Below are 57,008 nucleotides of genomic sequence, written 5' to 3' on the forward strand. Positions count from 1 at the left end.
ATACTCATGGCAACTTGATGCTACCGCATGGAACAAGGAATGACTCTTTGAAGCTGGAACTCAAGAACAGCTTGTCGGTGAAGTTGCTCCGGGTCGTGCTGTTGTCGGCATTGATCGTCGGCGTGGTATTGAGCTGCGCGCAGATTGTGTTTGATGCCTACAAGACACGCCAGGCCGTCGCCACCGATGCCGAGCGCATCCTCGACATGTTCCGCGACCCCTCGACGCAGGCCGTTTACAGCCTGGACAGGGAAATGGGCATGCAGGTGATCGAAGGCCTGTTTCAGGATGTCGCCGTGCGCCAGGCCTCCATCGGCCATCCCAATGAAGCCATGCTCGCGCAAAAATCCCGCGACCTGCAGAAATCCAACAGCCGCTGGCTGACCGATCTGATCCTCGGCAAGGAGCGCACTTTCACCACCCAACTGGTGGGACGCGGCCCCTATAGCGAGTATTACGGTGACCTGAGTATTACCCTCGATACGGCCACCTACGGCCAGGGCTTCATCGTCAGTTCGGTGATCATCTTCATTTCCGGGGTGCTGCGCGCCCTGGCCATGGGTCTGGTGCTGTATCTGGTCTATCACTGGCTGCTGACCAAGCCGTTGTCGCGAATCATCGAGCACCTGACCGAAATTAACCCGGATCGCCCCAGCGAACACAAAATTCCGCAACTCAAGGGCCACGAAAAGAACGAACTGGGGATCTGGATCAATACCGCCAACCAATTGCTCGAATCCATCGAACGCAACACGCATCTGCGCCATGAAGCCGAAAACAGCCTGCTGCGCATGGCTCAGTACGATTTTCTGACCGGTCTGCCCAATCGCCAGCGACTGCAGCAACAGCTGGACAAGATCCTCGTCGACGCCGGCAAATTGCAACGCCGGGTGGCAGTGTTGGTGGTCGGCCTCGATGACTTCAAGGGCATCAACGAACAGTTCAGCTATCAGACCGGCGACCAATTACTGCTCGCCCTTGCCGACCGCCTGCGCGCCCACAGCGGTCGACTGGGCGCCCTCGCCCGATTGGGCGGTGACCAGTTCGCGCTGGTTCAGGCCGATATCGAACAACCCTACGAAGCGGCCGAGCTGGCGCAAAGCATTCTTGATGACCTGGAAGCGGCGTTTGCCCTCGATCATCAGGAGATTCGCCTGCGCGCGACCATCGGCATCACCTTGTTTCCGGAAGACGGCGACAGCACCGAGAAGTTGCTGCAAAAAGCCGAACAGACCATGACCCTGGCCAAGACCCGCTCGCGCAACCGCTACCAGTTCTACATCGCCAGTGTCGACACCGAGATGCGCCGTCGTCGCGAACTGGAAAAGGACCTGCGCGACGCCCTTGTCCGCGATCAGTTCTATCTCGTCTACCAGCCGCAAATCAGCTACCGCGATCATCGCGTGGTCGGTGTCGAAGCCTTGATCCGCTGGCAACATCCCGAACATGGGCTGGTCCCGCCCGACTTGTTCATTCCATTGGCGGAACAAAACGGCACCATCATTGCCATCGGCGAATGGGTGCTGGATCAGTCGTGCAAACAATTGCGCGACTGGCATGACCAGGGGTTCACTGACCTGCGCATGGCCGTCAATCTGTCCACCGTTCAGCTGCACCACGCCGAGTTGCCGCGCGTGGTGAACAATCTCTTGCAGATGTATCGTCTGCCACCGCGCAGCCTGGAACTGGAAGTGACTGAAACCGGCCTGATGGAAGACATCAGCACCGCCGCTCAGCACTTGCTGAGTCTGCGTCGCTCCGGTGCGCTGATTGCGATTGATGACTTCGGCACCGGCTACTCATCGCTCAGCTACCTCAAAAGCCTGCCGCTGGACAAGATCAAGATCGACAAAAGCTTCGTTCAGGACCTGCTGGACGACGACGACGATGCGACCATCGTCCGGGCCATCATTCAGCTAGGCAAGAGCCTGGGCATGCAAGTGATTGCCGAAGGTGTCGAGACCGCCGAACAAGAGGCCTACATCATTTCCGAAGGCTGTCACGAAGGTCAGGGCTACTTCTACAGCAAACCCCTGCCGGCGCGGGAATTGGGTGCGTACCTGAAACAGGCGCAGCGAAGCAATGCGGCGATCCTCTGACGTTATGCAGATCGCTGTGAATAAGAAATATTTCCAAGCACTGCCCTTTACACATAATGCGAAAGATTTGCATTATGTCGCAGCTTTGCGCGCTAGCCGCGCCACTCCACCCTCTCTCGAAGCAGGATGTTCGCCATGATTCGTATGCCTCTGGCTACCGCCAGTCTGTTGGCCATCGCTATTTCCCTCGCCGGTTGTGGCGAAGGCAAAGACAAAGCTGCCGCCCCCGCGCCGACTCCAGCTGCCACCACCACGGCGCCAGCCCCGGCCAGTGCGCCTGCGGCTGCCGGCAAGGTCGACGAGGCCGCGGCCAAAGCCGTTGTCGCGCATTACGCCGACATCGTCTTCGCCGTTTACAGCGATGCCGAATCCACTGCAAAAACCCTGCAAACTGCCGTTGACGCGTTCCTCGCCAAGCCGAACGCCGAGACCCTGAATGCCGCCAAGGCTGCCTGGGTCGCTGCTCGCGTTCCTTACCTGCAGAGCGAAGTGTTCCGCTTCGGCAACACCATCATTGACGATTGGGAAGGTCAGGTGAATGCCTGGCCACTGGACGAAGGCCTGATCGATTACGTCGACAAAACCTACGAACACGCGCTGGGTAACCCGGGCGCCACCGCCAACATCATCGCCAACACCGACGTTCAGGTCGGCGAAGACAAGGTCGATGTCAAAGACATCACTGCGGAAAAACTGGCCAGCCTGAATGAGCTGGGCGGTGCCGAGGCCAACGTCGCCACCGGTTACCACGCGATCGAATTCCTGCTCTGGGGACAGGACCTGAATGGCACCGGCCCGGGCGCTGGCAACCGCCCTGCTTCGGATTTCCTGGAAGGCGCCGGCGCGACCGGGGGTCACAACGAGCGTCGTCGTGCTTACCTGAAGGCCGTGACCCAACTGCTGGTCAGCGATCTGGAAGAAATGGTCGGCAACTGGAAGCCGAACGTGGCCGACAACTACCGCGCGACGCTGGAAGCTGAACCGGGCGAAACCGGCCTGCGTAAAATGCTCTTCGGCATGGGCAGTCTGTCCTTGGGCGAACTGGCGGGCGAGCGCATGAAGGTGTCCCTGGAGGCCAACTCCCCGGAAGACGAACACGACTGTTTCAGTGATAACACCCACAACTCGCAGTTCTACGATGCCAAGGGCATTCGCAACGTGTACCTGGGCGAATACACCCGCACTGACGGCACCAGGATGACGGGCGCCAGCCTGTCGTCGCTGGTGGCGAAAGCGGACCCGGCCGCTGACACCGCGCTGAAAGCCGACCTGGCTGCGACTGAAGCGAAAATGCAGGTCATCGTCGATCACGCCAACAAAGGTGAGCACTACGATCAGTTGATCGCCGCCGGCAACACAGCAGGCAACCAGATCGTGCGCGACGCCATCGCTTCGCTGGTCAAGCAGACCGGTTCGATCGAAGCCGCCGCTGGCAAACTGGGCATCACCGACCTGAACCCGGACAACGCTGATCACGAATTCTGATCAACGCTGGCTGAATAAAAAAGGCGACCTTCGGGTCGCCTTTTTCATGTCTGCCGAGCAGGGTCCCGTGAGCGAGCTTGCTCGCGATGGGTGTTAACGATAACGGGTACTTTCTGAATAAATGCGGCGCTCTTGAGACCATCGCGAGCAAGCTCGCTCCTACCGTGGATCGTGGTCTTCGAAAACCATGTGCCATCTCAACCAAACGATAATTCCTCTTATTCAAACTCCCCCGCCCTGTTAGACTTTGCGCCTTTGTTTTGCACGTCTCGCAGGATGTCTTGATGCCCTCGCTGCTTCTTCGCTTGTCCGCACTGTTTCTGGCCTTGGGCCTGAGTGCCTGCGATGACGCCTCGCGTTTTACCGAAGCCGAGCCTGGTGAAGCCCGCTCCGGTGGCAACGCGACGGTGCGCAAGACAGATCAAAACTCTTTTTCCCTGCCCTCCGCCAATCTCCCGCCGTCGCGGCGTGTGGATTTCAGCGTTGGCAACAGCTTCTTTCGAAACCCCTGGGTGATCGCACCGTCGACGACTACGGCGCGCGATGGTCTCGGCCCGTTGTTCAACACCAACGCCTGCCAGAATTGCCACATCAAGGACGGCCGCGGTCACCCGCCGACGCCTGATGCAATAAATGCGGTGTCGATGCTGGTGCGCCTGTCGATCCCCGATTCACCAGCTTACGCCAAGGTCATCGAGCAGTTGGGTGTCGTCCCCGAGCCGGTGTACGGCGGGCAATTTCAGGACATGTCGGTACCCGGTGTCATCCCCGAGGGCAAGGTTCGCGTCGATTACACGTCCGTGCCGGTCCGCTTCAAGGACGGCAGCCAGGTCGAATTGCAGAAACCGACGTTGCAGATCACCCAGCTCGGTTACGGTCCGATGCACCCCGACACACGTTTTTCGGCCAGGGTAGCCCCGCCGATGATTGGCCTCGGCTTGCTTGAGGCCATCCCCGACGACGCCATCCTGGCCAACGCCGAGGCTCAGGCCAAAGAACACAACGGTATTACCGGGCGACCGAATCGGGTCTGGGATGACGTGCAACAGAAGACCGTTCTCGGCCGCTTCGGCTGGAAAGCCGGGCAACCGAACCTCAATCAGCAGAATGTCCACGCGTTTTCCGGTGACATGGGCCTGACCACCCGCCTGCGCCCCGTCGATGACTGCACCGACGCACAGATCGCGTGCAAGCAGGCCCCCAACGGAAATGGTCCGGATGGCGAACCGGAAGTCAGCGACAACATCCTGCGCCTGGTGCTGTTCTACAGCCGCAACCTCGCCGTACCGGCGCGCCGCGATGTCGGCTCGCCCGAGGTGCTGGCGGGCAAGAACCTGTTTTTCCAGGCAGGCTGCCAATCCTGTCACACACCGAAATACACCACTGCGGCCAACGCCAGCGAACCTGAACTGGCCAACCAGGTGATTCGTCCCTACAGCGATCTGCTGCTGCATGACATGGGCGATGGCCTGGCAGACAACCGAACCGAATTCCAGGCCAGCGGACGCGACTGGCGCACGCCGCCGTTGTGGGGCATCGGCCTGACGCAAGCGGTCAGTGGCCATACCCGTTTTCTGCATGACGGCCGCGCCCGCAACCTGCTCGAAGCCGTGCTCTGGCATGGCGGCGAAGCAACCGCGGCGCAGCAAAAAGTATTGTCTTTCGATGCCGGACAGCGCGCTGCGTTGCTGGCGTTTTTGAATTCCCTTTGATACCCATTCCATAAGCGGGAGCCCGACATGTTCCGTCCCAAATTGTTGTTCACCAGCCTTGCCGCACTCGCCCTCGGCGCCTGCTCGCCGCAGGACCCGCAAGCGGTCACTTCGGCAGCCATCGCCAAGTCTGTGATCCTGCCAACCTACACCCGCTGGGTTGAAGCCGACCGTCAGCTGGCGGTCAGTGCTCTGGCGTACTGCGAAGGTAAATCGGGCCTCGAAACCGCCCGCGCCGACTTCCTCCACGCGCAGAAAGCCTGGGCCGAACTGCAACCGCTGCTGATCGGTCCATTGGCTGAAGGCAACCGCGCCTGGTCGGTGCAGTTCTGGCCGGACAAGAAAAACCTCGTGGGCCGTCAGGTCGAGCAACTGGTAACCGCACAGCCGCAGATCGATGCGGCCGCACTGGCGAAATCCAGCGTCGTGGTGCAAGGCCTGTCCGCCTACGAATACATTTTGTTCGACAGCAAACCCGACGTCGCCAACGATGCGCAGAAGACTAAATACTGTCCGCTGCTGATCGCGATTGGCGAACACCAGAAACAACTGGCCGAAGATATCCTCAAAGGCTGGAACAACACCGACGGCATGCTCGCGCAGATGAGCAAGTTCCCCAACCAGCGTTACGCCGATTCCCACGAAGCGATTGCCGACCTGCTGCGCGTGCAGGTCACCGCACTCGACAGCCTGAAGAAGAAACTCGGCACGCCGATGGGTCGCCAGAGCAAAGGGGTACCGCAGCCGTTCCAGGCCGACGCATGGCGCAGCCATTCTTCGCTGACCGGCCTGGAAGCCAGCCTTGCCGCGGCCAAATCGGTCTGGGAAGGCGTCGACAACAAAGGCTTGCGCGGTCTGTTGCCGAGCGAGCAAAAACCGCTCGCCGACAAAATCGACGCCGCTTACGCTGCGTCCCTCAAACTGTTCGCCAGCAACCAGCGCTCGCTGACCGAGATGCTCAACGACGATGCCGGTCGCCAGCAACTCAATGACATCTATGACAGCCTCAACGTCGTCCATCGCCTGCACGAAGGCGAACTGGCCAAGGCGCTGGGCATCCAACTGGGCTTCAACGCCAACGACGGTGACTGATGAGGACGAGTGCCATGCTACGACGTCAGGCTCTGACTTTGGGTAGTTTGCTGCTGGGAGCAGTGACACTGGGCGGCTGGACGCTGTTCAAGCAAAAAGACAAGAGCCCGCTGCTGCTGTCGGCGCGGGACGATGGCGACGGCAAGCATTACGCCGTCGGCTATCGACTGGACGGTTCGCGGGTGTTCGCGACCGAGGTCGGCCAGCGTTGCCACGACATCATCAATCACCCGACGCTGCCGATCGCGCTGTTCGTCGCCCGCAGGCCGGGCACCGAAAGCTACCTGATCGACCTGCGCGACGGCACACTCCTGCAAACGGTGACGTCGCTGCCGAACCGGCATTTCTACGGTCACGCGGTGATTCACAAGAGCGGCGACTGGTTGTATGCGACCGAGAACGACACCTGCGATCCGGGCCGCGGCCTGCTCGGCGTATACAGGTTCGAAGGCGAGCGTCTGGTGCACAGCGGCGAAATGTCGACCCACGGCATTGGTCCGCACCAGGTGTCGTGGATGCCGGATGGCGAAACCCTGGTGGTGGCCAACGGCGGCATTCGCACCGAGGCGGAAAGCCGGGTCGAGATGAATCTCGATGCGATGGAGCCGAGCCTGGTGCTGATGCAGCGCGACGGTACGCTGCTGAGCAAGGAAACCCTCGCGCAGCCAATGAACAGCGTTCGCCACCTCGGGATCGCCAACGACGGCACCATTGTCGCCGGTCAGCAATTCATGGGGCCGTCCCACGAATCGTCAGAGCTGCTGGCGATCAAGCGACCGGGCCAACCGTTTGTGGCCTTCCCGGTGCCCGAGCATCAGTTGCAAGCCATGGGGCATTACACCGCCAGCGTTGCGGTGCACAGCGATTTGCGTCTGGTAGCGTTGACGGCGCCGCGAGGCAATCGCTTTTTTATCTGGGATCTGGACAGCGGTGAGGTGCGCCTGGATGCGCCGCTTGCCGATTGTGCCGGCGTCGGTGCAGTAGCGGATGGCTTTGTCGTAACTTCCGGCCAGGGACGCTGCCGGTATTACGATTGTCGTCAGAAAGATCTGGTCGCAAAACCGCTGGATCTTCCTGCAGGGCTCTGGGACAACCATCTGCATCTGATCTAATCGCTTTGTTCTGTGGCGAGGGGGCTTGCCCCCGCTCGGCGGCGCAGCCGTCGTAAAAACCTTGCACGCGGTGGGCCTGACACACCGGTTGTGTAGGTTTCAGGATCGCTTCGCGACCCAACGGGGGCAAGCCCCCTCACCACAGGCAAGCCCCCTCACCACAGGCAAGCCCCCTCACCACAGGCAAGCCCCCTCGCCACATGTCCGTACGGTTCATGCAAACGTGCAAGTCGGCCGGCAATATCTACCCGCTGGAAACCCCCACTGACTCGGAGTAATGTGCCCGACTGACTTGCCTGATTTCTCCAAGGAACTGGAACTATGCTGCGTCGCCGCATGCTGATCATGTTGGGTATCGTTCTGCTGATTGTCCTTGCATTGGGCGCTTACAAAGCCTTTTCCATCTATACGATGATTCAGGCTTTCTCTGCGCCTAAACCGCCAATCAGTGTCGCCGTCGCCACCGCCACGCAACGGCCATGGCAAGCGCGCCTGCCCACCGTGGGCACGTTGACTGCGCTGCAAGGCGTCGACCTCAGCTTGGAAACCAATGGCACTGTCACCGATGTGCAATTCGAGTCGGGGCAGAAGGTCAAGGCTGGCCAACCGATCGTGCAACTCGACAGCGCCGTGGAATCCGCTTTGCTGGAAACCGCCCAGGCCGACCTCGGGCTGGCCCAGGTCGATTACAACCGCGGCAGTCAGCTGGTCGGCAGCCAGGCCATTTCCAAAGGCGAATTCGACCGACTCTCTGCAATCCTGAAAAAGAACCAGGCGACGGTCAATCAGCTCAAGGCATCGCTGGCGAAAAAACGCATCGTCGCCCCCTTCAGCGGGACCATCGGCATTCGTCAGGTGGACGTCGGTGACTACCTCGCCAGCGGCACCATGATTGCCACCCTGCAAAACCTCAGCAGCCTCTATGTCGATTTTTTCCTGCCCGAGCAGTCGATACCGAAGATCGCCATCGGCCAACCGGTGCAGATCATCGTCTCTGCTTACCCGACGCAGAGTTTTCCCGGCACTATCAGCGCGATCAACCCGAAAGTCGAAAACAGCACACGCAATGTTCAGGTCCGCGCGACCCTGGCCAACCCCGACGGCAAATTGTTGCCGGGCATGTTCGCCAGTTTGCAAGTGATGCTGCCCGATCCGCAGCCACGCATCGTCGTGCCGGAAAGTGCGATCACTTACACGCTCTACGGCAATTCGCTGTATGTGGTCGCGCAGAAAAAAGCCGAGGATGGCAGCCTGGAAAAAGACGACAAAGGCCAACCGGTTTTGCTCGCCGAACGGCGTTTCATTGAAACCGGTGAACGTCGCGACGGCCAGGTGATGATCACCAAGGGCGTACAGAGCGGCGAGAAAGTGGTCACCGCCGGGCAGATCAAACTGGACAACGGCGCACACATCGCAATCAGCGACGACAAGACCTTAGCCGAGCAGAACAGCCCGCCACGCGCGGACTGATCAAGGAATCCCCATGGCTTTTACCGACCCGTTTATCCGTCGCCCGGTGCTCGCCACCGTGGTCAGCCTGCTGATCGTGCTGCTCGGCTTTCAGGCGTGGAGCAAGTTGCCGCTGCGCCAGTACCCGCAAATGGAAAACGCCCTGATCACGGTGACCACGGCCTACCCCGGCGCCAACGCCGAAACGATTCAGGGCTACATCACCCAACCGATGCAGCAGAGCCTGGCCAGCGCCGAAGGCATCGACTACATGACCTCGGTCAGTCGCCAGAATTTTTCGGTGATCTCGATCTATGCGCGTATCGGTGCCAACAGCGACCGGTTGTTCACCGAGCTGCTGGCCAAGGCCAACGAGGTCAAGAACCAGCTGCCGCAGGACGCCGAAGATCCGGTCCTGAGCAAAGAAGCGGCAGATGCCTCGGCGTTGATGTACATCAGTTTCTTCAGCAAGGAGCTGAGCAATCCGCAGATCACCGATTACCTCTCGCGGGTGATCCAGCCGAAACTCGCCACCCTGCCGGGCATGGCTGAAGCCGAGATTCTCGGCAATCAGGTGTTCGCCATGCGCCTGTGGCTGGACCCGATGAAACTTGCCGGTTTCGGCCTGAGCGCCAGCGATGTGACCAACGCGGTGCGCCAGTACAATTTCCTCTCCGCCGCTGGCGAAGTGAAAGGCGAATACGTGGTCACCAGCATCAACGCCAACACCGAGCTGAAATCCGCCGAGGCCTTTGCCGCGATTCCGCTCAAGGTCGACGGCGATAGCCGGGTGCTGCTGCGCGATGTCGCGCGGGTCGAAATGGGCGCGGAAAATTACGACACGCTCAGTTCCTTTGGTGGCACACCGTCGGTGTACATCGGGATCAAGGCAACACCGGGCGCCAACCCGCTGGACGTGATCAAGGAAGTGCGCAAGATCATGCCGGACCTCGAAGCCCAGCTACCGCCGAACCTCAAGGGCGAAATTGCCTACGACGCGACGCTGTTCATCCAGGCCTCGATTGACGAAGTGGTAAAAACCCTGTTCGAAGCGGTATTGATCGTCATCGTGGTCGTGTTTCTCTTCCTCGGCGCGTTGCGGTCGGTGGTCATCCCGGTGGTGACGATTCCGCTGTCGATGATTGGTGTGATGTTCTTCATGCAGATGATGGGCTACTCGATCAACCTGCTGACCTTGCTGGCGATGGTATTGGCCATCGGTCTGGTGGTGGACGATGCGATTGTCGTGGTGGAAAACATTCACCGTCACATTGAGGAAGGCAAGACTCCTTTCGATGCGGCTATAGAAGGCGCCCGGGAAATCGCCATGCCCGTGGTCTCGATGACCATCACTTTGGCAGCGGTTTATGCTCCCATCGGGTTCCTTACCGGCCTGACCGGCGCACTGTTCAAGGAATTCGCCCTGACCCTGGCGGGTGCGGTGGTGATTTCCGGCGTCGTCGCCCTGACCCTGTCGCCAATGATGTGCGCCTTCCTGCTGCGTCATGATGAAAATCCCAGCGGCCTCGCACATCGCCTCGACCTGATTTTCGAAGGCCTCAAGCGTCGCTACCAGCGCATGCTCCACGGCACGCTGAATACCCGGCCAGTGGTGCTGGTGTTTGCGGTGATTGTGCTGTGCCTGATTCCGGTACTGCTCAAGTTCACCAAATCGGAACTGGCGCCGGACGAGGATCAGGGCATCATTTTCATGCTGGCCAGCGCCCCGCAACCGACCAACCTCGATTACCTGAACGCCTACACCGACGAGTTCATCGACATTTTCAAAGCGTTCCCCGAGTACTACTCGTCGTTCCAGATCAATGGCGCAACCGGCGTGCAATCGGGGATCGGCGGATTTCTGCTGAAGCCGTGGAACGATCGCGACCGTACGCAGATGGCGATCCTGCCCGAGGTTCAGGCGAAACTGGAAAGCATTCCGGGGCTGCAGATTTTCGGCTTCAACCTGCCTTCGCTGCCGGGCACTGGTGAAGGCTTGCCGTTCCAGTTCGTGATCAATACCGCCGGTGACTACGAGTCGCTGCTCCAGGTGATGGACCGCGTGAAGAAGCGCGCCATGGAATCGGGCAAATTCGCCTTCGTCGACGTTGACCTGGCGTTCGACAAACCCGAAGTGGTGGTCGAGATCGATCGCGCCAAGGCTGCGCAGATGGGTGTTTCCATGCAAGACCTCGGCGGCACACTGGCGACCCTGCTGGGTGAAGCGGAGATTAACCGGTTCACCATCGAGGGTCGCAGCTACAAAGTGATCGCGCAGGTGGAACGGCCCTTCCGCGACAACCCGGACTGGCTGAACAACTACTATGTGAAAAATACCCAAGGTGAATTGCTGGCCCTGTCGACGCTGATCACGGTAACCGACCGCGCGCGACCACGGCAGCTGAACCAGTTCCAGCAGCTCAACTCGGCCATCCTTTCCGGGGTGCCGCTGGTGAGCATGGGTGACGCCCTCGATACCGTGCGCCAGATCGCACAGGAAGAAGCGCCGGCCGGATTTGCGGTCGACTACGCCGGTGCATCGCGTCAATACGTCCAGGAAGGCAGCGCGCTGTGGGTGACCTTCGCCCTGGCGCTGGCGATCATTTTCCTGGTGCTGGCTGCCCAGTTCGAAAGCTTTCGCGATCCGCTGGTGATTCTGGTGACCGTGCCGCTGTCCATCTGCGGCGCGCTGATTCCGCTGTTTCTCGGCTGGTCGAGCATGAATATCTACACCCAGGTGGGGCTGGTGACCCTGATCGGCCTGATCAGCAAACACGGGATCCTGATCGTCGAATTCGCCAACCAGCTGCGCAAGGACAAAGGTCTGTCAGCGCGCGAAGCGGTCGAAGAGGCGGCGGCGATTCGCTTGCGTCCGGTGTTGATGACCACTGCCGCCATGGTGTTCGGCATGGTGCCGTTGATCATCGCGACGGGCGCAGGTGCGGTCAGTCGGTTCGACATCGGCACGGTGATCGCGACGGGGATGTCGATCGGAACCCTGTTCACCCTGTTTGTATTGCCGTGTGTTTATACGTTGCTGGCCAAGCCGGATAAACCTGAAAAGGCACAGCACCAGAACTGAGTGTTACGGATTCATAAAAGGCCCCGCATGAGCGAGGCCTTTTATCGAACCTTCAATTTTTTCATTCCTACGGCTTCAATCCTTGAGAAAGCCCGAACACGAACAACAGCAGGTCATGATCAGGCTGGGTGGCCACGGATGCCTTGGCAATCCGCGGCAAGGGACAGATCGCGTCCTCATTGAGTGAACTGAGGACTTGCGTACGCGGCTGCTCCCAAGCCGCCATCGCCAGAGAAGCAACTGCCAAGGCTCCAACCAGGAACAAACCTCGCGCAATTTCTAGTTTCATCGCTATAAACCTTTGATAGCGCTGCCAAACGCCGTCTCGTAAAAGTAGACGAGTTTCTTCCAGTCACCAGTGCTGAACGACGAATGGCGACGCAGCTGCTTCATGTCATGCAAAGCAGCACGGTCAGCGGTAAGGCGCTGTCGGCACTTTTCCAGATCGATCAGAGCGGTCTCGACCTGGGCCGCGTCACCTTCACCGGTCACACGTACGAAAACATGCTTGATGTAGAGGCAGCTGTGCTGCCAGCGGCCTTTATGCATCCGGGACAGGTTTTGCGCCAAATCCTCAAGCACACGGTCATGCACTGCTTCGCCGTGGCGTTCGCGTCCGCCACCGGCATACCAGTGTTCGATTTCTTCGAAACCATCCAGGGACTTGGTCACCAGCAACGCGCGCCATTTGTGCACAGGGTCACGCTTGGCCCCGCAGAAAACGATTTCAGGCACGTGGACACCGATCTTGCGCACCCCGATCAGCGCATCCTGTTCACGCAACACCGTAGGCCGGCCAAACGGGTGCAACCAACTGCGATAGATATGTCCAGTCTGACGCTTGGCATAGAACAAATGTCCGTCACTGTCTTTTATCCGCTGCACACCACTTTCACCGCCGCGCCGAACGTTGGGCGGTTCAACCCATTCGCCGCGCTGACTCCAGAAGTGATCAAACCGGTCCTGGGAAGTGTCATCCGTCCCTGCTGCATACTGCACTGCCATCGCGTTACCTCTTGCGTAAAACGTAAACCCGCCACATGGCATAGAGCGGTATAAAGTCCAGTTGTTCCTGAATGCGGAAACCCGCTTGCTCGAATTCTTTTTCGACCGTGGCAGGTGGTAACACAAACCGATTCTGGTAGCTTTGCTGCCCACGCGTTTTCTCGGAACGCTTGCGTTTCCACGCTTTGAAATTGCCGTCCACCCACAGGGAAAGGATGACGCTGTCGCGGGTCACACGCTCGAACTCGCGCAAAATGGCCAAACGATGCGGGGCTTCACCTACGTGATGCAACAAGCGCATGCAGAAAATGCTGTCGACGGCGTTGTCCGGTAGCGCGATGTCGAATGCAGAGGTGTGCAGCGGTTGAACCCGTTTCACCACATCAGCGGGTTGCACTTGCTGCGCGACTTTCAGCATGGACTCGGAGTTGTCGGCGCCGATAATCACCCGATTGGGTTTTTCCGCGAGCATCGGCCAGAAACGCCCAGCGCCGCAGGGCAAGTCCAGTACCAGACCAGGGTCTCCGGCCAGCGCCAGCGCCCGGCGCGCCAACTGCTCGTCGCGCCGATGGGACAACCGGCGAGCAAGGCCATCCTGGTGTTTCTGGAAATACAGCTTTGCGTGCTTGTCGTCGTATTTGTAGGAAAAATCGAGTTTGATCGGGCCAGCCATCATCAAGGACTCCTGAGCGTTTGATGACATCAGCCTAGAGAGCCTGGTGTCACGGTCAGGTCATGCCTTTGTGAAAAAATCGTCATGTAAAACGGTGATTTATTTCAAGATTTTAATAGCTTGAGCGATGACCTCGAGCGTGTTTTCACTCGGCCAAATTCAAATCCACTTGAAAACGGCAACCATGAGGCTCCATGTTTGTCAGGCTGACCGTCCAGCCCTGGTTCTCGCAGATCCGTTGCACCAACGAAAGACCCAGACCCAGGCCTTCGCCACGCTTTTCGGCGCCGCGTACAAAAGGTTCGAACATTGCTTCGCGTTTCTCTTCGGGAATGCCTACCCCACTGTCCTCGACGGCGAACCCGCTCGGCGTCAGGGTCAATCGGATGAAGCCTTGCTCGGTGTAGTGCAGCGCGTTGCGCAGCAGGTTACCCATCACCGCGTGCAGCAGCGTCGCGTTGTAGACCGTATCAGGTGGGTTGCCCGGCTCGAACAACAGCGTCAGGCCCTTGGCTTCGATAGGCTCGCGCCACAGATTGAGCAGGCCGTCAGCAACCTGACCAAGGTTCTGCTGCGGCGCCACGTTGACGTCTTCACGCTGTGTACGGGCCAGCATCAGGAAGGTCTGGACCAGTTCACGCATCTCGCCGCAGGCGCGCGCGATGCGCTCAACCTGGACCCTGCCCCGTTGGTCGAGCCCAGGATTTTCCAACAACAATTCACAGGAACTGGCCAGCACCATCAGCGGGGTACGCAATTCGTGACTGACGTCACTGGTGAACAGGCGCTCGCGGGTCAACGCCTGACGCAAACGACCCAGCGTAGCGTCAAATGCCACGGCGAGTTCACCCACCTCATCGGCGGCATAATCCGGCGCCAATGGTGGCGCGAGTCCCAATAACTGATCGCGGTGACGCACCTGGCGGGCCAGCCGGACCACCGGCGCCATCACTTTGCGCGCCAGTATCCAGCCGAGAAACACGGCCAGCGCCAGACTCAGGACAAAGCCCACCAGTACCACGGCAAACAGCACCCGCTCACGTTCTTCAAAGTCACTCTGGTCTTGCAGCAGCACGTAGCGTCGGCCGTCGACGATATCGACCATGGCGTGATACGACAGCTGCTCGCGGAACACTTCGTGAAACCCCGAGTCCAGGTGCCGAAGGTCTTTGGGCACATCGAAATCGCCGGGGCCGCCACTGAAATAAAATAGCTGGTCCGGCTCGGGACGATGGCTCCAGTCCGACACGCTGTCCATCAGCAGGAGTCGCTGAAGATCGCCACCCAGGCCTGCTGAAATCAGCTTTTCCTCAACCAGGTGCACGGTCGCGACGATGCCCATGGCGAACGCCCCCGCCACCAGTGCACTCATCAGGGCGAAAGCGATGATGATGCGTTGGGCAAGACTCTGCTTAAACTCCATCTCGACCCTCTGCAAGGCGATAACCGACACCGTGCACGGTTTGCAGCAAGGGTTTGGCAAACGGTTTGTCGATCACCTGGCGCAGTTGGTGGACGTGACTGCGCAGGCTGTCGCTGTCCGGGCAATCATCGCCCCACAACGCCTCTTCGAGAATCTCGCGGCGCAGCACATGCGGGCTCTTCTGCATCAGCACCGCGAGCAATTTCAAACCCACCGGGTTGAGTTTGAGCAGGCGCCCCTCGCGGGTGACTTCCAGCGTATCGAGGTCGTAATTCAGATCGCCGACCTGCAAGGTGCGCCGTCCGCCCCCCTGCGCCCGACGCATGACCGCCTCGATCCGCGCGGCCAGTTCCGACAGGGCGAAGGGCTTGATCAGGTAATCATCGGCGCCGGACTTGAAGCCTTGCAGACGATCATCGAGTTGATCGCGAGCGGTGAGCATGATGACCGGCGTGTCGCGGCGAGCGTCTTCGCGCAGGCGTTTGCACAGCGTGTAACCGTCGATGCCGGGCAACATGATGTCGAGCACGATCAGGTCGTAATGTTCAGTGGCCGCCAGATGCAGGCCCGACAGACCGTCCTGTGCGCAATCCACGGTGTAGCCCTTGAGCCCCAGGTAATCAGCCAGATTAGCCAGAATGTCGCGGTTGTCTTCGACCAACAGAATTCGCATGGGCACCTCCTCCGTACACAATAACGGCCATCGCGGCCCGCGCAGCTTAAGGCCAAGCGTGGCTCAGGGCCAGAACTGCGTGTGGTGATCAACCGGGCTATCACGCGCTTCTGGCATTGACGACTTTTTCACCCGCGATTCACATGCCCGCCACAGATCCGCGCACACACTTCGCGCGGCATTACTTTCAAGAGCTTTCCCGCCCAAGGAATTTCGATGACTTCCCATACTGCCCGCCCCCCGTCCCGCCCTCTCGATTTCCGGCTGTGCCTGGGTGCTCCCGCTGTGGCGGCAATTATTCTGCTTGTGCTGGAAATGACGTCTGTGGACATGGACCTCGCGCGACTGTTCTACGACCCGGTCGCCGGGAGTTTCATCGGGCGACACAGTTTCTTTCTCGAGGACATCCTGCACGATCGGGCCAAGCAAGGGGTTATCGGCTTTTCGGTGTTCGCCGTTGTTGGCTTCGTGGGCGCTTTTCTCATCGACAGGCTGAAACCGTTCAGGCGTGAACTGGGCTGTCTGGTGCTGTCTCTGGCGCTTGCGACTTCATTTGTCACACCGGTCAAAGCCGTGACGGCGGTGCAATGCCCCTGGAGTCTTGAGCAATTCGGTGGCCACGAAACCTACAGCAAACTGCTCAGCCCGCGTCCACCCACTGACAAGCCCGGCCGTTGCTGGCCCGGCGGGCATGCGGCGACCGGGTTCACCTTGTTTGCATTGTTTTTCGTGTTGCGTGACCGTCGTCCACGCATGGCGCGGGCGGCATTTGTCTTTGCCTGTGCGCTAGGGACGGTGTTTTCCGTCAGCCGGATGATGCAGGGTGCGCATTTTTTCTCGCACAACGTGTGGACAGCGATATTTTGCTGGCTGATTTGTCTGGGGGCGTATTGCTGGATTCTGTATCGACCGACGCTGAAGAAGCCTGTGGATCGGGCGAAGGAAGAATGGGTTATCGCTCGATAGAAGATCAAAAGATCGCAGCCTTCGGCATCTCCTACAGAGGTGCACGATCGCCTGCAGGAGCTGCCGAAGGCTGCGATCTTTTGACTTTGATCTCAAGCCGACCATAAAAAACCCCGCCTGCTTTCGCAGACAGGGTTTTTTTACAGGGGTAAGGCTGGCTTACATCATGCCGCCCATGCCACTCATACCGCCCATGTCTGGCATGCCGCCGCCAGCTGGTGCGTCTTCCTTGATCTCGGCGATCATGGCTTCGGTCGTGATCATCAGGCTGGCAATGGAAGCCGCTGCCTGCAGAGCCGAACGAGTCACTTTGGCCGGGTCCAGGATGCCCATTTCGATCATGTCGCCGTATTCGCCGGTCGCAGCGTTGTAACCGTAGTTACCCGAACCCTGCTTGACCTTGTCGACAACTACGCTCGGCTCGTCGCCGGAGTTGGCAACGATCTGGCGCAGTGGCGCTTCAACAGCGCGACGCAGCAACTGGATACCAACGTCCTGATCGGCGTTGTCGCCTTTCAGTTCGGAGATAGCCTGCAGAGCGCGAACCAGTGCCACGCCGCCGCCAGGCACCACGCCTTCTTCAACGGCTGCACGGGTAGCGTGCAGGGCGTCTTCAACGCGGGCTTTCTTCTCTTTCATTTCAACTTCGGAACCAGCGCCAACCTTGATCACTGCAACGCCACCGGACAGCTTGGCCAGACGCTCTTGCAGTTTTTCACGGTCGTAGTCGGACGAAGTGTCAGCCACTTGCTGACGGATCTGCAGAACGCGAGCCTGAATGTCAGCCTCAACGCCGGCGCCGTCGATCACGGTGGTGTTTTCTTTCGACAGAATGACGCGCTTGGCATTACCCAGGTGTTCCAGGGTAGTGCTTTCCAGGCTCAGACCGATTTCTTCGGAGATGACGGTACCGCCAGTCAGAACAGCGATATCCTGCAGCATGGCCTTGCGACGGTCGCCGAAGCCCGGAGCCTTGACGGCTGCGACTTTGACGATGCCACGCATGTTGTTCACAACCAGCGTCGCCAGGGCTTCGCCTTCGACGTCTTCGGCCACGATCAGCAGCGGACGGCCGGCTTTCGCGACGGCTTCCAGAACTGGCAGCATTTCGCGGATGTTCGAGATTTTTTTGTCGACCAGCAGGATCAGCGGACCGTCCAGCTCGGCGGTCATGGTCTCTGGCTTGTTGACGAAGTACGGGGACAGGTAACCGCGGTCGAACTGCATGCCTTCAACAACCGACAGTTCGTTTTCCAGGCCCGAGCCTTCTTCAACGGTGATCACGCCTTCTTTACCGACTTTTTCCATGGCTTCGGCAATGATGTCGCCGATGGAGCTGTCGGAGTTGGCCGAGATGGTGCCAACCTGAGCGATTGCCTTGGTGTCGGCGCAAGGCTTGGACAGGGCTTTCAGCTCTTTGACGATCGCGATGGTCGCTTTGTCGATACCGCGCTTGAGGTCCATCGGGTTCATGCCGGCAGCGACGGCTTTCAGGCCTTCGTTGACGATTGACTGAGCCAGAACGGTAGCGGTCGTGGTGCCGTCGCCTGCGTCATCGTTGGCACGGGAGGCAACGTCTTTGACCAGCTGCGCGCCCATGTTTTCGAAGCGATCTTTCAGCTCGATTTCTTTGGCAACGGACACGCCGTCCTTGGTGATGGTCGGAGCGCCGAAGCTCTTCTCGATGATCACGTTACGGCCTTTAGGGCCCAGGGTCGCTTTTACTGCGTCAGCCAGGACGTTTACACCGGCGAGCATTTTCTTGCGGGCGGAATCGCCGAATTTAACTTCTTTAGCAGCCATGATCGATATTCCTTAAATACTTTGTAGTAACGGGAAAATGAGCGGGGAATCAGCCTTCGACAACAGCGAGGATTTCGCTTTCGCCGATTACCAGCAGGTCTTCGCCATCGACTTTCACTGTGTTGCTGCCGGAGTACGGGCCGAACACAACCTTGTCACCCACTTTCACGGACAGCGCACGCACTTCACCGTTGTCCAGGACTTTGCCCGGGCCTACAGCGAGGACTTCGCCCTGGTTTGGCTTTTCAGCAGCCGAACCTGGCAGGACGATACCGCCAGCGGTTTTCTTTTCTTCTTCGCTGCGACGGACGACGACGCGGTCATGCAGAGGACGAAGCTTCATTGTCGATCTCTCCTAATTGTGGTTTTCATCGGCCGGTGTATTCCCGGCGGGTTTAACAAATCCGGCAATGCCGGGTGCGGTTCGTCAAGCGAACCGCGGAAGTCTGTCTGGCGTTATCACCAGAAACCTTGCGGTGACCGTTACATAAGGGCGCACAAGCTGATTACAAGGGCGGGGAGCGAAAAATTTTCATCTTCGAACCGCCAAAACCTGACACGGCACCCGAAGGTGCCGTGTGATTTGGAAGGTTACTTGGGATCGCGGTGTTCGTACTCGCCTTCGATCACGTCGGGCTGGCGGCCCAACGGCTCACGCGGAGCAGGACCGCCGCGTGGCTGCAGGTCATCGGCGAACGCTCGTTGGCGAATCGCCGCTTCTTCGGCACGCTGGCGCATTTTATTGGCCAGCAACCGGCGAGAAATCGGCAGCAACATAATCAGGCCAAGCACGTCGGTAACGAAGCCCGGCAGGATCAACAGACCACCTGCCAACGCCAGCATCAAGCCTTCCAGCATGGTCTGGGCCGGCAACTCGCCGCGGTTCAGACTTTCACGCGCACGCAGCGCAGTGGCCAGACCGGCGATACGCAGCACGAATACGCCGAGCATCGAGCCGAGAATCACCAGCAGCAGGGCCGGGAAAAACCCGATCGCCCCGCTGACCTTGACGAATACGAACAGCTCCAACACCGGAAACAGTACAAAGAGCAATAAAAAAGGGCGCATCAAATGGTTCCTCAACGCAAGAATGCCTTGCCAGTCTTCCCTAGATGACGTCGCCGTTTCGTGAATTCAAGCGTCGGCCGCTTCATTTTTCGGCCAATGCTCGGCGTGAGCCAGAGAAACCAGGGCTTCGCGCACTTGTGTCGGCGTATTACATGGCGCTTGAAACGGTAGCCAGTACAGTGCTTGGCCGATGCGCAGGTGCATGCCTTCCGTGTCGATACCGGCCAGCTGCGCAGGTTCGGTTTTCGGCAAACCGGCCAGTTCCACGTAATGCGCGATGGCTTTGGCGTGATCGGCATTCATGTGCGCGACCATGCTGACTTCGGCCTTGCCCGCGAACGGGTTGGCCAGCGTCAGTTGATCGACCCAATGAATCGCGCCGAATCCGCCGATGTAGCGATGGCGTACCGGTTTGAGCACCCAGAAATCGAAGTCATGGGCCTGATGATAATTCTGCGACTCGGGGAAATAGCGGTAGTAGCGATCGGCAGCGGCGTCAATGGAGCAAGGCTCATCAAGCTTTTGCGCTTCTGCGAGGTAAGTCAGGCGACCGACTGCCTGTACGTCTTCTGCCCCGCGCTCGCCGACGAACAGCGAGCATTTCGGATCCTTTTGCAGGTTGTGGGTGTGCTGGGCAATGCGGCTGATCAGGATCAGCGGGCATCCCTGATCATCCAGGCAATACGGAACCACCGAACCAAACGGAAAACCGGGCATCGCCCTTGAGTGCGTGGAAAGCACCCCGCGGTATTCCTTGAGAAGCAATTCTCGGGCATTCTTGGCCGCTTCAACGCTCAATTTATGACTCCTTATAGAGAATCCGTCGAAAAAATGGACAGGCGCCGGGGGCAAGTTCCGCTGCGCCTTTTGGACAATCTCGTGTGCAACCAGGCCGCTGCCGGTGCAGATCGAGAGGCTCTCTAATAAGAAAACCACTTCAGACGGCTACCGGGGCATGCGAATGCAACTCACTGACAAAGTAATCATTATCACCGGCGGTTGCCAGGGTTTAGGCCGCTCGATGGCCGAGTATTTCGCCGGCAAAGGCGCGAAGCTGGCACTGGTCGACCTCAATCAGGAAAAGCTCGACGATACAGTCACGGCCTGCAAAGCCAAGGGCGTCGAGGCTCGCGCCTATGTGTGCAACGTGGCCAATGAAGTACAGGTGACGCACATGGTCGCTCAGGTGGCCGAGGATTTCGGCGCGATCCACGGCCTGATCAACAACGCGGGCATTTTGCGCGATGGCCTGCTGCTGAAGGTCAAGGATGGCGAAATGACCAGGATGAGCCTGGCACAATGGCAGGCTGTCATCGACGTCAACCTCACCGGCGTGTTCCTGTGCACCCGTGAAGTCGCGGCAAAAATGGTCGAGTTGCAGAACAGTGGCGCGATCATCAATATCTCCTCGATTTCGCGCGCCGGCAATGTCGGTCAAACCAACTACTCCGCCGCCAAGGCCGGCGTCGCTGCGGCGACCGTGACCTGGGCCAGGGAACTGGCGCGCTACGGGATTCGCGTCGCCGGCATTGCGCCAGGCTTTATCGAGACCGAGATGACCCTGGGCATGAAGCCCGAAGCGCTGGAGAAGATGACCGCCGCAATACCGCTCAAGCGCATGGGCAAACCGGAGGAGATTGCCCACTCGGCTGCTTACATTTTCGAGAACGACTATTACACCGGGCGGATTCTGGAGATGGATGGCGGTTTGCGGATTTAACGCAAAACCATCACTTCGCGGTGTAGCAGCTGCCGAGGCACGAGGCTGCGTCGCGGTCGCGCGTGCGGAGGACCGCCCCGGGGGCCGCTACGCAGCCCAACGCAGCCTCGTGCCTCGGCAGCTGCTACATGATGAGGCTGCGATCCTTTCTGTAAATCAATCGTCGCTGATGGTGATAGTCGGCATCGCCGGCGATGCCGCTTCCTGCAACACGATCCGCGCGCCGACATGGCGAGCGAGTTCCTGGTAAACCATGGCGACCGGGCTGTCCGGTTCGGCGATCACCGTTGGTTTGCCGCCATCGGCCTGTTCGCGGATCGCCATTGCCAGCGGCAACGAGGCCAGCAGTTCGACGCCGTACTGGTTGGCCAGCTTCACTCCGCCGCCCTCACCGAACAGATGCTCGGCATGCCCGCAATTGGAGCAAATGTGTACGGCCATGTTTTCCACCACGCCCAACACCGGAATGTTGACCTTGCGGAACATCTCCACGCCCTTGCGCGCGTCCAGCAGTGCGAGGTCTTGCGGGGTGGTGACGATCACTGCGCCGGCCACCGGGACTTTCTGCGCCAGGGTCAGCTGGATGTCGCCGGTGCCTGGCGGCATGTCGATGACCAGATAATCCAGATCGCCCCATGCGGTCTGCGTGACCAGTTGCAGCAGCGCCCCGGAAACCATCGGCCCGCGCCAGACCATCGGTGTGTTGTCATCGGTCAGGAACGCCATCGACATCACTTCGACGCCGTGGGATTGAATCGGCACGAACCACTTCTGATCCTTGACCTGCGGGCGAGTCCCTTCAGGGATACCGAACATGATGCCCTGGCTCGGACCGTAAATGTCGGCATCGAGGATCCCGACTTTGGCGCCCTCGCGAGCGAGTGCGAGTGCCAGGTTTGCGGCGGTGGTGGATTTGCCTACGCCGCCCTTGCCCGAAGCCACGGCCACGACGTTTTTGACGTTGGCCAGCCCCGGAATCTGCGCCTGAGCCTTGTGCGCAGCGATCACGCTGGTGATGTCGACGCGAGCTGTCGTCACGCCATCCAGGCCTTCAATAGCCATTTGCAGCAGTTGCGCCCAGCCACTCCTGAACAGGGCAGCGGCGTAACCCAACTCGATCTGGACACTGACGCGATCGCCCTGGATATCGATGTTGCGCACGCACCCGGCGCTGACCGGATCCTGGTTCAGATAAGGGTCGGTGTATTGGCGAAGGACGGTTTCCACCGTTGCGCGATTGACGGCGCTCATGGGCAACTCCGATAGCAAGACTGGAAAATCAGGCGGGTATCGTACGCCGGACACACTTTTGTGGCGACCAGAATACCTGTGGCGAGGGGCTTGCCCCCGTTGGGTGGCGAAGCCGCCACCGGTTTTACGACTGCTGCGCAGCCGAACGGGGGCAAGCCCCCTCGACACAAAAGCTCTTTTGCAACAATAAGCCCTCAGGCCACGGGGGTGAAAAATATGCGCCGGCGCTTTATAGTGGCCGACCTCCGTTTCATCAAGTAGCCGAGCCCCATGTCCGAGCCACGCAAGATCCTCGTCACCAGCGCCCTGCCCTATGCCAATGGTTCGATCCATCTTGGCCACATGCTGGAATATATCCAGACCGATATGTGGGTGCGCTTCCAGAAGCACCGCGGCAATCAATGCATTTATGTCTGCGCCGACGACGCCCACGGTTCGGCCATCATGCTGCGCGCGGAAAAGGAAGGCATCACCCCGGAACAACTGATCGCCAACGTCCAGGCTGAACACAGCGCCGACTTTGCCGATTTCCTGGTCGACTTCGACAACTTCCACTCCACTCACGCCGAAGAAAACCGTGAGCTGTCGAGCCAGATCTACCTGAAGCTGCGCGACGCCGGGCATATCGCCACGCGTTCGATCACTCAGTACTTCGACCCGGAAAAGAACATGTTCCTGGCCGACCGCTTCATCAAGGGCACCTGCCCGAAATGCGGCACCGAAGACCAGTACGGCGACAACTGCGAAAAATGCGGCGCAACCTACGCGCCGACCGACCTGAAAGATCCGAAGTCGGCCATCTCTGGCGCCACCCCGGTGCTCAAGGATTCCCAGCACTTCTTCTTCAAGCTGCCGGACTTTCAGGAAATGCTCCAGGCCTGGACCCGCAGTGGCACTCTTCAGGATGCCGTGGCGAACAAGATCGCCGAATGGCTGGATGCGGGCCTGCAGCAGTGGGACATCTCCCGTGATGCGCCGTACTTCGGTTTCGAGATTCCCGACGAGCCGGGCAAGTATTTCTACGTCTGGCTCGATGCGCCGATCGGTTACATGGCCAGTTTCAAGAACCTGTGCGACCGCACGCCGGAGCTGGACTTCGACGCGTTCTGGAACAAGGATTCAACCGCCGAGCTGTACCACTTCATCGGCAAGGACATCGTCAACTTCCACGCACTGTTCTGGCCAGCGATGCTCGAAGGCGCGGGTTTGCGCAAGCCGACCGGCATCAACGTGCATGGTTACCTGACCGTCAACGGCCAGAAAATGTCCAAGTCCCGCGGCACTTTCATCAAGGCCCGGACCTATCTGGACCACCTGTCGCCGGAATACCTGCGTTATTACTACGCGGCCAAACTGGGCCGTGGCGTCGACGACCTCGATCTGAACCTCGAAGATTTCGTGCAGAAGGTCAACTCCGACCTGGTCGGCAAAGTTGTCAACATCGCCAGCCGTTGCGCCGGTTTCATCCACAAGGGCAACGGCGGCATTCTGGTGGCCGGCAATGCTGCACCGGAGCTGACCGAGGCATTCCTGGCGGCCGCGCCGAGCATCGCCGATGCTTACGAAGCCCGCGACTTCGCGCGTGCCATGCGCGAAATCATGGGTCTGGCCGACCGTGCCAACGCGTGGATCGCCGACAAGGCGCCATGGTCGCTGAACAAACAGGAAGGCAAGCAGGATGAGGTCCAGGCCATCTGCGCGCTGGGCATCAACCTGTTTCGCCAGTTGGTGATTTTCCTCAAACCGGTGCTGCCACTGCTGGCCGCCGATGCCGAGGCGTTCCTGAACGTCGCGCCGCTGACCTGGGACGACCACGCGACCTTGCTCAGCAACCATCAGTTGAACGCGTTCAAACCGCTGATGACCCGTATCGACCCGGTAAAAGTTCAAGCCATGACCGATGCTTCGAAAGAAGACCTGACCGCTAGCCAGACCGACACCGGCGACGCGGCACCTGCCGGCAACGGCGAACTGGCCAAGGATCCGCTGTCGCCGGAGATCGAATTCGATGCCTTTGCTGCGGTGGACCTGCGCGTCGCGCTGATCGTCAAGGCCGAAGCGGTGGAAGGCGCCGACAAGCTGTTGCGCCTGACCCTCGACATCGGTGACGAGCAACGCAACGTGTTCTCCGGGATCAAGAGCGCTTACCCGGACCCGTCCAAGCTCGATGGTCGCCTGACCATGATGATCGCCAACCTCAAACCACGCAAAATGAAGTTCGGTATTTCCGAAGGAATGGTAATGGCGGCCGGCCCTGGCGGCGAAGAAATTTACCTGCTCAGCCCCGACAGCGGCGCCAAGCCGGGCCAGCGTATCAAGTAAGGTGCAGCGCTAAACCGATCCCACAGTCGTGCCCAATGCGACTGTGGGATTTTTCATATCTGGCCCACCCTCCCTCCTTGCCGGATAATGCCTAACCTTGTTTGGACTGGCCCATTTTTTTGCCGGCAAAGCCATGACCGAAATTGTTCTGATACTCATCAGCGCTGCCCTGATCAACAACTTCGTGTTGCACTGGCCGCTGGGCGCTGATCCGCTTTTGGGTGCCGAACGTCGTCAGCTCCACGCATTGGGCATTGCGACAACGTGTCTGATGCTGACTGTCGGCATGACTGGCTATGCGCTCCACCATTGGGTGCTGGTGCCGCTGGAGCTGACGTCTCTCAAGCTTTTCGTATTTTTGCCGCTGAGTGTGCTGCTGATCACGCCCTTGCTGAAACGGCTCGCGCAGGTGTTTTCGACCCTGCCTTTCGAGGGGCTCTGGCCGCTGCTGCTGGGCAATGCCGGCGTCTTCGGGCTGACGCTGTTCAACGCCGAGCAAGACAAGGGGTTGGGGTACGCCACCGCCCTGAGCCTCGGCGCCGGCTTCGGTTTCTGGCTGGTACTGATTCTGTTCAGCGACTTGCGCCAGCGCACGCTCGACAACGATGTCCCGCAGCCCTTTCGCGGCCTGCCGATCGACTTGATCGGCGCCGGACTGATCGCAGTGGCTTTTCTCGGATTCAGCGGACTGATCAAAACATGAGCCTGATTCAACGCATCGATGCACTGCTGCCGCAGACCCAATGCGGCAAGTGCGGCCATCCCGGCTGCAAGCCCTACGCCGAAGGCATCGCCAGCGGCGAACCGATCAACAAGTGCCCGCCCGGTGGCCGCGAAACCATCTCGGCACTTGCGCAGTTGCTGAAAGTGCCGGTGCTGGAACTGGACATCAGCCGCGGCTCGGCACCGGCACAGTTGGCCTACATCCGTGAGGCCGAATGCATTGGCTGCACCAAATGCATCCAGGCGTGCCCGGTGGACGCGATCGTCGGCGCGGCGAAATTGATGCACACGGTGATTGTTGATGAGTGCACCGGGTGTGATCTGTGTGTCGCACCCTGCCCGGTCGATTGCATCGAGATGCGACCATTGGAGTCGGCCACGGTGGTGCCGATTGTCGGCGGTCTGGCGTTCAATGCCGAAGAACAACAGGCGCGTGCTGCCAAACGTAATCACGCGCGGCGGCGTTTCGAGCAGCGTAATGTCCGACTGCAGCGCGAGGAACAGCAGAGAATCGCCGAGCGTCAGGCCCGCGTGCAGCGCGCTGTGCTTCAGCCCGGTGGTGCAACAGCCGACCCGGTGCAAGCCGCCCTCGAACGGGTGCACGCGCAGAAGGTGGCTAATGCCGATGCTGCGCTGAAGAAAGCCAGGATCGAAGTGGCGATGAGTCGCGCTCAATTGAACAAATCGCTGAAGGCTTTCGGGCATCCGCCGACCTTCGAACAGCAATCGCAATTGATCGTGCTGCAACAGCAATTCGAGGCGGCCGAGCGGACACTGACGGCGCTGCAAGGCACTGTCCCGCCGGCACCGGCTCCCGTGCCAACGGTGCAGAATGCCGACCTGAAACGAGCAAAAATTCAGCTGGCCTTGCGTCGCGCCGAGTTCAATAAAGCGCAGACTAACGGCGCGTCGGCTGAACACGTCGCTTCACTGGAAAGGGCAATGAACGAGGCGCAACGTCAGGTCGATGCCCATGTTACCCCTTGAATCCGCAGACCAACGTCTTCAGCGCGCCATGAAACTCGTGTTGTTGTCCGCGGTTCCCGGACTGCTGACACTGCTCTGGTTTTATGGCTGGGGGGTGTTATTCAACCTGCTTTTGGCGGGTATCTCGGCACTGGCAATTGAAGCGTTGGTGTTTCATCTGCGCAAACGTCCGCTCAAGCCAAGCCTGCTCGACGGCAGTGCCCTGGTCACTGCGACGCTGCTGGCGATCGCATTGCCCGCCTATTGCTCGTGGTGGTTGACGGTCAGCGCGGCAGCGTTTGCCATGCTGTTTGGCAAGCACCTGTACGGCGGTGTTGGCAGCAATCCATTCAACCCGGCGATGCTGGGTTACGCGCTGGTGCTGGTGTCGTTTCCGCAGCAGATGACGCAATGGCCTGCGGTCCATGGCATGGACTTGCTCGGTGGTGTGCAACAGATATTCGGATTCAATACCGGGGCGCCAGACGCCTGGGCCCAAGCCACAGCACTGGACAGTATTCGCATCAATAACAGTTTGACCATGGATGAACTGTTCTCGGCTAATCCAGCGTTTGGCTCTTTTGGTGGGCGCGGCATGGAGTGGGTCAATCTGGCCTTCCTGGCGGGCGGCGCTTTTCTGCTGCAGCAACGGGTGTTCACCTGGCACGCGCCGGTCGGCATGCTCGCCAGTCTGTTCGTCATCAGCCTGCTGTGCTGGAACGGTTCGGGCTCGGATTCCCACGGCTCGCCTCTGTTTCATTTGCTCACAGGCGCGACCATGGTCGGCGCTTTTTTCATTGTCACCGAACCGGTGTCTGGCGCCAAAAGCCCGGGCGCACGACTAATGTTCGGTGTCGGTGTGGGGCTGCTCACTTACCTGATTCGCACGTGGGGTGGTTATCCGGACGGCGTTGCATTTGCAGTCCTGTTAATGAATCTGGGCGTGCCGGCGCTGGACCGGATGATCGCCTCCAGATCGGAGCGATTGACGTCATGAACCGCACGTGGCGCATCATCCTGCTGCTGTTGCTGGCTGCGTCAGGAATGGGCGCAACTTATCTTGTTCAGTACATCAGCGCACCGCACATTGCAGCCGAGCAACGGTTGATCGACAGCCGGAATCTGCTGGACCTGCTGCCGGCGGACAGTTACGACAACGAGGCGCTGCAGCAGCCGCTGCAACTCGATGACAGCGCCTTGGCCCACAGCACACTATTGAACGGGTATCTGGCGACCAAGGCCGGCCAGCCCAGCGCGGTGTTGCTACGAAGTCAGACGAGCGGTTACGCAGGCACTATCGTGTTGATGGTTGCCATCGACACTCACGGGAAGCTGCTGGGTGTAAAAACGCTCTCGCAATCGGAAACGCAGGGGCTGGGCGCGATGATCGCCGACTGGCCAAATGTCTGGCTCCAGGGGTTTACCGGCAAGTCTCGCAAGGAGACTGCCGACACCGGCTGGGCGTTGAAGAAAGATCAGGGGCAGTTCGATCAGATCACCGGCGCGACCATCACCTCAAGAGCGGTGATTCACGCGGTCCATGACGCGTTGCAATATTTCGACGCGCATTCACAAAGGCTGGTCGGGACCATTCCCCATGAATAAGCCAACGGCGTTGCAGAACTCTCTGATGTTGACGCCTCTGATCGGCGCGACCGGCTCCTTCGCGAGTGCCCTGGGTGTCTGGGTGATGTTCATCGCTGTGGTCAGCACCTATGGCGCGGGCATGACGCTTTTGCGCTCCCGACTGGATCCGACCGTCCACCTGGTGGCGAGTATCCTCCTGGCGGCAACCCTGACCAGTTGTGCGCAATCCGCAGGGCAAGCCTTTGCGCTGCAATGGCATCAACCAATGGGAATTTATGCAGGACTGATCGCATTGCAATGCGTTGTCCTGGAACGCAGCGGATTTTTCCACAATGCCATGCGTGATCGCCTGCGCTTGTGTCTGCTGTTCGGCGCATTGCTGCTGGGCTCAGGAGCGCTGCGAGCGTTCCTCGGCAGCAGTGAACTGCGCCTGGCAACGTTAGCCCCTGGCGGATTCATCTTGCTCGGCCTGCTATTAGCCGCCTGGCAAGCATCGCCCCGCAGGACGTCCCGGCAATGAATGTATTCGAGGAAACTTACCGCCCATGAACGCCGCAAAACGTCAGGAAATATTTCGCAGGTTGCATGAAGACAACCCGGAACCGAAAACCGAACTGGCGTATTCCTCGCCCTTCGAATTGCTGATCGCCGTCATCCTGTCGGCGCAGTCGACAGACGTTGGCGTTAACAAAGCCACCGCTAGACTTTATCCGGTGGCCAATACACCGCAAGCCATTTATGCGCTGGGGGTCGAGGGCTTATCGGAATACATCAAGACCATTGGACTGTTCAACAGCAAAGCCAGAAATGTGATCGAAACCTGTCGTTTACTGGTGGAGCGTCACGCAGGCGAAGTACCACAGACCAGAGAAGAGCTGGAGGCGCTGCCCGGCGTCGGCCGCAAGACTGCCAACGTAGTACTCAACACGGCTTTTCGGCAGCTGACGATGGCCGTGGACACGCACATTTTCAGGGTGAGCAACCGCACCGGCATTGCGCCTGGCAAAAACGTGGTCGAAGTTGAACATAAGCTGATGAAGTTTGTGCCCAGGCAATACCTGCTCGACTCTCATCATTGGCTGATCCTTCATGGACGCTACGTGTGCCTCGCCCGCAAGCCTCGCTGCGGCAGTTGCCGGATCGAAGACCTGTGCGAATACAAGCATAAAACTTCGGACGATTGAGACACCACCAGGTTTTTAGCCTGATCGATTGAAAAAATCTTTTTTACCCGCCGTGAGATTGTCGATATAAGGGGCGCCAAAGGCCGCCGTAGCCTGGAGTAACCTTATGAGCACTGGCAAAGAACGATTGGATGTAGAAGAAGACTTTACGCCCGTTGAGGCAGAAGAGGCCGAGCCTGTGGTGGAAGTTGCAAAGACCAATCTGAGCAAACGCCGCACCATCGATAACCTGTTGGAGGAGCGTCGACTGCAGAAGCAATTGGCCGATTACGATTTTGACTTGTAATACCTGAAGGCCTCCCGCAATGGAGGCTTTTTGCTGAACACGACCGTTGCAAAAATCCAACCCGTCCCCTCCAGCTGTCGCGGTGTTATACCAGCCCATTGCGCTGAGCCAGTTCGATCAGATCAACCAGCGATCGCGCATTCAGTTTCAGCAACAGCCGGGTTTTATAGGTGCTTACGGTTTTGTTGCTGAGAAACATCCCGTCAGCGATTTCCTTGTTGGTCTTGCCTCGCGCCAGCTGTTGCAAAACCATCATCTCGCGCCCCGAGAGACGATCCACCATATCGGCCTCACTGGCATTCCCCAAACTGGAACGCACCGTATGCAAGGCCTGGTTGGGAAAATAACTGTAGCCTGACAGAACTGCCTTGATTGCACTGAGCAACTCGGTGAGATCCTGTTGCTTGCAGACATACCCGGCGGCGCCGGACTGCATGCAACGCATTGAAAAATGCCCCGGCGCCTGCGAAGTCAATATCAGGACTTTCATTGGCATGGCCGCCGATGCCAGGCGCGCTATGACCTCCAGGCCATCGAGCTTCGGTATTCCAATATCCAGTATGACAATGTCCGGCATATGTTCCCGGGCAAGTTGTAGTGCATCGACGCCATTATCTGTTTCTGCAATAACTTCGTAGCCATGACGCTCCATCAGCATTCGTACCGCAAGACGAATGACAGGGTGATCATCCACGATCAGCACTCTATTCATGGGCAAGTCCAATTTTCGCTGTTCGATTTTTTAGAGCCCGCACAATAGCCTAGTCGTTTCATCCATGGCATGCCGCTCCCCCCAGTCACCCACACCGAAAGACATGTCCTACTAACAACTCAGAAATTTCCTACATAAAATCATTGAACACACCGATCCAAAAATAATAGTGATTACTTGATGTTTCGCATATGACGGGTTTTTTGTATCAATTAGTCAGATAAAAAGACAATCACAATATCTGGCAATAATCTGCAGGCAACAGAAGCTGAAAGAGCTATTGTTAAACCTGCCGAACCTTCCCCGCGACATAATTCTGAAGGCCGGTTCAACCAGCAACAATAAAATTTATATCGCGAAAAAGTAAACATTCAGAAGATTAACTCCACCCACATTCTTTTGCACGCACTTACTGAGAAAGTAATCTACCTATGAGTACAGCACATGATCAAACTCAAAAAACCGATCAGCAACCCCATGACAGTCATCGCGATATTCGCAACACTGTCTGAAACCTCCGCGGCCATCTCGATGCCATTCCTGGGCAACGAGGACCGGCAGATTTATATATGGTTTTTGATAAGTTTTCCGTTTTTCCTGATTTTTCTATTCTTCATCACCCTTAACTTTAATTATCGCTCGCTTTACGCACCCTCGGATTTTTCGAAGGGAAAGCACTTTATTAAAGTTATGGACCATGACCGTCCGGGATCCGTGAGTTCACAGTCCTTGAGCGGTGAACAGCGTCATCAGCGACCAAACATATTTCAGCCTCCCCCGAAACTGCCAGGGATGCGAACGTACTTCAGCGCTCGACATCTGGTACGGCTTCCCGTGCCTTTTAAAGACCTGCAAATTATCGATACACGAGGAAAGAACAGGAAAATCGACCTACGTGATCTTTGTGAGCACCCTCAGCAGGTGAACAATGACGCGGCGCGAGTGGTGGTATTCCTCACAGACCGTGACTCGGAAAAGTTACTGAAGTCATTTTCGCCAAAGCTTACTGAAAATACAAAGAGGCGATGCGGTTCGGTATTTTGCATAGCCTACGATGTGACTTCACATGAAATAACGATACTGGCCGAGGTTTGGCCATGCGCAACGAAGGAGCAAAAGCCCGACCCGCAAGAACGACAAGCGAGAAAGCAATCGGAACAAGACTGACCACAACAAGAATGAATAAATTGCAATGTCTAAAGTACTATCCCTATTCTCCAGTATGTGGCCGGGTCAGAGACCAGGCCACATATTCCGTCCCATCATTGCACGTCTCAGAAAAGCTTCCTGCCCTTGTTCGCAGCAATACGCATGCGCAGGGCGTTGAGCTTGATGAAGCCAGCGGCATCTGCCTGGTTGTAAGCACCACCGTCTTCTTCAAAGGTCGCGATGTTGGCGTCGAACAGTGATTCGTCGGACTTGCGCCCAGTGACGATCACGTTGCCCTTGTACAGTTTCAGGCGCACGACGCCATTCACGTGTGCCTGGGAAGCATCAATCATCTGTTGCAACATCAGACGCTCAGGACTCCACCAGTAACCGGTGTAGATCAGGCTGGCGTATTTGGGCATCAGCTCGTCTTTGAGGTGAGCCACTTCGCGGTCCAGTGTGATCGATTCGATCGCACGGTGAGCGCGCAGCATGATGGTGCCGCCCGGGGTTTCGTAGCATCCACGGGACTTCATGCCCACGTAACGGTTTTCAACGATGTCGAGACGGCCGATACCGTGTTCACCACCGATACGGTTCAGGGTCGCCAGCACGGTAGCCGGGGTCATTTCGACGCCGTCCAGTGCGACGATGTCGCCGTTGCGGTAGGTCAGCTCCAGATACTGCGCCTGGTCGGGAGCCTTCTCCGGGGAGACGGTCCACTTCCACATGTCTTCTTCGTGCTCTGTCCACGTATCTTCCAGCACGCCGCCTTCATAGGAGATGTGCAGCAAGTTCGCGTCCATCGAATACGGCGATTTTTTCTTGCCATGACGCTCGATCGGGATCGCGTGCTTTTCAGCGTAATCCATCAGCTTTTCACGGGAGAGCAGGTCCCATTCACGCCAAGGGGCGATGACTTTTACACCCGGCTTCAGGGCGTAAGCGCCAAGCTCGAAACGAACCTGGTCGTTACCCTTGCCGGTCGCACCATGGGAAATAGCGTCAGCGCCGGTTTCGTTGGCGATTTCAATCAGGCGTTTGGCAATCAACGGACGAGCGATGGAAGTACCCAGCAGGTACTCGCCTTCATAGACGGTGTTGGCGCGGAACATCGGGAAAACGAAATCGCGCACGAATTCTTCGCGCAAGTCGTCGATGTAGATTTCTTTGACGCCCATGGCCTGAGCCTTGGCGCGGGCCGGTTCGACCTCTTCGCCCTGCCCGAGATCAGCGGTGAACGTCACCACTTCACAGTTATAAGTATCCTGCAGCCACTTGAGGATCACCGAAGTGTCCAGGCCGCCGGAATACGCCAGAACGACCTTGTTTACGTCCGCCATGCCATCACTCCACGGGGTTCTACGGAAAGCCGTCAAGTCTACCGGTCATGCGCAATAATTTACAGAGGCGCGACAGCTTATGACGACGAAGCGACAGAATGTGTCAATCGCGCGACGATGACCGGTCGGTCAGGACGTCTTAGCCGTGTTCGCCGATGCAGTGGTTTGCGGCGCCGCGGGTTCGGCAGGAGCAACCCGCGCCAGGTGCACATTGACCCGTCGGTTTTTCGCACGGTTGGCCGAACTGGTGTTAGGCACCAGCGGATATCGCTCGCCGTGAAAACGTACGGTGATCTGCGATTCCTGAATGCCGTTGGCCTTGAAAAAGTCCACCACCGCCAGGGCTCGGCGACGCGACAAATCGCGATTGGTCAGACGATTGCCGCTGTTGTCGGAGTGACCGTCAAGCTCGATGTGGTTGACCGTCGGATCGGCCTTCATGAACTCCAGCATCACTTGCAGTTGCGCCTTGGCCTGCGCGTCGAGGTCTATGCCTTCGCCTGGAAAACCGATCTGCGATTGTTTGACCTGCTCGAAGTTCTTCGGCAGCAATTTCGCCACGCAGCTCTGGTAATCGTTGAACGCCTTGTTGAACTTGACCGGTAACAGGCGCACTTCCGACACCCGGCCGTCACCCGACGCGCGCCGGATGACCGGGCTGCGTCCATCCATCAAGCCACTGATCAACCGACCCGCCTGCACCTGTGAAGTGTTAAACAGTACGTTGCCGCTGCCAATGTTCACCGAACCGAGATTGATGTCGCCGCGTCCCGGTTGCCACGGTGCCGCTGCCGCCAGCAAGGTTGCCGAGCCGCCTCCGAGCATCGCGTTGTAGGCCTTCAAACGAAACGTCGCCTGCTCGCCGGCACGGCGCACGAACTCCCCCGAACCGAAATCAGTGATCGGTTGCGTGAGGCGGCATTCGAACTTGTCCCCTTCGACCGTCCACTCGATGCTCTCCAGACGCGTCTGGAAAGTGAGCGCCATTGCGGGAAGGCTGGCAAACACACTGAGCAAGGCTAAATAACGCTGGCGCACGGGAGGCTCCACTGGCTTCTACAACAAAAAGACCGATACAGATGTTTACGGCATACCTGTGGATATCGGAAGCTTCCTGCAAAACTTGATAGCGAGTGCCTGGAAGAGTCTTTTCCGGTAGCATTCCCCTCAGTTTGACCCGCCTGGAATCCCCTCATGTCCGACCGCCTGACCCTGCTGCGTCCCGACGACTGGCACATTCATCTTCGCGATGGTGCCGTGTTGACCAATACCGTTGCGGATGTTGCGCGTACCTTTGGTCGCGCCATCATCATGCCCAACCTGGTCCCTCCGGTGCGTAACGCCGCTGAAGCCGACGGCTATCGCCAGCGTATTCTCGCTGCTCGACCGGCTGGCAGCCGTTTCGAACCGTTAATGGTCCTGTATCTCACCGACCGTACCCAGCCTGAAGAAATTCGCGAAGCCAAGGCGAGCGGTTTCGTATACGCCGCCAAGCTGTACCCGGCCGGCGCGACGACCAACTCTGATTCTGGCGTTACCAGCATCGACAAGATCTTCCCTGCCCTTGAGGCCATGACCGAAGTCGGAATGCCGCTGTTGATCCACGGTGAAGTCACCCGTGGCGATGTCGATGTGTTTGATCGCGAAAAGATTTTCATCGACGAGCACATGCGTGGTGTGGTCGAGCATTTCCCGACGCTCAAAGTGGTGTTCGAACACATCACCACCGCAGACGCCGTACAGTTCGTCAATGAGGCCTCGGCCAACGTCGGCGCGACCATCACCGCGCATCACTTGCTGTACAACCGCAATCATATGCTGGTGGGCGGGATTCGGCCGCACTTCTATTGCCTGCCGATTCTCAAGCGCAACACTCATCAGGAAGCATTGCTTGATGCCGCAACCAGCGGCAGCGAGAAGTTTTTCCTCGGTACCGACTCGGCGCCTCATGCCCAGCACGCCAAAGAAGCTGCATGCGGTTGTGCCGGTTGCTACACCGCCTATGCGGCGATCGAGATGTACGCCGAAGCGTTTGAGCAACGTAACGCGCTGGACAAGCTCGAAGCCTTTGCCAGCCTCAACGGCCCGCGCTTCTACGGTTTGCCGGTGAACACCGATCGCATCACCCTGGTCCGTGAAGAGTGGACCGCCCCAACCAGCCTGCCATTTGGCGAGCTGACCGTAATCCCGCTGCGCGCCGGTGAAAAACTGCGCTGGCGCCTGCTGGAGGAACACGCGTGAGTGAAGACCATTTCGACGACGAACAGGAAGGGCAAAGCGGCGGAGGTGGTTCACGCCACCCGATGGCCGAGCGCTTCCGTGGGTACCTGCCAGTCGTTGTCGACGTTGAAACCGGAGGTTTCAACTCTGCCACTGACGCGCTTCTGGAAATCGCCGCGACTACGATCGGGATGGACGAACAAGGTTTTGTGTACCCCGATCACACCTACTTCTTTCGCGTAGAACCGTTTGAAGGCGCCAACGTCGAGGCGGCTGCACTGGAATTCACCGGTATCAAGCTCGATCACCCGCTGCGCATGGCGGTGAGCGAAGAAACGGCGCTGACCGATATCTTCCGTGGCATTCGCAAGGCGTTGAAGGCGAACGGCTGCAAGCGAGCGATTCTGGTCGGCCATAACAGCAGCTTTGACCTTGGCTTTCTCAACGCGGCCGTCGCCCGTCTGGACATGAAGCGCAACCCGTTTCATCCGTTTTCCAGCTTCGATACTGCGACACTCGCCGGTCTGGCTTACGGTCAAACCGTGCTGGCCAAGGCCTGCCAGGCAGCGGATATCGACTTTGACGGCCGCGAGGCTCACTCGGCTCGCTATGACACCGAGAAGACCGCTGAACTGTTCTGCGGCATCGTCAATCGCTGGAAGCAGATGGGCGGCTGGGAAGATTACGACCACTGATATGTCGCGGTGCATTTAACAAATCGCACGCGTAAAAAAACCGGCTTCATGGGCCGGTTTTTTTATGCCTCGAACGTGCCTTACAGCGCAGCAGCGTTCTCGGTCAGGTAAGCCGCCACACCTTCGGTAGAGGCGGTCATGCCTTTGTCGCCTTTTTTCCAGTTGGCAGGGCAGACTTCGCCATGCTCTTCGTGGAATTGCAGAGCGTCGACCAGACGGATCAGCTCTTCCATGTTACGGCCCAGCGGCAGGTCGTTGATGATCTGCGAACGGACAACACCTTTGTCATCGATCAGGAACGCGCCGCGGAAAGCCACGCCGCCTTCGGATTCAACATCGTACGCCTTGGCAATTTCGTGCTTCATGTCGGCAGCCATGGTGTAGCGAACCTGGCCGATCCCGCCATTGTTTACCGGAGTGTTGCGCCAAGCGTTGTGAGTGAAGTGCGAGTCAATCGACACAGCAATCACTTCGACGTTGCGTGCCTTGAAGTCAAACATGCGGTTGTCCAGAGCGATCAGCTCGGACGGGCAAACGAAGGTGAAGTCCAACGGGTAGAAAAACACCAGACCGTATTTGCCTTTGATGGCCGACGACAGGGTGAAGCTGTCAACGATTTCGCCATTGCCGAGTACGGCCGGTACGGTGAAGTCCGGGGCTTGCTTGCCTACGAGTACGCTCATTGAATATCTCCTGGTATAGAAACGTGAAGTTCCGGGTTTGCGTCAGCCTGCCACTCTCAAGCGACAGCCCTGTGACACGCACCCGCTTCATAAGGACCGGCCATCATACACTGCGTTATTCGTCTGTCCTCAACGGATTGCCCGGGGCTCGGTAAATGAACCCCCGTTGATTTCTTGCCAAACCGTTCGTCAGTCATAAGCGCTTATAACAAGAAGCTTTCAGAAACCACTTTGACAATCATTCTCGTTAACATTAAGATCCATCGCAATTGAGTCACAACCAGCGACGGTTCTCACTTATGTATGTCTGCCTCTGCACTGGCGTCACCGACGGTCAAATCCGCGATGCAATTTATGAAGGTTGCTGCAGCTACAAGGAAGTCCGTCAGGCTACCGGCGTAGCCAGCCAATGCGGCAAATGCGCCTGCCTTGCCAAGGAAGTGGTGCGTGAAACCCTGACCAAAGTGCAAACCGCCCAAGCGGCAATCCCGTTTCCGGTAGAATTTACTGCCGCTTAAATCCCATGTTTCGTAGAACCGGACTTGATGTCCGGTTTTTTTATGCCTGCAAATCAAGCGCTTACGCTTCAGACGCGGAACACAAACATTCTTATTCCGATTAATTTTTACTTAACTTTCAATAACTTAGGTTTGACACTCTTAATTGCGCGGCTCAAACTCTGCCTCATAGTCAGCGATTACAGGGCAGGACCCGTCATGAAAGGCGACATTACAGTCATCCAGCATCTCAACAAGATCCTTGCCAATGAACTGGTCGCGATCAATCAATACTTCCTGCATGCGCGCATGTATGAAGATTGGGGTCTGAACAAGCTCGGCAAGCATGAGTACAATGAATCCATCGACGAGATGAAGCACGCGGACAAGCTGATCAAGCGCATCCTGTTTCTTGAAGGCCTGCCGAACGTCCAGGATCTGGGCAAGCTGCAGATCGGCGAGCACACTCGGGAGATGCTCGAGTGCGACCTGCGTATCGAACGCACTGGTCACGCAGATTTGAAAGTTGCGATCGCCCATTGCGAAACGGTTGGCGATTTCGGCAGCCGTGAACTGCTCGAAGACATTCTTGAATCCGAGGAAGAGCACATCGACTGGCTGGAAACCCAACTGGGCCTGATCGACAAGATTGGTCTCGAGAACTATCTGCAATCGCAGATGGGTGAAGAGTAGAGAGCTGGGTACGCGCCGTGTAGGAGCTGTCGAGTGCAACGAGGCTGCGATCCAGGCGACATAACTGATCAGGCTCAATAAAAAGCCCCGCCTTCTTTCGAGAGGCGGGGCTTTTTAATGGCTGAAGATCAAGAGATCGCAGCCTCGCTTCACTCGACAGCTGCTACAGAGGAGACAGTTGCATCAGGCTTCGGTCTTGTTCGCAGCAGCTTCTACAGCGCTTTTGATCGTGGTCTGCAACGAGCCGTCTGCAGCCATCTCGGTCATGATGTCACTACCGCCGACCAGCTCACCACCGACCCACAGCTGCGGGAAGGTTGGCCAGTTCGCATATTTTGGCAGATTGGCGCGGATTTCCGGGTTCTGCAGGATGTCCACGTACGCAAACTTTTCACCGCACGCCATCACGGCCTGCGCGGCTTTTGCGGAAAAGCCACACTGTGGGGCATTCGGCGAGCCTTTCATGTAAAGCAGAATGGTGTTGTTGGCAATCTGCTCTTTAATCGTTTCGATGATATCCATGGAGCACCTCGGCTGAACTTTCCGACTCACGGGTCGGCACGGTGGCGCATTGTAACGGAAACCCGAGCGCCATGCTCGGACTCCCCGACAGACTCAGTCATGCCGCCGCCACCGTGACCGGCACACCGTTCAATGCCGCATTACCGGACAACTCATCAAGCTGACATTCATCGGTCAGATCATTGGCGCTCGAACCCGGCTGGCTGCTGGCAATGGTCATCTGCACCCCCGGCCGCGCATGCCCCCAACCGTGCGGCAGACTGACCACGCCTTTCATCATGTCCAGACTGCCCAGCACCTCGACCTCGATCATGCCGACCCGCGAGCTGACGCGCACGCGTTGCCCGTCGTTGAGCCCACGGCTGGCAAGATCGTCCGGGTGCATCAGCAGTTGATGACGCGGCTTGCCCTTCACCAGTCGATGGTAGTTATGCATCCAGGAATTGTTGCTGCGCACATGCCGGCGCCCGATCATCAGCAACTCATCGGCCGCAGGCGCCTGCAGCGCGGCGAAGCGCGCAAGGTCAGCAAGTATCACCGCTGGCGCCGCCTGCAACCGCCGGTTCTCGGTTTTCAAACGCGCGGCCAGATTTGGCTTCAAGGCGCCCAGATCGATGCCGTGCGGATGATCGAACAGGGTGGCGAGCGATAATTGGTACGCCGACGCATCGCCATACAGCCCCATGCGCAAACCACGATCGATCATCTGTGCAGGTGCAATCGTCGGCTTCAGTCCCTTGTCGGTTTTCGCGGCAAAGGCCGTGGCCAGCCCGACAAAAATCTCCCAATCATGCAGCGCACCTGCCGGCCTGGCCAGAATCGCGCGGTTGAAGCGACTGACGTTGCGCACCGCCAACATGTTGAATGTGGTGTCGTAGTGATCGTTTTCCAGGGCCGAGGTGGATGGCAAAATCAGGTCGGCATAGCGCGTGGTTTCGTTGATGTACAGGTCGATGCTGACCATGAATTCCAGGCCATCCAGCGCCTGCTCCAGCTGTCGGCCATTGGGTGTCGACAATACTGGATTGCCCGCCACGGTGATGAGCGCCCGAACCTGCCCTTCCCCACCGGTCAGCATTTCTTCGGCCAGCGCCGACACCGGCAGTTCGCCGGCGTACTCCGGGCGACCGGACACGCGACTCTGCCACAGATTGAAATGTCCGCCCGAGGTGGACGCGACCAGATCCACCGCAGGCTCGGTGCACAATGCGCCACCCACCCGATCCAGATTGCCGGTCACCAGATTGATCAGTTGCACCAGCCAATGACACAGCGTGCCGAAGGCCTGGGTCGACACGCCCATGCGCCCGTAACAGACTGCTGTCGGCGCCGCCGCGAAGTCCCGCGCCAATTGGCGGATCTGCTCGGCCGGCACGGCGCACAGCGGGCTCATGGCGTCGGCGGTGAAAGACGCAACGGCCTCGCGCACCTCATCCAGACCGTCCACCGGCAAATGACTGTCACAGGTCAGGCCTTGCGCGAATAACGTATTGAGCAGGCCGAACAACAAGGCTGCGTCGCCGCCCGGCCGAACGAACACATGCTGATCGGCGATGGCTGCCGTTTCACTGCGGCGCGGATCGACTACGACCACTTTTCCGCCCCGCGCCTGAATCGCCTTCAGGCGCTTTTCCACATCCGGCACGGTCATGATGCTGCCGTTGGAGGCCAGCGGATTACCGCCCAGAATCAGCATGAAGTCGGTGTGATCGATATCGGGAATGGGCAACAGCAAACCGTGGCCGTACATCAGATGGCTGGTGAGGTGATGGGGTAACTGGTCGACGGATGTCGCGGAAAAGCGATTACGGGTTTTCAGCAGGCCCAGAAAATAATTGCTGTGGGTCATCAAGCCGTAATTGTGAACGCTCGGATTTCCCTGGTAAACCGCCACCGCGTTCTGACCATGGCGCTGCTGAATCGTCGCCAGGCGTTCGGCGACGAGACTGAACGCGTCTTCCCACGCAATCGGTTGCCATTCGCTGCCAACCCGCAACATGGGTTGGCGCAAACGGTCCGGGTCGTTCTGGATATCCTGCAAGGCGACGGCCTTGGGGCAAATATGCCCGCGGCTGAAGGTGTCCAGCGGATCCCCCTTGATCGAGGTGATTTGCACATCGCCCTCAACCTCGGTGGTCTCGATGGTCAGGCCGCAGATGGCTTCGCACAGGTGGCAGGCACGGTGATGGAGAGTCTTGGTCATGGCCAGTCTCTGTCTGTTCTGGGCGGACAATATCGACCGCGGGAACAAAACTATGGCCCCTGTCCTGCCGCCACGCCAGCGACGTTCGTCTCGTGAATCGGCAACCATCAGGCCAGCCGATGGCCTCCCGAAATCAGTTCGGAGGCAGCCTTGGAGGCGCCTGCAACTGAATTTCCTGAATCGTCTCGATCTGCTCCTGGGCAACGTGGACGCCCGTCAGCTCGCCGATCAGTCGCCAATGCTCGTCCAGACCCGAGCTGATGGTGGCCATGCGGTCAATCATCCGCCGGCCTGCCGCTCTGGTGATTTCGTCGTTGCTGCGCAATAACTCAAAGGACATTGAAGTCATGGACGCGGTGAGGTGAGTCAGAGAGCGGGCCGTGAGACCGAGTAACTCCATCAACTGTTGTTCTTTCGATTCCATTTCGAAGCCTTCCTGCGTCGCTCGTGACTTATCTATAACCCGGCACTATGCATCAGCGAGTGTTTCAAGTGGAGTACATTTTCTGTTACTTCTTAAAATCGTGCGCAGAAACCGACCATCAGCGCGCGATCCCCGGCCCGTCTGATTGCAAAGTCCTGCGAGCCCGGTGTACAAATGGGCGGCTGCTGTCAGGAAACAGGCTTCAAAAGCGCTACTGCGGTCACCCCATAGCCCCTCTGAAATCCCCTGGATACCGTAGCCTCTATTGGCAATACGCGACATTTAATGTCAATATCGCGCCTTCCCCTATTTCGTCGCCCCGTGCGGCTTACGCCGCAGGTCTCGCCCGTTGTGTTCCGTTAAACAAGGCTTTGAGTATCTGCGGTCTGTTGCAAAAAGGTAGTCAATGATGAGCGCAAGGCACTTTCTCTCCCTGATGGATTGCACGCCCGAAGAGCTGGTCAGCGTGATCCGTCGAGGCGTTGAGCTCAAAGACCTGCGTAACCGCGGTGTGCTATTCGAGCCTTTGAAAAACCGCGTGCTCGGGATGATCTTCGAGAAGTCCTCGACCCGCACCCGGATTTCCTTTGAAGCGGGCATGATCCAGCTCGGCGGTCAGGCCATTTTCCTGTCCCCGCGCGATACGCAACTGGGCCGTGGCGAGCCGATCGGCGACTGCGCGATCGTCATGTCGAGCATGCTCGACGCGGTGATGATCCGCACCTTCGCCCATGGCACCCTGACAGAATTCGCTGCCAACTCCCGCGTGCCGGTGATCAACGGTTTGAGCGATGACCTGCACCCGTGCCAATTGCTGGCCGACATGCAGACATTCCTCGAACACCGCGGATCGATCCAGGGCAAAACAGTGGCCTGGATCGGTGATGGCAACAACATGTGCAACAGTTATATAGAAGCGGCGATCCAGTTCGACTTCCAGTTGCGCATTGCCTGCCCGGAGGGTTACGAACCCAACCCTGAATTCGTCGCCAGAGCCGGTGATCGGGTGACCATCGTTCGTGATCCGCAGGAAGCCGTGCGCGACGCTCATCTGGTGAGCACCGACGTCTGGACCTCGATGGGCCAGGAAGAGGAAACCGCAAAGCGCCTGAAGTTGTTCGCGCCGTACCAGGTTACGCGCGCCCTGCTCGATCTGGCCGCCGAGGATGTCTTGTTCATGCATTGCCTGCCCGCCCACCGCGGCGAAGAGATCAGCCTCGACGTGCTCGACGATAAACGCTCCGTCGCCTGGGATCAGGCCGAAAACCGTCTGCATGCGCAAAAGGCCCTGCTCGAGTTTCTCGTCCCGCCTTCGTACCACCACGCATGAGCCAGCCATTACTGCTCAACCTGCGCAACCTCGCCTGCGGTTATCAGGATCAACGCGTGGTGCAGAACCTCAACCTGCACTTGAACGCCGGCGATATCGGTTGCCTGCTTGGCTCTTCAGGGTGCGGCAAGACCACTACCCTGCGCGCAATTGCCGGTTTCGAGCCGGTGCACGAAGGCGACATCACCCTCGCGGGCGAGACGCTTTCCCGTGCCGGTTTCACCCTTGCGCCGGAGAAACGCCGGATCGGCATGGTATTTCAGGATTACGCACTGTTTCCGCATTTGAGCGTGGCCGAGAACATTGCTTTTGGCATTCGCAAGCATCCGCAAAAAAGTCGTGTGACCGAAGAATTGCTTGAATTGGTCAACCTGAAAAATCTCGGCAAACGCTTTCCGCACGAGCTTTCAGGTGGCCAGCAGCAACGGGTCGCACTGGCCCGAGCGCTGGCACCAGAGCCGCAATTGCTGCTGCTCGACGAGCCTTTCTCCAACCTCGACGGTGAACTGCGGCGCAAGCTCAGCCACGAAGTACGCGGCATTCTCAAGGCACGCGGTACCAGTGCGATTCTGGTAACGCATGATCAGGAAGAAGCCTTCGCGGTCAGCGATCATGTCGGGGTTTTCAAGGAAGGTCGGCTAGAGCAGTGGGACACGCCCTACAATCTCTATCACGAACCGCTGACACCTTATGTCGCCAGCTTCATTGGCCAGGGCTACTTCATTCGGGGGCAGTTGAACAGCCCGGAATCGGTGCAGACAGAATTGGGCGAGCTTCGCGGTAATCGTGCTTATACCTGGCCGATTGGTGGCGCCGTCGATGTCTTGCTGCGACCGGACGATATCGTCTATGCGCCGGACAGCGGTTTGAAGGCGCGGATTGTCGGCAAGTCGTTTCAGGGCGCATCAACGTTGTATCGGTTGCAGATGCCGACCGGTGCGCAGCTCGAATCGATTTTCCCAAGCCATGCCGATCATCTGGTCGGTGCCGAAGTAGGGATTCGTGTCTCAGCCGAACATTTGGTGCTGTTTCAGGCATCCGGCAGCACCGCCGCGCAGATCTCAGCGACAGAAGCCGGCGTGCGCCGTCACAGTACTGCCAGCTGAAGGGGGGAGCGAGCTTGCTCGCGATTGCAGTTTCACGTTCAACACAGATGTTGACCGGGCCAACGCTATCGCGAGCAAACGCACTCCCACAACAGGTATCGGTCAGCCGAGCATCAGCGTTCCGCTCGCCACGAGCGTCGCATGCCCGCCGATTTTCACCCGATCACCTTCCAGTCGGCAGAACAACTCACCGCCGCGCTTCGAACACTGATACGCCGTCAGGCCCGATTTGCCCAAACGCTTCGACCAGTACGGGATCAGGCTGCAATGCGTCGAACCCGTCACCGGGTCCTCGTTAATGCCGATCGCCGGAGCGAAATAGCGAGAGACAAAATCGTGCTTGCTGCCGCGCGCCGTCACGATTGCCCCCAACCACGGCAGCCTGGCCAATGCAGCCATGTCCGGCTGACAATCCAGAACGGCCTGCTCGGACTCCAGCACTACAAACAATTCATTGCACCCCAGCACATCGACCGCCTCGACACCCAGCGCGCGCTCGACGTCCAGCGTCACGCCCACTTCCGTCGGGACGATGGCCGGGAAGTCCAGCCACAAACGCTCACCTTCACGGCTCACGCTCAGCGGACCGGACTTGCACATGAAGTCCAGCTGTTGAGCCGACTCTTTATAGATGTCGAACAGCACAAAGGCACTCGCCAAGGTGGCATGACCACACAGCGGCACCTCGGTAGTCGGGGTAAACCAGCGGATGTGCCAGACCAGCCCTTCCCGGACGACGAACGCGGTCTCGGCCAGATTGTGCTCGGCGGCAATCTTCTGCATCAGTTCATCGGCAAGCCAGGCATCGAGCCGGTAAACCATCGCCGGGTTGCCACTGAACGGTCGGTCACTGAACGCGTCGACCTGATAGAACTCGAGCTGCATAAACCTCTCCTTGTGTCCGATCATTGCGCATTAGGCCATCTGAATCCGGCCATCAAGCGCGACCGATGTCGGCAAACTTCGCCTGGGTGTGTTCGGCCAGTACCGCCGGGGCCAATTCGACTTCCAGGCCGCGTCGCCCGGCACTGACGAAAATGCTCGCGAAAGTTTGCGCCGAATTGTCGATAAATGTCCGCAGACGCTTCTTTTGACCTAACGGACTAATGCCGCCGAGCAAATAACCGGTCGATCTTTGAGCGGCAGCGGGGTCCGCCATCTCAGCCTTTTTGATCCCGGCGGCGTGCGCCAGGCCCTTCAAGTCGAGACTTCCGACGACTGGCACGACCGCCACCAGAAGTTCGCCTTTCTCGCTCGCAGCCAGCAAGGTCTTGAAAACCTGCGCCGGATCCAGGCCCAGTTTTTCCGCGGCCTCCAAGCCATATGAAGCTGCCTTCGGGTCATGTTCGTAACTGTGTACGCGATGTTCGGCTCGAACTTTTTTTAACAAATCCAATGCAGGGGTCATGACAGCTCCAGACTGAGCGGAGGTGAAAAATCCTGCGCTGGATTCTAGGCCAACATTCGCCGAAAGGCTCGATTTGGCTGCATTTCAACGGGTTGCTGTGCGCTTATACCGTTCGTCAGGGCACGGCGAGCGCGTCAAACAAAACGATCATTCATGTGACTAATAGCTGCAATGTGACAAGTAGTTCACTTCCGACCTTTGACAGTAGCGTTTCTTGTCTATATTTTTTCGAATGTGAATACCGCAAAACGGTACCAACGTTTCAGATGGCAGTAAGCCGAGAACAGGATGGGGATTCTGCCTCGGTGAAGATCGCGCTTTGACCATGATGAAAAAAGCGCCAGACAACAAAAACAATGAGGTTTTCCATGACAACTGCTTTACGACAACCGTCGCTTTCCAGCCAATGCATGGCCGAGTTTCTGGGCACCGCACTGCTGATCTTTTTTGGTACGGGTTGCGTCGCCGCGCTCAAGGTCGCGGGGGCGAGCTTTGGCCTGTGGGAAATCAGCATCATCTGGGGCGTAGGCGTCAGCATGGCGATTTACCTGACCGCCGGCGTTTCCGGTGCTCATCTCAACCCCGCAGTCAGCATCGCATTGTGCATTTTTGCCGACTTCGAAAAACGCAAACTGCCGTTTTACATCCTGGCGCAGATTGCCGGCGCGTTCTGCGGTGCGTTGCTGGTGTACACGCTATACAGCAATCTTTTCTTCGATTACGAACAAGTCCACCAAATGGTTCGCGGCACTCAAGCCAGCCTCGAACTGGCGTCGGTGTTCTCCACGTTCCCGAACCCGGCGCTCTCCACGGCGCAGGCGTTTCTGGTCGAGATGATCATCACAGCCATCCTGATGGGCGTGATCATGTCCCTCACCGACGACAATAACGGCCTGCCAAACGGCCCGATGGCGCCACTGCTGATCGGTCTGTTGATCGCGGTGATTGGCAGTTCTATGGGCCCGCTGACCGGTTTTGCGATGAATCCGGCCCGCGATTTCGGTCCGAAACTGATGACTTTCTTCTCCGGCTGGGGTGGAATTTCCTTCACGGGCGGCCGTGAGATTCCATATTTCCTGATTCCGATCTTTGCACCGATTGTCGGTGCCTGCCTCGGTGCTGCAGCGTATCGCGGGCTGATAGCCCGTCATTTGCCCTGCGCCGAACCTGCTACAACGGACGAAGCACCGGCCATTGACGGCAAACCAAGAACTTCTTGATACCGTAGGCGCGTGATCCTGCCCTCGTGATCCCGCGCCCGACCTCTCCTTTATTTCGTGCAAGGCAATCGACATGACCGACATTCAGAATAAGAACTACATCATTGCCCTCGACCAGGGCACGACCAGCTCGCGCGCGATCATTTTTGATCGTGATGCGAATGTGGTCTGCACCGCACAGCGCGAATTCGTTCAGCATTACCCGCAGGCCGGCTGGGTCGAACATGACCCAATGGAAATCTTCGCCACGCAAAGCGCGGTGATGGTCGAGGCACTGGCCCAAGCCGGCTTGCACCACGATCAGGTCGCGGCCATCGGCATCACCAACCAGCGCGAAACCACGGTTGTCTGGGACAAGACCACCGGTCGCCCAATCTACAACGCCATCGTCTGGCAGTGCCGCCGCAGTACCGAAATCTGTCAGCAGCTCAAACGTGATGGCCATGAGCAATACATCAGCGAGACCACTGGCCTGGTCACCGACCCGTACTTTTCCGGCACCAAGCTCAAATGGATCCTCGACAACGTCGAAGGCAGCCGTGAACGTGCGCGCAAGGGCGAACTGTTGTTCGGCACCGTCGACAGCTGGCTGATCTGGAAATTTACCGGCGGCAAAGTACACGTTACCGATTACACCAACGCCTCGCGCACCATGCTCTTCAACATCCACTCCCTGGAGTGGGACGCGAAAATGCTGGAGGTGCTGGATATCCCGCGCGAGATGCTGCCGGAAGTTAAATCGTCTTCTGAAATTTACGGCCACACCAAAAGCGGCATTGCTATCGGCGGTATTGCCGGCGACCAGCAGGCTGCCCTCTTCGGCCAGATGTGTGTCGAGCCGGGTCAGGCGAAAAACACCTATGGCACCGGGTGCTTCCTGCTGATGAACACGGGCGACAAAGCCGTGAAGTCCAACCACGGCATGCTCACCACCATCGCCTGCGGCCCGCGCGGCGAAGTGGCTTACGCGCTGGAAGGCGCAGTGTTCAACGGCGGTTCGACCGTTCAATGGCTGCGCGACGAATTGAAAATCATCAACGACGCCCATGACACCGAATACTTCGCCAGCAAGGTCAAAGACAGCAACGGCGTTTACCTGGTGCCAGCCTTCACCGGTCTGGGCGCTCCGTATTGGGACCCGTACGCCCGCGGCGCGCTGTTCGGCCTGACCCGCGGCGTACGCGTGGATCACATCATTCGTGCAGCGCTGGAGTCGATTGCCTACCAGACCCGCGACGTGCTCGACGCCATGCAACAGGATTCCGGCGAACGCCTGAAGGCTTTGCGCGTGGACGGGGGTGCCGTAGCGAACAACTTCCTGATGCAATTTCAGGCGGACATCCTCGGCACTCAGGTCGAGCGTCCGCAGATGCGCGAAACCACGGCGTTGGGCGCCGCCTACCTGGCCGGCCTGGCGTGCGGTTTCTGGGGCAGTCTGGAAGAACTGCGCGGCAAGGCCGTGATCGAGCGCGAATTCGAACCGACCCTGGATGAAACAGCCAAAGAAAAACTCTACGCCGGCTGGAAAAAAGCCGTCAGCCGCACCCGCGATTGGGAACCACACGAAGGCGCTGAATAAGCCAGGTCCGGGACCGTAAAAGGTTGTAACTGGTCGGGAGCAGATTCCTGCGTCATCATGGGCAAATTTTGCTCGGCAGCCCAAAGGACGCCCCATGAATCTGCCTCCCCGTCAGCAGCAAATCCTTGAGCTGGTTCGCGAACGCGGCTATGTCAGCATCGAGGAAATGGCCACGCTGTTCGTTGTCACACCGCAAACCATCCGCCGCGACATCAATCAGCTCGCGGAAGCCAATCTGTTGCGTCGCTACCACGGCGGCGCAGCCTATGATTCCAGCGTCGAAAATACCGCTTACGCGATGCGCGCCGATCAGATGCGTGATGAGAAACAACGTATCGGTGAAGCCATCGCCGCACAGATCCCCGATCACGCCTCGCTGTTCATCAATATCGGCACCACCACCGAATCGATTGCCCGGGCGCTGCTCAACCATAATCACCTGAAGATCATCACCAACAACCTGCACGTGGCCTCGATGCTCAGCGCCAAGGACGATTTCGACGTGCTGCTGACCGGTGGCAATGTGCGACGCGACGGTGGGGTGGTCGGTCAGGCGAGTGTCGATTTCATCAACCAGTTCAAAGTCGACTTCGCCCTCGTCGGCATCAGCGGCATTGATGAAGACGGCAGCCTGCTCGACTTCGATTATCAGGAAGTACGCGTTTCGCAGGCGATCATCGCCAATGCGCGGCAAGTGATTCTGGCGGCCGACTCGAGCAAATTCGGACGCAACGCCATGATTCGACTGGGACCGATCAGCCTGATCGATTGCCTGGTAACCGATCAGCCGCCCTCCCCGGCACTGACGCAATTGCTGACGCAGCACAAGATTCGACTCGAAGTCGTTTAACCCGCTCAGCCATATTGATTGCCCGTACCGCCGCCTTCGCGGGCAAGCCACGTTCCCACAGGTTTGTGAAGTGCCCTGTGGGAGCGGGCTTGCTCGCGAATACGGTCGCCCATTCGGTACACCTCTCCCTTCTTGACGCACCCTTGAATGTTCGAAAATTTTCCTTTAACAGCACTTCGATCAGTATTTTCAATCGAAGTTGACTGGCTGTGCGCGCCTTTATGGGCTACCATTTTCGCAAATGAACATTAATGTTCGAATTCCAAACAGACAATTAAAAACCCCGAGGCCAGCCGATGCCAACTTCTACCTTGCCTACGCCCCCTCTCGCTGAGGTCTACGACATCGCCGTGATTGGAGGCGGAATTAATGGCGTGGGCATCGCAGCAGATGCGGCCGGTCGAGGCCTCTCGGTGTTCCTTTGCGAAAAGGACGATCTGGCCAGCCATACCTCGTCGGCCAGCAGCAAGCTGATCCACGGCGGCCTTCGCTACCTCGAACACTACGAATTTCGCCTGGTTCGCGAAGCGCTGGCTGAGCGCGAAGTGCTGCTGAAAAAAGCACCGCACATCGTCAAGCAAATGCGCTTTGTGCTGCCGCACCGTCCGCACCTGCGCCCGGCGTGGATGATTCGCGCCGGCCTGTTCCTTTACGACAATCTCGGTAAACGCGAGCAGCTGCAGGGTTCGAAGAGCCTGAAGTTTGGCGCGGACAGCGCGCTGAAAAGCGAAATCACTAAAGGCTTCGAATACTCCGATTGCTGGGTCGACGATGCGCGGCTGGTGGTGCTCAACGCCATGGCTGCTCGCGAGAAAGGCGCGCACGTTCACACCCAGACCCGCTGCGTCAGCGCTCGTCGAGTCAAAGGTTTGTGGCATCTGCACCTGGAACGCGCTGACGGCAGCCTGTTTTCGATTCGCGCCAAAGCGCTGGTGAATGCGGCCGGCCCATGGGTTGCCAAGTTCATTCGTGACGACCTGAAGATGGAATCGCCCTACGGCATTCGTCTGATTCAGGGCAGCCACCTGATCGTGCCGAAACTCTACGAGGGTGAACATGCGCATATCCTGCAAAACGAAGATCAGCGCATTGTCTTCACCATTCCGTACCTGAATCATTTCACATTGATTGGCACCACCGACCGCGAATACACCGGCGACCCGGCGAAAGTGGCAATCACTGAAGGCGAAACCGATTACCTGCTGAAAGTGGTGAATGCCCACTTCAAGAAGCAGGTCAGCCGCGACGATATCCTGCACAGCTATTCCGGTGTTCGTCCGCTGTGCAACGATGAATCCGACAATCCGTCGGCTGTCACTCGTGACTACACCCTGGCACTGTCGGGCACGGGCGAAGAAGCGCCGTTGCTGTCAGTGTTCGGCGGCAAGCTGACCACCTATCGCAAACTCGCCGAATCGGCGCTGGCCCAGCTGGCGCCGTATTTCACGCACATCAAGCCAAGCTGGACCGCTACAGCGACGCTGCCGGGCGGCGAAGACATGACCACCGCGCAGGCATTGAGCTCGCGGATCCGGGATCGGTTCGATTGGGTACCGACCGAGATCGCCCGCCGCTGGGCCACCACGTATGGCAGCCGCACCTGGCGCATGCTAGAAGGCGTGCAAAATCTGGGCGATCTGGGTGAGCATATCGGCGGCGGTCTCTACACCCGCGAAGTCGATTATCTGTGCAGCGAGGAATGGGCTACCACCGCGCACGACATCCTGTGGCGTCGTAGCAAGCTGGGCTTGTTCACCACACCGGATGAACAGCAGAAACTGCTGAGTTATCTGAGCAAGGTTGGACATCATCGCAGCAAGATCGAAGCGGCCTGATCGCTGATAGGTAAAAGCAAAGCCCCTGAATCGCGAGATTCAGGGGCTTTTTTGCACCTCAATATCTGCAGAATCACCTTACACCGGCATTCGGTTTTCCGAACGAGGATCCGGCAGTCCATTCGGTTAACCGGATTCGCGCGGCACCGCTGAGCGCGCCACAAATATTTAATATCTTTGTAAATCAAGGCGTTGAACAAATCATCCTGGCCTGGCACGAGTCATGCTCTACACTCTCCAGCGAAGGCCTGTAGCGCGTCCTATCGGGAAGTCTGCAGACCGTCGAAGCACAAAAGGGCCGATGAACTGGCTCCATAAAAAAAACAATGTCGAGGAAAATTTGATGCGCATCGTTCCCCACATCCTGGGCGCAGCCATTGCTGCCGCTCTGATTACCACTCCAGTTTTCGCCGCCGAACTCACCGGCACACTGAAGAAGATCAAAGAGTCCGGCACTATCACCCTCGGGCACCGTGACGCCTCGATTCCTTTTTCCTATATCGCGGACGCTTCCGGCAAGCCAGTTGGCTACTCCCACGACATTCAGCTGAAAATTGTCGAAGCCATCAAGAAAGACCTGGACATGCCAGACCTCAAGGTCAAGTACAACCTGGTCACTTCGCAAACCCGTATCCCGCTGGTGCAGAACGGCACTGTTGACCTTGAGTGCGGCTCCACCACCAACAACGTGGAACGTCAGCAGCAAGTCGACTTCTCTGTGGGCATCTTCGAAATCGGCACCCGCCTGCTGTCGAAGAAAGACTCCCAGTACAAAAACTTCGCCGACCTGAAAGGCAAGAACGTTGTGACCACTGCAGGCACCACGTCCGAGCGCATTCTGAAGTCGATGAACGCCGACAAGCAGATGGGCATGAACGTCATTTCCGCCAAAGACCATGGCGAGTCCTTCCAGATGCTGGAATCGGGCCGCGCCGTTGCCTTCATGATGGACGACGCACTGCTGGCCGGCGAAGCCGCCAAGGCCAAGAAAGCCAGTGACTGGGAAGTGACGGGCGATCCTCAGTCCTACGAAATCTATGGATGCATGGTTCGCAAGGGTGACGCTCCGTTCAAGAAAGCCGTGGATGACGCGATCGTTGCGACCTACAAGTCTGGCGACATCAACAAGATCTACGAAAAATGGTTCATGCAACCGATCCCGCCGAAGAACCTGAACCTGAACTTCCCGATGAGCGACGAGCTCAAGGCCCTGATCGCCAACCCGACCGATAAAGCGGCTGACGACAAGAAATCCTGATTCCTGACTAACCTTGTCTCCTGAAAGGGCTGTCACCCTTTCAGGAGTTTGTCACTCCCTGCTGGTATCTTTGGAAACACTCGAACCGCTCGCTGTCGAGCCGCTCGTGTGTGTCTGACCGTCGAGGTCGGACGGAAATGGATGTCCCCAGGCGGGCACTTGTACATCGATCGTATCCGAGGGGAGACCCCTGATGAATTACAACTGGGACTGGAGCGTGTTCTTCAGGTCCACCGGGGTTGGCAGCGAGACCTATCTCGACTGGTACATCTCCGGTTTGGGCTGGACCATTGCCATCGCCATCGTGGCCTGGATCATTGCGCTGATGCTGGGCTCGATTCTGGGCGTCATGCGCACCGTGCCTAACCGCTTCGTGGCAGGCATCGCGACCTGCTACGTCGAATTGTTCCGTAACGTACCGCTGCTGGTTCAGCTGTTCATCTGGTACTTCCTGGTACCCGACCTGCTGCCGCAAAACCTGCAGGACTGGTACAAGCAAGACCTCAATCCGACCACATCCGCCTACTTGAGCGTCGTCGTCTGCCTCGGCCTGTTCACCGCTGCCCGCGTCTGCGAGCAGGTACGAACGGGTATCCAGGCGCTGCCGCGTGGCCAGGAATCCGCCGCTCGCGCGATGGGTTTCAAACTGCCACAGATCTACTGGAACGTGCTGCTGCCCCAGGCTTACCGAATCATCATTCCGCCGCTTACCTCCGAATTCCTGAACGTGTTCAAGAACTCTTCGGTTGCGTCGCTGATCGGCCTGATGGAGCTGCTCGCGCAGACCAAACAGACTGCCGAGTTCTCTGCCAACCTGTTTGAAGCCTTTACCCTGGCGACCTTGATTTACTTCACCCTGAACATGAGCCTGATGTTGCTGATGCGCATGGTCGAGAAGAAAGTCGCCGTGCCGGGCCTGATCTCCGTAGGGGGTAAATGATGGAATTCGACTTCTCGGGCATCGTCCCGGCCCTGCCGGGTTTGTGGAACGGCATGGTCATGACGCTGCAACTGATGGTGTTGGGCGTGGTCGGCGGGATCATCCTCGGTACGATCCTGGCCCTGATGCGTCTGTCCCACAGCAAACTGCTGTCGAACATCGCTGGCGCCTACGTCAACTATTTCCGCTCGATCCCGCTGCTGCTGGTCATCACGTGGTTCTACCTGGCGGTACCGTTCGTACTGCGCTGGATCACCGGCGAAGACACCCCGATTGGCGCCTTCGCCTCGTGCATCGTCGCGTTCATGATGTTTGAAGCCGCGTATTTCTGCGAAATCGTCCGCGCCGGTGTGCAATCCATTCCCAAAGGTCAGATGGGCGCTGCCCAGGCGCTGGGGATGAACTACAGCCAGGTGATGCGTCTGATCATCCTGCCGCAAGCGTTTCGCAAAATGACGCCGTTGTTGCTGCAACAGAGCATCATCCTGTTTCAGGACACCTCGCTGGTTTACGCGGTCGGTCTGGTGGATTTCCTCAATGCTTCGCGCGCCAGTGGCGACATCATCGGCCGCTCCAATGAGTTCCTGGTTTTCGCAGGTCTCGTGTACTTCATCATCAGCTTTGCCGCCTCGCAGCTGGTCAAGCGTCTGCAAAAAAGGTTCGCCGTATGATCTCTATCAAGAACGTCAACAAGTGGTATGGGGACTTCCAGGTACTGACTGATTGCAGCACCGAGGTCAAAAAAGGCGAGGTGATCGTGGTGTGCGGGCCGTCGGGTTCCGGCAAATCCACCCTGATCAAGTGCGTCAATGCGCTGGAACCGTTCCAGAAAGGCGACGTGGTCGTCGACGGCACCTCGATCGCCGATCCGAAAACCGACCTGCCGAAACTGCGCTCGCGCGTGGGCATGGTGTTCCAGCATTTCGAGTTGTTTCCGCACCTGACCATTACCGAAAACCTGACCATCGCGCAGATCAAGGTGTTGGGCCGCAGCAAGGAAGAAGCGACCAAGAAAGGCATGCAGCTGCTCGAGCGGGTCGGCCTTGCGGCTCACGCCCACAAGCATCCGGGCCAGCTCTCCGGGGGTCAGCAACAGCGCGTGGCAATTGCCCGCGCGCTGGCGATGGACCCGATTGTCATGCTGTTCGATGAACCGACTTCGGCCCTCGACCCGGAAATGGTCAACGAAGTGCTCGACGTGATGGTGCAACTGGCCCACGAAGGCATGACGATGATGTGCGTGACCCACGAAATGGGCTTCGCCCGCAAAGTGGCCGACCGGGTGATCTTCATGGACCAGGGCAAGATCATCGAAGACTGCCAGAAAGAGGAATTCTTCGGCGACATCAGCGCCCGCTCCGAACGTGCGCAGCATTTCCTCGAGAAGATCCTGCAGCACTAAGAAAGGCTCCGCTCCCCAAATGTGGGAGTGGGCTCTGTGGCGAGGGGGCTTGCCCCCGTTCGGCTGCGCAGCAGTCGTAAAATTGTACTGTTGCTGCAATTTTGGGGCGGCTTCGCCACCCAACGGGGGCAAGCCCCCTCGCCACAGGCCAGCTCCCACAGGGACCGCTGGTGGTGCTCCAAGTAAGTGTTGTGGTTGACCCAAGGCATCTGTGATGAAATGCGACCCCACCCTTTATCGCGCCGCGCCGCCATCACTCGCCGTGAAACCCCGTTTGATCCGCCATCTGTTCCTGCCGCCGCTGGTCATCGCCCTGATGATCGGACTGGGTTACGTCGGCTATTGGGTCAGTGAACATTATGGAATTCGCAGCCTCAGCGAAAACGGCCAGCGGCAGCTCGAACTGCACGCCCGCGCCGTCGAAAGCGAGATCAGCAAATACACTTACCTGCCCAGCCTGCTGGAACTGGAATCGAGTGTTTCCGACTTGTTGGCCGAGCCTGATGCAGCGCACCGGCAAACGGTCAATGAATACCTCGAAGGCCTCAATCGGCGAAGCCGCAGCCGGGCCATTTACGTGATGGACACCGCCGGGCGTGTCGTGGCCACCAGCAATTGGCGTGATTTCGACAGCTATCTGGGTGAAGACCTGTCCTTTCGCGCCTATTTCAAGGACGCCGTGCGCGGTCAGCCGGGACGCTTCTACGGCATCGGCAGTACCAGCGGCGAACCCGGTTATTACCTCGCCCACGGCCTGGAAGAACAAGGCAAGATCATCGGCGTCGCGGTGGTCAAAGTGCGCCTTGAAGCCATGGAAGAACGCTGGCAACGCGCGCGTCTGGAGGCTTTCGTCAGCGACGAAAACGGCATCATCATTCTTTCCAGCGATCCGGCTCGACGCCTCAAGTCAGTGGTGCCTCTGAGCGAAGACACAAAAGAGAAACTGGCGCGAAGCCTCCAGTACTACTGGTTTCCGCTGAATGAATTACAGCCGCTCGCCCGCGAGACACTCGCCGAAGGTGTGGAGAAACTGACCTTCCCCGCCAACAGTGAAGTGGATGCAGAGGCTGAAGACATCAGTTACCTCTCGCAAACCCGCCCGCTGAGTGACACGCCGTGGCACTTCACCCTGCTCACGCCGCTGGAGGATTTGCGCCGTGAGGCCATTAATCAAGGCATTCTGGTGGCGGTCGCGTTTGCCCTTGTGGCGTTCCTGCTGATCGCCTGGAATGAACGCCGAAAAGTCATCGCCACCCGCCTCGCCGCCCGGGAAGCCTTGCAGCAAGCCAACAATCAACTTGAGCGTCGGATTACCGAACGCACCACCGACCTGCGCGCCAGCAATGAGCGGCTCAAGAGCCAGATCCGCGAACGCCGGCAGGCCGAGGAGACATTGCGACGGGCGCAGGATGAACTGGTGCAAGCCGGTAAACTCGCGGCCATCGGTCAGATGTCCACCAGCATCGCTCATGAATTGAACCAGCCCTTGGCAGCGCTGCGCACGTTGTCGGGCAACACCGTACGTTTTCTCGAACGTGGCCAGCTGGATGTGGCCAGCACCAATCTGAAAACCATCAACGAATTGATCGACCGCATGGGCCGGATTACCGCCAGCCTGCGCTCCTTCGCCCGTCGCGGCGATGACAAAGGTCAGGCCAGCCTCGGTAAGGCCGTGGACGCGGCGATGCAACTGCTGGGCAATCGTATCGACAGCGCGCACCTGCAGGTGAATCGGGAATTCGCCGATGTCCAGGTACAGATCGACCAGACACGTCTGGAACAGATTCTGGTCAACCTGATCGGTAATGCCCTCGATGCGATGCAGTCGCAACCGCAACCAGCGCTGTGGCTGGAAGGCGAAATATTCGATGACAAGTGTCGTCTGCGCGTACGCGACAACGGCCACGGCATTGACGCCGAAGCGCGCAAACACCTGTTCGAACCGTTCTTTACCACCAAACCGGGCGAGCAGGGTCTGGGCCTCGGCCTGACACTTTCCGCCAGCCTCGCCGCGGCCACGGGCGGACATTTAGGTGTCGAGCACCCGGCCAGCGGCGGTACCACCTTCGTCCTCAGTTTACCGTTGGTAAGCCATTCTCCCGCCGAGCCGATATGAACAACGACCTTAGTGTATTGATTGTCGAAGACGACCCCCATGTGCTGCTGGGCTGCCAGCAGGCCTTGACCCTCGAAGACATTCCCTGTGTGGGCGTCGGCAGCGCCGAAGAAGCTCTGGAGCGGGTCGGCGACAATTTTGCCGGCATCGTCATCAGCGACATTCGTCTGCCGGGCATCGATGGGCTGGAACTGCTGACCCGCCTCAAGGCCCGCGATCGCAGTCTGCCAGTGGTGCTGATTACCGGCCACGGCGACATTTCCATGGCCGTCGGCGCGATGCAAAAAGGCGCCTATGATTTCATGGAGAAACCGTTCTCCCCGGAACGTCTGGTTGACGTCGCCCGCCGCGCGCTGGAGCAGCGTAGCCTGGCGCGGGAAGTCTCCTCGCTGCGTCGACAACTGGCCGAGCGTGACTCCCTCGAAGGGCGAATCATCGGCCGTTCGCCGGCCATGCAAAACCTGCGGGAACTGATCGCCAACGTCGCCGACACCTCGGCCAATGTGCTGATCGAAGGTGAAACCGGAACCGGCAAGGAACTGGTTGCGCGGTGCCTGCACGATTTCAGTCGGCGCCACACCCAACAGTTTGTCGCACTCAACTGCGGTGGCCTGCCGGAGAGTCTGTTCGAAAGTGAAATTTTCGGCCACGAAGCCAATGCATTCACCGGCGCCGGTAAACGGCGGATCGGCAAGATCGAACACGCGGACGGTGGCACGCTGTTTCTCGACGAAGTGGAAAGCATGCCCTTGCCGCTGCAGATCAAATTGCTGCGGGTGTTGCAGGAACGCACCCTCGAACGCCTCGGCTCCAACCAGAGCGTCGCTGTGGATTGCCGGGTCATCGCGGCGACCAAATCCGATCTGGATGAGTCGAGCAAGGCCGGCGAGTTTCGCAGCGACTTGTATTACCGCCTGAACGTGGTGACCCTCGAACTGCCGCCGTTGCGCGAACGTCGCGAGGACATCCTGCAACTGTTCGAACATTTCCTGCAGCAGTCATCCCTGCGCTTCGACCGTGCGGCGCCGGAGCTGGACAACCAGACCCTGTCCAACCTGATGAGCCATGACTGGCCAGGCAACGTGCGCGAGCTGCGCAATGTCGCCGAACGCTACGCCCTCGGTTTGCCGGCCTTCAAGAAA

At 58.5% G+C, this 57,008-nt stretch carries 53 protein-coding genes (1 of these 53 cut by a window edge); 34 read left to right on the top strand and 19 right to left on the bottom strand.

Translation table 11 applies throughout. The features are described from left to right. Window positions 1–17: 17 nt before the first annotated feature. The 7 genes from ACYZT1_RS19720 (at window position 18) to ACYZT1_RS19750 (ending at window position 12,031) form a co-directional block, all read left to right on the top strand. Window positions 18–2,099: a putative bifunctional diguanylate cyclase/phosphodiesterase gene (locus tag ACYZT1_RS19720; protein WP_462016319.1), complete on the top strand. Its 2,082-nt coding sequence runs from the start codon at window positions 18–20 to the stop codon at window positions 2,097–2,099. A 135-nt stretch (window positions 2,100–2,234) separates the two neighbouring features. Next, window positions 2,235–3,584 (top strand): imelysin family protein, encoded by a 1,350-nt coding sequence (locus ACYZT1_RS19725; protein ID WP_462016320.1) that lies wholly within the window; start codon window positions 2,235–2,237, stop codon window positions 3,582–3,584. A gap of 284 nt (window positions 3,585–3,868) precedes the next feature. Continuing rightward, on the top strand, window positions 3,869–5,296 hold the full coding sequence (locus tag ACYZT1_RS19730) for a di-heme oxidoreductase family protein (RefSeq protein ID WP_462016321.1): 1,428 nt from the start codon (window positions 3,869–3,871) through the stop codon (window positions 5,294–5,296). Between the two features lie 27 nt (window positions 5,297–5,323). Next, a complete protein-coding gene (locus tag ACYZT1_RS19735) occupies window positions 5,324–6,388 on the top strand; it encodes an imelysin family protein (RefSeq protein ID WP_462016322.1) in 1,065 nt (354 codons plus the stop codon). A 14-nt stretch (window positions 6,389–6,402) separates the two neighbouring features. Next, window positions 6,403–7,500 carry a DUF1513 domain-containing protein gene (locus ACYZT1_RS19740; RefSeq protein WP_462016323.1) on the top strand — a complete coding sequence of 366 codons (1,098 nt, stop codon included), beginning with the start codon at window positions 6,403–6,405 and terminating at the stop codon, window positions 7,498–7,500. A 321-nt stretch (window positions 7,501–7,821) separates the two neighbouring features. Further along, window positions 7,822–8,970 carry an efflux RND transporter periplasmic adaptor subunit gene (locus tag ACYZT1_RS19745; RefSeq protein WP_462016324.1) on the top strand — a complete coding sequence of 383 codons (1,149 nt, stop codon included), beginning with the start codon at window positions 7,822–7,824 and terminating at the stop codon, window positions 8,968–8,970. Window positions 8,971–8,983: 13 nt separating this feature from the next. Beyond that, window positions 8,984–12,031: a multidrug efflux RND transporter permease subunit gene (locus ACYZT1_RS19750; RefSeq protein ID WP_462016325.1), complete on the top strand. Its 3,048-nt coding sequence runs from the start codon at window positions 8,984–8,986 to the stop codon at window positions 12,029–12,031. Between the two features lie 67 nt (window positions 12,032–12,098). On the opposite strand, the gene ACYZT1_RS19755 is transcribed toward ACYZT1_RS19750, so the two are convergent. The 5 genes from ACYZT1_RS19755 to colR form a co-directional block, all read right to left on the bottom strand. Beyond that, entirely contained in the window at window positions 12,099–12,320 is a 222-nt protein-coding gene (locus ACYZT1_RS19755) for a hypothetical protein (RefSeq protein WP_462016326.1), read from the bottom strand. Window positions 12,321–12,322: 2 nt separating this feature from the next. After that, the gene (locus ACYZT1_RS19760) at window positions 12,323–13,036 is read right to left on the bottom strand and encodes a lipopolysaccharide kinase InaA family protein (RefSeq protein ID WP_462016327.1); all 714 of its coding nucleotides are present in this window, start codon (window positions 13,034–13,036) and stop codon (window positions 12,323–12,325) included. A 4-nt stretch (window positions 13,037–13,040) separates the two neighbouring features. Continuing rightward, entirely contained in the window at window positions 13,041–13,709 is a 669-nt protein-coding gene (locus ACYZT1_RS19765; RefSeq protein WP_462019290.1) for a class I SAM-dependent methyltransferase, read from the bottom strand. Between the two features lie 145 nt (window positions 13,710–13,854). Next, a complete protein-coding gene (locus ACYZT1_RS19770) occupies window positions 13,855–15,132 on the bottom strand; it encodes a sensor histidine kinase (RefSeq protein ID WP_462016328.1) in 1,278 nt (425 codons plus the stop codon). Then, window positions 15,122–15,805: a two-component system response regulator ColR gene (gene colR, locus ACYZT1_RS19775; RefSeq protein ID WP_128872610.1), complete on the bottom strand. Its 684-nt coding sequence runs from the start codon at window positions 15,803–15,805 to the stop codon at window positions 15,122–15,124. Before colR ends, ACYZT1_RS19770 begins: the two co-directional genes overlap by 11 nt. Before the next feature lie 216 nt (window positions 15,806–16,021). On the opposite strand from colR, the gene ACYZT1_RS19780 reads away from it, so the two are divergent. Continuing rightward, window positions 16,022–16,771, top strand: coding sequence for a phosphatase PAP2 family protein (locus ACYZT1_RS19780; protein ID WP_462016329.1), 750 nt, complete (start codon window positions 16,022–16,024; stop codon window positions 16,769–16,771). 159 nt (window positions 16,772–16,930) lie between these two features. Here the strand turns inward: ACYZT1_RS19780 and groL are convergent, their stop codons facing one another. The 4 genes from groL to ACYZT1_RS19800 form a co-directional block, all read right to left on the bottom strand. Beyond that, window positions 16,931–18,574 (bottom strand): chaperonin GroEL, encoded by a 1,644-nt coding sequence (gene groL, locus ACYZT1_RS19785; protein ID WP_462016330.1) that lies wholly within the window; start codon window positions 18,572–18,574, stop codon window positions 16,931–16,933. A 49-nt stretch (window positions 18,575–18,623) separates the two neighbouring features. Further along, window positions 18,624–18,917, bottom strand: a complete 294-nt coding sequence (locus ACYZT1_RS19790) for a co-chaperone GroES (RefSeq protein WP_007948593.1) — start codon at window positions 18,915–18,917, stop codon at window positions 18,624–18,626. A gap of 248 nt (window positions 18,918–19,165) precedes the next feature. Then, on the bottom strand, window positions 19,166–19,642 hold the full coding sequence (locus ACYZT1_RS19795; RefSeq protein WP_462016331.1) for an FxsA family protein: 477 nt from the start codon (window positions 19,640–19,642) through the stop codon (window positions 19,166–19,168). 66 nt (window positions 19,643–19,708) lie between these two features. Further along, window positions 19,709–20,440 carry a HugZ family pyridoxamine 5'-phosphate oxidase gene (locus ACYZT1_RS19800; RefSeq protein ID WP_462016332.1) on the bottom strand — a complete coding sequence of 244 codons (732 nt, stop codon included), beginning with the start codon at window positions 20,438–20,440 and terminating at the stop codon, window positions 19,709–19,711. A gap of 163 nt (window positions 20,441–20,603) precedes the next feature. Here ACYZT1_RS19800 and ACYZT1_RS19805 point away from each other — a divergent pair, with 163 nt between their 5' ends. Beyond that, window positions 20,604–21,362: an SDR family oxidoreductase gene (locus ACYZT1_RS19805; RefSeq protein WP_462016333.1), complete on the top strand. Its 759-nt coding sequence runs from the start codon at window positions 20,604–20,606 to the stop codon at window positions 21,360–21,362. Window positions 21,363–21,518: 156 nt separating this feature from the next. Here ACYZT1_RS19805 and apbC read toward each other — a convergent pair whose 3' ends face one another. Continuing rightward, window positions 21,519–22,613 carry an iron-sulfur cluster carrier protein ApbC gene (apbC, locus tag ACYZT1_RS19810; protein WP_462016334.1) on the bottom strand — a complete coding sequence of 365 codons (1,095 nt, stop codon included), beginning with the start codon at window positions 22,611–22,613 and terminating at the stop codon, window positions 21,519–21,521. A 270-nt stretch (window positions 22,614–22,883) separates the two neighbouring features. On the opposite strand from apbC, the gene metG reads away from it, so the two are divergent. The 8 genes from metG to ACYZT1_RS19850 all read left to right on the top strand — a co-directional run bounded on the left by metG (window position 22,884) and on the right by ACYZT1_RS19850 (window position 29,681). Beyond that, window positions 22,884–24,935 (top strand): methionine--tRNA ligase, encoded by a 2,052-nt coding sequence (metG, locus tag ACYZT1_RS19815; RefSeq protein WP_462016335.1) that lies wholly within the window; start codon window positions 22,884–22,886, stop codon window positions 24,933–24,935. Between the two features lie 133 nt (window positions 24,936–25,068). Then, on the top strand, window positions 25,069–25,638 hold the full coding sequence (locus tag ACYZT1_RS19820; RefSeq protein ID WP_462016336.1) for an electron transport complex protein RnfA: 570 nt from the start codon (window positions 25,069–25,071) through the stop codon (window positions 25,636–25,638). Then, entirely contained in the window at window positions 25,635–26,645 is a 1,011-nt protein-coding gene (rsxB, locus tag ACYZT1_RS19825; protein WP_462016337.1) for an electron transport complex subunit RsxB, read from the top strand. Before ACYZT1_RS19820 ends, rsxB begins: the two co-directional genes overlap by 4 nt. Continuing rightward, on the top strand, window positions 26,632–27,621 hold the full coding sequence (locus ACYZT1_RS19830) for an RnfABCDGE type electron transport complex subunit D (protein ID WP_462016338.1): 990 nt from the start codon (window positions 26,632–26,634) through the stop codon (window positions 27,619–27,621). The genes rsxB and ACYZT1_RS19830 overlap by 14 nt, the downstream gene beginning before the upstream one ends. Continuing rightward, window positions 27,618–28,229 carry an RnfABCDGE type electron transport complex subunit G gene (locus ACYZT1_RS19835; RefSeq protein ID WP_462016339.1) on the top strand — a complete coding sequence of 204 codons (612 nt, stop codon included), beginning with the start codon at window positions 27,618–27,620 and terminating at the stop codon, window positions 28,227–28,229. The genes ACYZT1_RS19830 and ACYZT1_RS19835 overlap by 4 nt, the downstream gene beginning before the upstream one ends. After that, entirely contained in the window at window positions 28,222–28,731 is a 510-nt protein-coding gene (locus tag ACYZT1_RS19840) for an Rnf-Nqr domain containing protein (protein WP_462016340.1), read from the top strand. The genes ACYZT1_RS19835 and ACYZT1_RS19840 overlap by 8 nt, the downstream gene beginning before the upstream one ends. A 25-nt stretch (window positions 28,732–28,756) precedes the next feature. Continuing rightward, a complete protein-coding gene (gene nth, locus ACYZT1_RS19845) occupies window positions 28,757–29,395 on the top strand; it encodes an endonuclease III (RefSeq protein WP_462016341.1) in 639 nt (212 codons plus the stop codon). A gap of 106 nt (window positions 29,396–29,501) precedes the next feature. Beyond that, the gene (locus tag ACYZT1_RS19850; protein ID WP_462016342.1) at window positions 29,502–29,681 is read left to right on the top strand and encodes a PA3496 family putative envelope integrity protein; all 180 of its coding nucleotides are present in this window, start codon (window positions 29,502–29,504) and stop codon (window positions 29,679–29,681) included. An 85-nt stretch (window positions 29,682–29,766) separates the two neighbouring features. On the opposite strand, the gene ACYZT1_RS19855 is transcribed toward ACYZT1_RS19850, so the two are convergent. After that, window positions 29,767–30,393 (bottom strand): response regulator, encoded by a 627-nt coding sequence (locus ACYZT1_RS19855; RefSeq protein ID WP_462016343.1) that lies wholly within the window; start codon window positions 30,391–30,393, stop codon window positions 29,767–29,769. Window positions 30,394–30,837: 444 nt separating this feature from the next. On the opposite strand from ACYZT1_RS19855, the gene ACYZT1_RS19860 reads away from it, so the two are divergent. Then, entirely contained in the window at window positions 30,838–31,560 is a 723-nt protein-coding gene (locus ACYZT1_RS19860) for a hypothetical protein (RefSeq protein WP_462016344.1), read from the top strand. A 107-nt stretch (window positions 31,561–31,667) separates the two neighbouring features. Here the strand turns inward: ACYZT1_RS19860 and ACYZT1_RS19865 are convergent, their stop codons facing one another. Beyond that, window positions 31,668–32,885: an argininosuccinate synthase gene (locus tag ACYZT1_RS19865; protein WP_462016345.1), complete on the bottom strand. Its 1,218-nt coding sequence runs from the start codon at window positions 32,883–32,885 to the stop codon at window positions 31,668–31,670. Window positions 32,886–33,014: 129 nt separating this feature from the next. Then, window positions 33,015–33,923, bottom strand: a complete 909-nt coding sequence (locus ACYZT1_RS19870) for a flagellar protein MotY (RefSeq protein WP_462016346.1) — start codon at window positions 33,921–33,923, stop codon at window positions 33,015–33,017. 156 nt (window positions 33,924–34,079) lie between these two features. Here ACYZT1_RS19870 and pyrC point away from each other — a divergent pair, with 156 nt between their 5' ends. After that, the gene (gene pyrC / locus ACYZT1_RS19875; RefSeq protein ID WP_462016347.1) at window positions 34,080–35,126 is read left to right on the top strand and encodes a dihydroorotase; all 1,047 of its coding nucleotides are present in this window, start codon (window positions 34,080–34,082) and stop codon (window positions 35,124–35,126) included. Further along, complete coding sequence (gene rnt / locus ACYZT1_RS19880) at window positions 35,123–35,800, top strand: ribonuclease T (RefSeq protein ID WP_462016348.1); 678 nt, start codon at window positions 35,123–35,125, stop codon at window positions 35,798–35,800. The genes pyrC and rnt overlap by 4 nt, the downstream gene beginning before the upstream one ends. 80 nt (window positions 35,801–35,880) lie before the next feature. On the opposite strand, the gene ACYZT1_RS19885 is transcribed toward rnt, so the two are convergent. Continuing rightward, window positions 35,881–36,483: a peroxiredoxin gene (locus tag ACYZT1_RS19885; RefSeq protein ID WP_028624304.1), complete on the bottom strand. Its 603-nt coding sequence runs from the start codon at window positions 36,481–36,483 to the stop codon at window positions 35,881–35,883. A gap of 299 nt (window positions 36,484–36,782) precedes the next feature. Between ACYZT1_RS19885 and ACYZT1_RS19890 the strand changes: the two genes are divergently transcribed. Together ACYZT1_RS19890 and bfr are read left to right on the top strand one after the other, a co-directional pair. Next, window positions 36,783–37,001, top strand: coding sequence for a bacterioferritin-associated ferredoxin (locus ACYZT1_RS19890; RefSeq protein ID WP_028624305.1), 219 nt, complete (start codon window positions 36,783–36,785; stop codon window positions 36,999–37,001). Window positions 37,002–37,199: 198 nt separating this feature from the next. Then, window positions 37,200–37,673, top strand: a complete 474-nt coding sequence (gene bfr / locus ACYZT1_RS19895) for a bacterioferritin (RefSeq protein WP_462016349.1) — start codon at window positions 37,200–37,202, stop codon at window positions 37,671–37,673. A 183-nt stretch (window positions 37,674–37,856) separates the two neighbouring features. Here bfr and grxD read toward each other — a convergent pair whose 3' ends face one another. From grxD to ACYZT1_RS19910, 3 genes are all read right to left on the bottom strand, one after another. Then, window positions 37,857–38,195 carry a Grx4 family monothiol glutaredoxin gene (grxD, locus tag ACYZT1_RS19900; protein ID WP_462016350.1) on the bottom strand — a complete coding sequence of 113 codons (339 nt, stop codon included), beginning with the start codon at window positions 38,193–38,195 and terminating at the stop codon, window positions 37,857–37,859. A 97-nt stretch (window positions 38,196–38,292) separates the two neighbouring features. Continuing rightward, on the bottom strand, window positions 38,293–40,398 hold the full coding sequence (locus tag ACYZT1_RS19905; protein ID WP_462016351.1) for a molybdopterin oxidoreductase family protein: 2,106 nt from the start codon (window positions 40,396–40,398) through the stop codon (window positions 38,293–38,295). A 133-nt stretch (window positions 40,399–40,531) separates the two neighbouring features. Further along, the gene (locus ACYZT1_RS19910) at window positions 40,532–40,822 is read right to left on the bottom strand and encodes a hypothetical protein (protein WP_462016352.1); all 291 of its coding nucleotides are present in this window, start codon (window positions 40,820–40,822) and stop codon (window positions 40,532–40,534) included. A 409-nt stretch (window positions 40,823–41,231) separates the two neighbouring features. Here ACYZT1_RS19910 and argF point away from each other — a divergent pair, with 409 nt between their 5' ends. Beyond that, complete coding sequence (gene argF, locus ACYZT1_RS19915) at window positions 41,232–42,152, top strand: ornithine carbamoyltransferase (protein WP_462016353.1); 921 nt, start codon at window positions 41,232–41,234, stop codon at window positions 42,150–42,152. Beyond that, the gene (locus ACYZT1_RS19920) at window positions 42,149–43,258 is read left to right on the top strand and encodes an ABC transporter ATP-binding protein (protein ID WP_462016354.1); all 1,110 of its coding nucleotides are present in this window, start codon (window positions 42,149–42,151) and stop codon (window positions 43,256–43,258) included. The genes argF and ACYZT1_RS19920 overlap by 4 nt, the downstream gene beginning before the upstream one ends. A 102-nt stretch (window positions 43,259–43,360) precedes the next feature. Here ACYZT1_RS19920 and ACYZT1_RS19925 read toward each other — a convergent pair whose 3' ends face one another. Next, entirely contained in the window at window positions 43,361–44,143 is a 783-nt protein-coding gene (locus ACYZT1_RS19925) for a PhzF family phenazine biosynthesis protein (protein ID WP_462016355.1), read from the bottom strand. A gap of 52 nt (window positions 44,144–44,195) precedes the next feature. Then, the gene (gene ybaK, locus ACYZT1_RS19930) at window positions 44,196–44,666 is read right to left on the bottom strand and encodes a Cys-tRNA(Pro) deacylase (protein WP_462016356.1); all 471 of its coding nucleotides are present in this window, start codon (window positions 44,664–44,666) and stop codon (window positions 44,196–44,198) included. A 368-nt stretch (window positions 44,667–45,034) separates the two neighbouring features. Between ybaK and ACYZT1_RS19935 the strand changes: the two genes are divergently transcribed. The 10 genes from ACYZT1_RS19935 to aauR all read left to right on the top strand — a co-directional run. After that, window positions 45,035–45,886, top strand: coding sequence for an MIP/aquaporin family protein (locus ACYZT1_RS19935; RefSeq protein ID WP_462016357.1), 852 nt, complete (start codon window positions 45,035–45,037; stop codon window positions 45,884–45,886). A gap of 73 nt (window positions 45,887–45,959) precedes the next feature. Beyond that, complete coding sequence (gene glpK / locus ACYZT1_RS19940; RefSeq protein WP_462016358.1) at window positions 45,960–47,465, top strand: glycerol kinase GlpK; 1,506 nt, start codon at window positions 45,960–45,962, stop codon at window positions 47,463–47,465. Window positions 47,466–47,559: 94 nt separating this feature from the next. After that, window positions 47,560–48,315, top strand: a complete 756-nt coding sequence (locus ACYZT1_RS19945) for a DeoR/GlpR family transcriptional regulator (protein WP_462016359.1) — start codon at window positions 47,560–47,562, stop codon at window positions 48,313–48,315. Window positions 48,316–48,611: 296 nt separating this feature from the next. Then, window positions 48,612–50,150, top strand: a complete 1,539-nt coding sequence (glpD, locus tag ACYZT1_RS19950) for a glycerol-3-phosphate dehydrogenase (protein ID WP_462016360.1) — start codon at window positions 48,612–48,614, stop codon at window positions 50,148–50,150. Window positions 50,151–50,493: 343 nt separating this feature from the next. Further along, on the top strand, window positions 50,494–51,408 hold the full coding sequence (locus ACYZT1_RS19955; RefSeq protein ID WP_462016361.1) for a glutamate/aspartate ABC transporter substrate-binding protein: 915 nt from the start codon (window positions 50,494–50,496) through the stop codon (window positions 51,406–51,408). Between the two features lie 193 nt (window positions 51,409–51,601). Continuing rightward, window positions 51,602–52,348: an amino acid ABC transporter permease gene (locus ACYZT1_RS19960; RefSeq protein WP_462016362.1), complete on the top strand. Its 747-nt coding sequence runs from the start codon at window positions 51,602–51,604 to the stop codon at window positions 52,346–52,348. Further along, entirely contained in the window at window positions 52,348–53,019 is a 672-nt protein-coding gene (locus ACYZT1_RS19965; protein ID WP_462016363.1) for an amino acid ABC transporter permease, read from the top strand. Before ACYZT1_RS19960 ends, ACYZT1_RS19965 begins: the two co-directional genes overlap by 1 nt. Continuing rightward, a complete protein-coding gene (locus ACYZT1_RS19970; protein WP_462016364.1) occupies window positions 53,016–53,750 on the top strand; it encodes an amino acid ABC transporter ATP-binding protein in 735 nt (244 codons plus the stop codon). Before ACYZT1_RS19965 ends, ACYZT1_RS19970 begins: the two co-directional genes overlap by 4 nt. Before the next feature lie 214 nt (window positions 53,751–53,964). After that, on the top strand, window positions 53,965–55,866 hold the full coding sequence (gene aauS / locus ACYZT1_RS19975; RefSeq protein ID WP_462016365.1) for a two-component sensor histidine kinase AauS: 1,902 nt from the start codon (window positions 53,965–53,967) through the stop codon (window positions 55,864–55,866). Further along, on the top strand, window positions 55,863–57,008 hold the 5' portion of the coding sequence (gene aauR / locus ACYZT1_RS19980; protein WP_462016366.1) for a two-component response regulator AauR. It continues 183 nt past the right edge of the window; the window shows 1,146 of its 1,329 coding nt (coding positions 1–1,146); it begins with the start codon at window positions 55,863–55,865; its stop codon lies beyond the right edge, outside the window. The genes aauS and aauR overlap by 4 nt, the downstream gene beginning before the upstream one ends.

The organism is Pseudomonas sp. PB3P13 (assembly GCF_054897735.1).

Bases quoted from the DNA above. Each gene is read 5' to 3' on its own strand.
- ACYZT1_RS19745 (WP_462016324.1), top strand. From the start codon at position 7,822: ATGCTGCGTCGCCGCATGCTGATCATGTTGGGTATCGTTCTGCTGATT.
- ACYZT1_RS19760 (WP_462016327.1), bottom strand. From the start codon at position 13,036: ATGGCAGTGCAGTATGCAGCAGGGACGGATGACACTTCCCAGGACCGG.
- nth (WP_462016341.1), top strand. From the start codon at position 28,757: ATGAACGCCGCAAAACGTCAGGAAATATTTCGCAGGTTGCATGAAGAC.
- ACYZT1_RS19735 (WP_462016322.1), top strand. From the start codon at position 5,324: ATGTTCCGTCCCAAATTGTTGTTCACCAGCCTTGCCGCACTCGCCCTC.
- grxD (WP_462016350.1), bottom strand. From the start codon at position 38,195: ATGGATATCATCGAAACGATTAAAGAGCAGATTGCCAACAACACCATT.
- ACYZT1_RS19765 (WP_462019290.1), bottom strand. From the start codon at position 13,709: ATGGCTGGCCCGATCAAACTCGATTTTTCCTACAAATACGACGACAAG.
- glpK (WP_462016358.1), top strand. From the start codon at position 45,960: ATGACCGACATTCAGAATAAGAACTACATCATTGCCCTCGACCAGGGC.
- ybaK (WP_462016356.1), bottom strand. From the start codon at position 44,666: ATGACCCCTGCATTGGATTTGTTAAAAAAAGTTCGAGCCGAACATCGC.
- ACYZT1_RS19970 (WP_462016364.1), top strand. From the start codon at position 53,016: ATGATCTCTATCAAGAACGTCAACAAGTGGTATGGGGACTTCCAGGTA.
- ACYZT1_RS19740 (WP_462016323.1), top strand. From the start codon at position 6,403: ATGCTACGACGTCAGGCTCTGACTTTGGGTAGTTTGCTGCTGGGAGCA.
- pyrC (WP_462016347.1), top strand. From the start codon at position 34,080: ATGTCCGACCGCCTGACCCTGCTGCGTCCCGACGACTGGCACATTCAT.
- apbC (WP_462016334.1), bottom strand. From the start codon at position 22,613: ATGAGCGCCGTCAATCGCGCAACGGTGGAAACCGTCCTTCGCCAATAC.
- colR (WP_128872610.1), bottom strand. From the start codon at position 15,805: ATGCGAATTCTGTTGGTCGAAGACAACCGCGACATTCTGGCTAATCTG.
- ACYZT1_RS19925 (WP_462016355.1), bottom strand. From the start codon at position 44,143: ATGCAGCTCGAGTTCTATCAGGTCGACGCGTTCAGTGACCGACCGTTC.
- ACYZT1_RS19750 (WP_462016325.1), top strand. From the start codon at position 8,984: ATGGCTTTTACCGACCCGTTTATCCGTCGCCCGGTGCTCGCCACCGTG.
- ACYZT1_RS19840 (WP_462016340.1), top strand. From the start codon at position 28,222: ATGAATAAGCCAACGGCGTTGCAGAACTCTCTGATGTTGACGCCTCTG.
- ACYZT1_RS19770 (WP_462016328.1), bottom strand. From the start codon at position 15,132: ATGGAGTTTAAGCAGAGTCTTGCCCAACGCATCATCATCGCTTTCGCC.
- metG (WP_462016335.1), top strand. From the start codon at position 22,884: ATGTCCGAGCCACGCAAGATCCTCGTCACCAGCGCCCTGCCCTATGCC.
- ACYZT1_RS19835 (WP_462016339.1), top strand. From the start codon at position 27,618: ATGAACCGCACGTGGCGCATCATCCTGCTGCTGTTGCTGGCTGCGTCA.
- ACYZT1_RS19960 (WP_462016362.1), top strand. From the start codon at position 51,602: ATGAATTACAACTGGGACTGGAGCGTGTTCTTCAGGTCCACCGGGGTT.
- ACYZT1_RS19955 (WP_462016361.1), top strand. From the start codon at position 50,494: ATGCGCATCGTTCCCCACATCCTGGGCGCAGCCATTGCTGCCGCTCTG.
- ACYZT1_RS19965 (WP_462016363.1), top strand. From the start codon at position 52,348: ATGGAATTCGACTTCTCGGGCATCGTCCCGGCCCTGCCGGGTTTGTGG.
- aauS (WP_462016365.1), top strand. From the start codon at position 53,965: ATGAAATGCGACCCCACCCTTTATCGCGCCGCGCCGCCATCACTCGCC.
- ACYZT1_RS19850 (WP_462016342.1), top strand. From the start codon at position 29,502: ATGAGCACTGGCAAAGAACGATTGGATGTAGAAGAAGACTTTACGCCC.
- ACYZT1_RS19920 (WP_462016354.1), top strand. From the start codon at position 42,149: ATGAGCCAGCCATTACTGCTCAACCTGCGCAACCTCGCCTGCGGTTAT.
- ACYZT1_RS19795 (WP_462016331.1), bottom strand. From the start codon at position 19,642: ATGCGCCCTTTTTTATTGCTCTTTGTACTGTTTCCGGTGTTGGAGCTG.
- ACYZT1_RS19905 (WP_462016351.1), bottom strand. From the start codon at position 40,398: ATGACCAAGACTCTCCATCACCGTGCCTGCCACCTGTGCGAAGCCATC.
- ACYZT1_RS19855 (WP_462016343.1), bottom strand. From the start codon at position 30,393: ATGAATAGAGTGCTGATCGTGGATGATCACCCTGTCATTCGTCTTGCG.
- ACYZT1_RS19885 (WP_028624304.1), bottom strand. From the start codon at position 36,483: ATGAGCGTACTCGTAGGCAAGCAAGCCCCGGACTTCACCGTACCGGCC.
- ACYZT1_RS19890 (WP_028624305.1), top strand. From the start codon at position 36,783: ATGTATGTCTGCCTCTGCACTGGCGTCACCGACGGTCAAATCCGCGAT.
- ACYZT1_RS19805 (WP_462016333.1), top strand. From the start codon at position 20,604: ATGCAACTCACTGACAAAGTAATCATTATCACCGGCGGTTGCCAGGGT.
- ACYZT1_RS19755 (WP_462016326.1), bottom strand. From the start codon at position 12,320: ATGAAACTAGAAATTGCGCGAGGTTTGTTCCTGGTTGGAGCCTTGGCA.
- ACYZT1_RS19730 (WP_462016321.1), top strand. From the start codon at position 3,869: ATGCCCTCGCTGCTTCTTCGCTTGTCCGCACTGTTTCTGGCCTTGGGC.
- ACYZT1_RS19865 (WP_462016345.1), bottom strand. From the start codon at position 32,885: ATGGCGGACGTAAACAAGGTCGTTCTGGCGTATTCCGGCGGCCTGGAC.
- bfr (WP_462016349.1), top strand. From the start codon at position 37,200: ATGAAAGGCGACATTACAGTCATCCAGCATCTCAACAAGATCCTTGCC.
- ACYZT1_RS19945 (WP_462016359.1), top strand. From the start codon at position 47,560: ATGAATCTGCCTCCCCGTCAGCAGCAAATCCTTGAGCTGGTTCGCGAA.
- ACYZT1_RS19725 (WP_462016320.1), top strand. From the start codon at position 2,235: ATGATTCGTATGCCTCTGGCTACCGCCAGTCTGTTGGCCATCGCTATT.
- ACYZT1_RS19860 (WP_462016344.1), top strand. From the start codon at position 30,838: ATGATCAAACTCAAAAAACCGATCAGCAACCCCATGACAGTCATCGCG.
- ACYZT1_RS19830 (WP_462016338.1), top strand. From the start codon at position 26,632: ATGTTACCCCTTGAATCCGCAGACCAACGTCTTCAGCGCGCCATGAAA.
- ACYZT1_RS19820 (WP_462016336.1), top strand. From the start codon at position 25,069: ATGACCGAAATTGTTCTGATACTCATCAGCGCTGCCCTGATCAACAAC.
- ACYZT1_RS19780 (WP_462016329.1), top strand. From the start codon at position 16,022: ATGACTTCCCATACTGCCCGCCCCCCGTCCCGCCCTCTCGATTTCCGG.
- ACYZT1_RS19910 (WP_462016352.1), bottom strand. From the start codon at position 40,822: ATGGAATCGAAAGAACAACAGTTGATGGAGTTACTCGGTCTCACGGCC.
- groL (WP_462016330.1), bottom strand. From the start codon at position 18,574: ATGGCTGCTAAAGAAGTTAAATTCGGCGATTCCGCCCGCAAGAAAATG.
- ACYZT1_RS19720 (WP_462016319.1), top strand. From the start codon at position 18: ATGCTACCGCATGGAACAAGGAATGACTCTTTGAAGCTGGAACTCAAG.
- argF (WP_462016353.1), top strand. From the start codon at position 41,232: ATGAGCGCAAGGCACTTTCTCTCCCTGATGGATTGCACGCCCGAAGAG.
- ACYZT1_RS19935 (WP_462016357.1), top strand. From the start codon at position 45,035: ATGACAACTGCTTTACGACAACCGTCGCTTTCCAGCCAATGCATGGCC.
- ACYZT1_RS19790 (WP_007948593.1), bottom strand. From the start codon at position 18,917: ATGAAGCTTCGTCCTCTGCATGACCGCGTCGTCGTCCGTCGCAGCGAA.
- rsxB (WP_462016337.1), top strand. From the start codon at position 25,635: ATGAGCCTGATTCAACGCATCGATGCACTGCTGCCGCAGACCCAATGC.
- glpD (WP_462016360.1), top strand. From the start codon at position 48,612: ATGCCAACTTCTACCTTGCCTACGCCCCCTCTCGCTGAGGTCTACGAC.